Genomic DNA, 56,409 nt, shown 5'->3' with positions numbered 1-56,409 from the left:
CCCCTCCCCCCCCCCCCCGCGCTGCTGCGCCTCTGCGCCTCTTGGCTTCTGCGCTCCTCGGCTTCCTGACTTATGCCAGGGCGAGGAACAGCTTCTCCAGCTCGGCCTCGCTCATCGGCGGGGTGTCCTCGTCGGAGACGGCCATGCACTGGCGCATGCCGCTGGCCACGATCTTGAACCCGGCCCGGTCCAGGGCGCGCGAGACCGCCGCGAGCTGGGTGACCACGTCCTTGCAGTCACGGCCCGCCTCGATCATCGCGATCACCCCGGCCAACTGGCCCTGGGCACGGCGCAGCCGGTTCAGGACCGCGCCGACCGACTCCTCGTCCACCTGCATGTCCGGGCCGCCTTTCGCATCGACTGTCGACTGACAACTGTACCCGGCGGGGTATCCATTCCCGGGCGGGGCGATGCGGGCGAGGGGCGCTGGGGCCTTCGGCGGTTCAGCGGCGGTGTTCAGCGGCTTTGGTCAGCGGCTGTGCTCAGCGGCGGGCGAGGCGGCGCTCGCCACCGGCGCCGGTCTCGTACGGGAGCCCGTAGTGCGCGAACACGGCCGGTTCCTCCTCGGCGGGCAGGACGTCGTCGGTGCCGATCGACGGCGCCTGCTTGACCTGGTTCTTCGGGAACGCCACCCGGACGTAGTCCGGCCCGACCACCGCCCCGTCGAGCGGGACGAACACCAGGCGGCGCTTGGTCACCAGGCCGACCGTGACGGTGGCGAAGAACGGCTGGTCGGTGGCCGTCTCCACGTAGACGGACTCCAGCGAGCCGATGCGGTGGCTCTTCTCGTCGACCACGACGTGGCCGCGCCATTCGCGGATGTCTGCCATAGCGATCACCACGGCGTCGGACCTCCCGTTCCCCGGCCTTTCCGCTTCCGTCGTCCGGCGACGGTTCGCCGCCGGGACCTCCCATCCTGCGCCGGGACGACCGGGGGCGCGCGATGGGCGACGAAAACGGACATACAGGGGTGACCCGACCAACCGCCACCAGGGCCGTGACCTGGGCTTTAGGCTGTCCGCCGAGGGAGTTGCAAGCAGATCATCCGATCGTCAACAGACGGAGGCAACGGCCGTGGGACACGACGACCTGTGGGAGTCCGGCGAGGCCGGAACCCCGGCCGACCTACGGCCCGACATCCCGCACCCGGCCCGGATGTACGACTACTACCTCGGCGGGAAGGACAACTTCCCCGCCGACCGGGCCGCCGCCGAGAAGGCGCTCGCCGCCAATCCGGAGTTCCGCTCCACCGCGCGGGCCAACCGGGGCTTCCTCACCCGCGCGGTGCGCTGCGTCGCCGACCTCGGCATCGACCAGTTCCTCGACATCGGCACCGGCATCCCCACCGCCGGCAACACCCACGAGATCGCCCAGGCCGCCAATCCCGGGGCGCAGGTCGCCTACGTCGACAACGACCCGATCGTGCTCAGCCACGCCCGCGCCCTGATGTCCGGCACGGGCCCGGGGCGGACCGCCGTCCTCCAGGCCGACCTGCGCGAGCCGTCCGCCGTACTCGCCGCCGTCGAGGCCGCAGGGCTCCTCGACCTCTCCCGACCGGTCGGCCTCGTCCTGGCCGCCGTCCTGCACTTCCTGCGCGACGAGGACAAGCCGTACCAGGCGGTCGACACGCTGATGGACGCGCTCCCCTCCGGCAGCCACCTCGTCCTCTCGCACGGCACTGCCGACTTCATCCCCGCCGAGGTCCGCGACCGCGTCACCGGCATCTACGACAAGGCCACCGCCCCCCTCGTCGGCCGCACCCGCGACGAGGTCCGCACCTTCTTCGACGGCCTCGACCTCCTCGACCCCGGCATCACCACCGTCCCGCTCTGGCGCCCCGACACCGCCCCCGCCCCCGGCGCCGACCGCGTCAGCATCTACGGCGCGGTGGGTCGCAAGCCCTGACGGCGCCCCGGGGAAAATATACCGACCGGTCTACAGATTCTCTCCCGCCCGGAGGATGCCGGGCTCGCTTCCGCGCAGGAAGTCGGCAGGTCCGACTTCCTGTGCGGAAAACGGCTCCGCGGCCGCCCCCCGAAAATATGTAGGCCGGTCTACAGATTTCTCCCCCGGGCGACGGCAGGGGCACCGGTGGGCACGGATGGGCCCAGGTGGGCACGGGTGGGGGTGGGGGGAGCGGCGCCGGGGGGCTGACTGGAGTCGCTTTAGGGGGGTTAATACCACCGACCGGGGCCACCACGTGCGGTTACTGTCGTCGGGACGGCTCCGGACGGGGGCAGTCATCAGGGGCTATCGCGCAACAAGCAGCGCAGGACACATGGGGGACGAACATGGGCAGGTACCACCGTTTCGCGGGGGCTCTCGTGGTCGCCGGGGTCTCCGCCGGGGTGCTCAGCGCCTGCAACCCGATCGGGACCAACTTCACCGACGACGCCACCGTCACGGACAAGATCACCGGCATCCGGCTGGACAGCGACGCCGGGGAGGTGACCGTGCGCGGCAAGGCCGGCGCCACCCAGGCCGCCGTCCACCGCAACATCACGTACCGGAGCGGCAAGCCGGGCGCGAGCACCCGGGTGGACGGCGGCGTGCTGGTGCTCGGCGGCTGCGGACGCAACTGCTCGGTGGACTACACCGTCGAGCTGCCGCCGGGGCTGCCGATCACCGGGGGGACGTCGGCGGGCGGGATCAAGCTCACCCAGGTCGGCGACGTCTCGGTGCACACCAGCTCCGGCGACATCACGCTCGACGACGTGGCCGGGCCGGTCGACGTGCGCACCGACAACGGCGAGATCAAGGGCACTTCGCTCAAGGGTGACCGGGTCAGCGCCAAGACCGACAACGGCGGGATCAAGCTCACCCCCGGCAAGGCCCAGAACATCACGGCGAAGACCTCCAACGGCGAGATCAACGTGACCGTGCCGACCGCCTCGTACCACGTCACCGCCTCGACCGACCTGGGCGAGAAGCACATCGGCGTCCAGAACGACCCGAACGGCCAGTACAAGCTGGACCTCGGGACGAACATCGGCGAGATCACCGTCAAGACGGGCTGACCGACCCGGTCGACGGGGCCGCCAACGGGGCGCCGTGACGGCCGAGTTCGGCCCCCCAGCGCGATCGCCCGGCCCCGCCGGTGGGCCTGGCGGGGCCGGGGGCGGTCAGAGACCGACCTGGACCTCGGCGCGGTGCCGGATGTACTCGTCGGGGTGCGCCCTCGCGATGGCCACCGCGGCCTCCACCAGGGCGTGCAGCCGCGACGGGTAGGCACGCGGCACGAGGGGCAGCCCGGGGAGGATGCAGCGCCGCACGTCCAGGTCCTCGTTGGCGACGAACTCCCGTAGCGCGGCCTCGTACCAGGCGTCCCGCACGGTCGAGCCCTCGTCGGCGGCGGCCGTGCCGCGGCCGTCCCCGACCGACAGGGACGTCCAGTACCAGGCCCGGGCGGCGCCGGCGCGCTCGGTGTCGGTGCCGGTGTGCAGGTAGCCGAGCAGGGTCAGCCGGACCCGGCGCTGGCCGAAAGCGAGCAGGGCCGGCTCGACGAAGCGCCGGTTGAAGCTCGGGTTGGGGTCGTAGATCGCCGCTTCCAGCAGTGCCTCGAAGTACTCCTCGGGCAGGTCGGTACGCCCGGAAAGCGCCTTGTGGACCTCCCACCGGGCCGCGCTCGGGAAGTCCGCCCCGTGCGCGGCCTCAGCCCCGAGCAGGCGGAGCAAACGCGTCAACCGCAGGTCGAACTCCTGCGATCCGTCCGCCGTGCGCCCGGGCAACGGCTGGAGAATCCGCACCTCGCCTGCCGTGTCCTTCGTTTCCACGAACACCCTCCTCATCCTGAGTCATCGGCAGACTACTCGCTGATACACCAGTTCGGAGGTCGTTTTCGGGCAGGCTGGAATTCAGATCACCGACATATGGCCGGAGTTTGACGGTCGCTCAGCCCTGCTACCGGCGCAAACCAGGCGAGTTGGACGGACGGGACGACGCGCGGGCCGACGGATGAGCCGACGGGCGGGCCTTCGCCGGTCAGGCCGGACGGCCCGGCGGGACCAGGCCGGACTGGTAAGCGATCGCGACGAGTTGGGCCCGGTCCCGGGCGTCCAGCTTGGCCATCGCCCGGTGGACGTGGGTGCGGACGGTGAACGGGCTGACGAACATCCGCTCGGCGATCTCCTCGTTGGTGAGCCCGGTGGCGGCCATCGACATCACCTCGCGCTCGCGCGCGGTGAGCACGGACAGCCGCTCGGAGGTGCCGCCGGCCGCCGGATCGGGCTGGGCGAGGAGCTGGTCGATGACGGCCCGGGTGGCGGCGGGCGAGAGCAGGGCGTCCCCGGCGGCGACGGTGCGGACGGCCGCGAGCAGTTCCGCCGGGTCCGCCCCCTTGCCGAGGAAGCCGCCGGCGCCGGCCCGCAGTGCCTGGGCCACGTACTCGTCGATCTCGAAGGTGGTGAGGATCAGCACCCGGGTGCCGGCCAGCTCCTCGTCGCCGCAGATGGCGGCCGTCGCACCGAGGCCGTCGGCGCCGGGCATACGGATGTCCATCAGGACGATGTCGGGGCGGGTGGCGCGGGCGAGTTCGACGGCCTGGTGGCCGTCGGCGGCCTCGCCGACCACCTCCATGTCGTCCTCGGCGTCGATCAGCACCCGGAACGCACCGCGCAGCAGCGCCTGGTCGTCCGCGAGCAGTACCCGGATGGTCATGCGTGGTCCTTGTCTACTCGTACGGCACGGTCTTCCCGGCCGGCACGGTCTACTCGAACGGCGCGGTCTTCCCGGCCCGCACGGTCCGCCCGTACGGCGCTGTCACCGCGACCGGCACAGCCACCGCGACCGGCGCTGTCGTCCCGGGCGCCGGTACGCAGCGGAAGTTCGGCGGTGACCAGGAAGCCGCCGTCGGGCCGGCTGTCGGCGGTGAGGCGGCCGCCGACCGCGCCGGCCCGTTCGCGCATGCCGATCAGTCCGAAGCCGCCCTCGCCGGGGGCCGGGTGGGGCAGCAGGGCCTGCCGGGGGCGTGCGCTGGTCGGCGGGCGGCCGTTGGCGACGCTGACAGCGACCCGGCTGCCGCTGTAGGCGAGGGTGATCTCGGCGCCGGCGCCCTGGGCGTGCTTGGCGACGTTGGTCAGGGACTCCTGGACGATCCGGTAGGCGGTGAGGTCCACGCCGGGCGAGAGCGCGCGGGCCTCGCCCTCGACGGTGAGCCGCACCGGCAGGCCGGTGCGTTCGAAGGCGTTGATCAGCTCGGGGAGCCGGTCGAGGCCGGGGGCCGGTTCGAGCGGGGCGGGCTCCTCGGCGCGGCGCAGCAGGCCGACGGTGGCGCGCAGTTCCTGGAGCGCGGAGCCGGTGGCGTCGGTGATGTGGCTGAGCACCTCGCGGGCCTGGGTGGGGTGGCGGTCCATGAGGTAGACGGCGATGCCGGCTTGGGCGTTGGCGAGGGCGATGTGGTGGGCGACGACGTCGTGCAGGTCGCGGGCGATCCGGATCCGCTCGTCGGCGACCCGGCGGCGGGCCTCCTCCTCGCGGGTGCGTTCGGCGCGTTCGGCGCGTTCCTCGATGGCGGCGAGGTGAGCGCGGCGGTTGCGGATGGAGTCGCCGAGGGCGCCGGGCAGCAGGGCCCAGGCGAGGACGCCGAGCCGTTGGCCGATCGGGCCGCCGCCGTCGCCGATCAGCGAGGTGCCGGTGAGCAGGACGGCGGAGGCGATCGAGGCGCGCAGGGCGGTGGCGCGGTCGGTGCGGACGGCGAGGAAGTAGAGGGCGAGCAGCAGCGGGGTGGCCAGCCCGGGGGTGAGGCGGGGGGTGGTGAGGATGAGGGCCATCGTGCAGATCAGCGTGATGACGACCACGGTCCGCGGGTGCCGTCGGTGGGCGAACACGGTGACGGCGGAGGCCAGCGCGATGGTGGCGCTGAGCGGCCTGAAGGAGATGACGTGGCCGGTCTGGTCGACGGTGACGCCGAGGCCGGTCATCGCGATCAGCACGGCGCCGCCGACGGCGTCGAGCAGCCGGGGGTGGTCGCGGCGCAGCCGCTGCCAGGTGTCGCTCATCGTGGTGCTCTCCGGGTCGGGGGTGCCCTGGCGGCACCCTCGCCGGGTTCTGCCAGTTCGTGCCGAACCGCGCCCTGCCGGGCGGGGTGGGCCGGGTCGGGGGCCGCCGTGTGCGTGGCGGACCCCGACAGCAACGGTAACGGTAGGGATCGAACCATTGTCCGGGCCGGGGCCCGCCCCGTGGATCGGGACGGGCCCCGGCTGGTCCGCAGGGGGGTCGACGGGGGCTTGAAGACACGCCCTAGACGCCGACGGACTCCCGGACCGGGGCCGGTTCGGGGGCGGCGGTCTGCAGCTTGCTGCCCTCGACGTCGATGTCCGGTATCAGCCGGTCCAGCCAGCGCGGCAGCCACCAGGCGCGGCGGCCGAGCAGGGCCAGGACGGCCGGGACGATGGCCATCCGGACCACGAAGGCGTCGAAGGCGACGGCCGCGGCGAGGCCCAGGCCCATCATCTTGATCATCGGTTCGCCCATGCCGATGAAGCCCGCGAAGACGGCGATCATGATGAACGCGGCGGCGGTGACCACCCGGGCGTTATGCCGGAAGCCGGTGACGATGGCCTCGTCGGGCTGCTCGCCGTGGACGTAGCCCTCGCGGATCCGGGTGACCAGGAACACCTCGTAGTCCATGGCGAGGCCGAAGACCACGCCGACCATGAAGATCGGCATCATGCTCATCACCGGGCCGGTCTGTTCGACGCCGATCAGGTTGGCCAGCCAGCCCCACTGGAAGACCGCGACGACCGCGCCGAGCGCGGCGGCCACCGAGAGCAGGAAGCCGAGCGCCGCCTTCAGCGGGACGAGCACCGAGCGGAACACCACCAGCAGCAGGACGACGGCGAGGCCGACGACCACCGCGAGGTAGGGCACCAGCGCGTCGGTGAGCTTCTGCGAGACGTCGATGTTCATCGCCGTCGTGCCGCTGACCAGGACCGTCGCCCCGGTGCTCGTCTTGAGGCCGGCGGCGTGGCCGCGGATCGCCTGGACCAGGTCCTTGGTCTCCGCAGCGCTCGGACCGGTGGACGGGACGGCGTTCAGCAGGGCGGTGTCCCCCGCCTTGTTGAACATCGGCGGGGTGACGGAGACCACGCCGGGCAGCCCGGAGACCGTCTTGGCGACCTCGCTCGCGGCGGCCTTCGGATCGGGCGTGCCCTTGACGTCCACCATGACGGTCAGCGGCCCGTTGAAGCCGGGGCCGAAGCCCTCGGACAGCAGGTCGTAGGCGCGGCGCTGGGTCGTGGAGGTCGGCTTGGACTCGTCCCCGGGCAGGCCGAGCCGCAGGTCGAGCGCGGGGGCGGCGAGCACCCCGAGGCCGATCACGCCGCCGAGCAGCACCGCGAGCGGGCGGCGCAGCACGAACTTGGCCCAGCGGGAGCCGCCGTTCTCCTTCTTCGGCTGGACGGCGCCCTTGCGGGCCTTGCGGGGCAGCACCCGGCGGCCGATGAAGCCGAGCAGCGCGGGGACCAGGGTGAGCGCGACCAGGACGGCGATGACCACCGTGCCGGCCGCGGCCATGCCCATCTTGGCGAGCATCGGGATGCCGACCACCGAGAGCCCGGCCAGGGCGATCACCACGGTGAGCCCGGCGAACACCACGGCGGAGCCTGCTGTGCCGACGGCCCGGCCGGCCGCCTCCTGCGGGGTGTGGCCCTCGGCGAGCTCGGCCCGGAAGCGGGAGACGATGAACACGGCGTAGTCGATGCCGACCGCGAGGCCCAGCATCATCGCGAGCGTGCTGGTGGTGGAGGACAGGCCGAGCGTGCTGCCCAGCCCGGTGATCAGGGCCATGCCTAGGCCGACCCCGATCACGGCGGTGAGCAGCGGCAGGCCCGCGGCCACGAGTGAGCCGAAGGTGATCACCAGGACGACCGCGGACAGCGCCATGCCGATCATCTCGCTGCTGCCGCCGGCCTCGGGCTTGGCCATCAGCGCGTTGCCGCCGACCTCGACCTTGAGCCCGGCGTCCCGCCCGTGCTGGGCGGCCTGTTCGAGGGCGTCGGTGGCGCCCTTGGACAGCTCGCCCGCCTTGACGGAGTAGCTGACGGTCGCGTACGCGGTGGTGCCGTCCTTGGAGACGGTGTTGGCCTTGAACGGGCTGACCGCGCCGGTGACCTCGTCGGCGTGGGCGAGCTCGGCGACCGTCCGCTCCACCGCCTGCTGGTTGGGCTCGGCGGTGATCTTCTGCCCGGACGGGGCGACGAACACCAGGCGGGCCGAGGCGCCGTCGGCGTGGCCGCCGGGGAAGCGCTCGTTCATCAGGTCGAAGGCCTTCTGCGCCTCCGTACCGGGCATCGCGAAGCCGTCGTCGGGTGCGGCGGGCGCCTTGGCCGCCAGGACTCCGCAGACCGCCAGCACGGCGACCCAGAGCAGGGTCACCAACCGGCGTCGGACGAAGGCCCAGCGGCCCAGGCGGTACAGGAACGTGGCCACGGAAGAGTGGACTCCTTCGGATCTCGGTCAGCGTGCGCACCACGGCCGCCCCGGCGCCTTTCGGCGCGGACCGCCCGCAGCATGACCCATCCTTGATCGCCGACCCCTCCTCCGTCGTCGTCCCTGCGCAGGCCGTTTGCGTACTGCGGACGCAGTACGGACTCTCCCCGGACGGCGGAAGCGCATCAGCTGTGGCGGGAGAAGTCGGGCGCACTCCCGGCGACGGCGGGACGGTGACGGGGGCAGTGACAGGGCGGCGACGGGGCCGGGCGCCGTCACCCGGGCGGGCGGCGACGACGGGCCGCGGCCCGGCGGGCGAAGTAGCGTGATGTGCCAGGCCCGACCCTTTTCCTGTGGTTCGGACCCATCTGACCCGATCGGTGCTGACCCCAGCCCGCCGCCGGAGGTGCCCATGGGCGTTCCAGCCGCCCGCATCGTGTTCGACGAATCCGACCGCGCGGCCGTCGCCGAGGCGGTGATGGAGATGCTCACCACCGGCGCCCTCACCCTGGGCCCGTGGACCGAGCGCTTCGAGCAGGCCTTCGCCGCCGAGCACGGCGCCTCGCACGCCGTCGCGGTGAGCAGCGGCACCGCGGCGCTGGAGGTGATCCTGCGCACGGTCGACGTCCGGGGCCGCGACGTCGTCGTGCCGGCCGTCACCTTCTACGCGACCGCCGGCGCCGTCCTGCACGCCGGCGGGCGTCCGGTGATCGCCGACGTCGACCCGGCCACCCTGGCGCTCTCCCCCGAGACGCTGGAGCCGGCCCTCACCCCCGATACCGCAGCCGTCGTACTCGTCCACATCGGCGGACTGATCACCCCGCGGGTCGAGGAGCTGCGCGCGCTCTGCGACCGGCACGGCGTCCCGCTGGTCGAGGACGCCGCACACGCCCACGGCAGCAGCCTCGACGGGCGCAGCGCCGGGACGTTCGGCCTGGCCGGGGCCTTCTCGTTCTACCCGACCAAGGTCACCACCAGCGGCGAGGGCGGCCTGGTCCTCACCGAGTCGCCCGAGCTGCGCGACGAGGCCCGCACCTACCGCGACCAGGGCAAGGGCTCCTTCACCACCAACCACCACGTCCGGCTCGGCCACGCCTGGCGGATGAGCGAGCTCAGCGCGGCCGTCGGCGCCGTGCACCTGCGCCGGCTCAAGGAGTTCATCGAGACCCGCCGGGCCGTCGCCCGCCGCTACGACGAGGCGCTGGCCGGGCTCGACGGCCTGGAGCCGGTGCTCGAACCGCCCGGCTGCCGCGGCAACTACTACAAGTACGTGGCGCTGCTGCCGCCCGGGGTGGAGCGCGCCGCGTTCAAGCGGGCGGTCGCCGAGGAGTACGGCGTGCGGCTGTCCGGCGAGGTGTACGACCTGCCGCTGCACCTGCAGCCCGTCCTCGCCCCCTACCGGCGCGGGCCGCTGCCGGTCGCCGAGGACGTCTGCGCGCGGCAGGTGTGCCTGCCGGTGCACTCCGACATGACCGGGGACGAGACGGAGCAGGTCATCGAGGCCGTCTCGGCGGTGCACCGGAGACTCGCCGGATAGCCGGGGCGGGGTCGACCCGACCAGGCGGGCGCGCCGAGGCGCTCGACACGGAGTTCGAGAAGGCGCTCGACACGGAGCCCGACAAGGAGAGAGATCGTGCGGATAGCCGTCACCGGGGGATGTGGATTCATCGGGTCACACGTCGTGGACCACCTGCTCGCGGCCGGCCACGACGTCCTCGCGGTGGACACCACCGACAAGTACCTCAACCCCGACGCCGAACACGCCCGGCTCGACATCCTCGACCTCGCGGCCCTCACCTCCGCGCTGGCCGGCAGTGAAGTGGTGTACCACCTCGCCGCGATGGCCGACGTCGAACAGGTCTCCGCCGACCCGGTGCGGGCCGTGCGGACCAACATCGACGGCACCGAGGCCGTCCTGGAGGCCGCCCGGCGCAGCGGGCTGAGCCGCACCGTGCTGGCGAGCACCGTCTGGGTCTACGGCGCCGCTCTCACCGACGATCAACTCGACGGCGGGGAGCAGGAGTTGGACGAACACGTGCCGATCGAGCTGGAACACAGCGGCCACCTCTACGTGGCCACCAAGCTCGCCGCCGAGATGCTGGTGCACAGCTACCGCGAGCTGTACGGGCAGCACTTCACCATCCTGCGCTACGGCATCCCGTACGGGCCCCGGATGCGCGACGAACTGGTCGTCGCCCGGTTCGTCCAGGCCGCGCTCACCGGGCGACCGATCACCATCGCCGGCGACGGGCGGCAGAGCCGCAACTTCGTCTACGTCGAGGACCTCGCCGACGCCCACGTCCGGGCCCTGTCCCCCGCCGCCGAGGACCAGACCTTCGCCCTGGAGGGCTCCACCGCCGTCTCGGTGCGCGACATCGCCGACACCGTCGACGACCTGCTGGGGCCGGTCTCGATCGAGCACATCGACGGCCGCAAGGCCGACTACACCGGGCGGCGGATCTCCTGCGCCCAGGCCAAGCGCCTGCTCGGCTGGTCTCCGCACACCAACTTCGCGGACGGCGTACGGAGTTACGCCGACTGGTACCGGGCCGCCGCAGCCGCCTCCGCCGCCTCCTGAGCGGGCCGCCCGATGCCGCACGCCCTGCTCGTCTCCGGCTCCCTCGGCCAGGGCCACGACGTGATGGCCCAGGCCTGCGCCGACACCCTGCGGGCCCGCGGCTGGACCACCCACACGGTCGACGCGATGGCCCTGCTCGGGGAGCGCTCCGGCGCCGCCGGGGAGGCCGTGTTCCGGCGGCTGCTCGACCTGCCCGGCGTGTACGACGCCTTCCACTTCTCGGCGTTGCGGCCCGGCGCCCGGCTCGCGCTGCTCGCCGACGCGGCCGCCCGCAGCCGGCTCGTCCCGGCCCTGCGCCAACTGGTCGCAGTGCAAAGGCCGCAGCTGGTGGTCTCCGTGTTCGCCACCGCCACCTCGGCCGTCAACCGGCTGCCGCAACGGGACTTCCGGCACTTCGTGTTCTGCACCGACGTGACACCGCACCGGCTCTGGGTGCAGGAGGGCACCGACCTGTTCCTGGTCACCTCCGAGGTCGCCGCCTGCGCCGTCCGCCGCTACCGGCCGGACGCCGCCGTCACCGTCCTGCCCGCTCCGCTGCGGGAACCGTTCTACCGGCCGCCCGGCCGGGCCGAGGCGCGTGCCGAACTGGGCGTCCCGGCGGGCGGGCGGTGCGTGCTGCTGATGTCCGGCGCCTGGGGGCTCGGACCGCTCGCCCGCACCGCCGCCTCGCTCGCCGCCGCCGGTCCGCACGTGCTCGCCGTCGCCGGGCGCAACCGGGAACTGGAACGGCGGCTGCGGGCCGCCGCCCGCCGGGAGCCGCGCCTGCACCCCTTCGGCTACACCGACCGGATCCCCGCCCTGATGGCCGCCGCCGACCTCGTCGTCACCAGCTCCGGCGACACCTGTAGCGAGGCCCGCGCCCTCGGACGGCGACTGCTGCTGCTCGACGTCGTCCAGGGCCACGGCCGCGACAACCTCCAACACGAGCTGGAACTCGGCCACGCCGACGTCGCCTCCGCGCACCCCGCCGAGGTGGTCCGCAACGCCCTCGCCGCCCTCGCCCGCCCAGCGCCCACCCCCTCCCCCGGCGCCACCCCGGAGCGCTGGCGCACCGGGTTCACCGCGGCCCTGGCACAGGTGGGGCTGGCGTAGCCGAGCGCCGGGGCGAGCCATACGGGAGTCCCGGCCGGGGTGGAGCCGTGCACCCGGGCGGGGGCCGGGGCCGGAGTTCGCTACCTGGCGCATACCTGTTCCATACGAGTCCTTTACACTCTCCGAAGCCTCCGGACGGCCCCGGACAGCGGCCTCGCCCGCCGGCAGCGGCGGCCGTCCAGCCCAGGCCGGAGCACCCACCCCGGGGTGCCGCTCTCCCCGGGGACACACTCCTGCTCGAAGGAACCCCCTCGTGACCCCCGACCCGCACCGGCCGCCCGGGCCCCAGGCCGTACCGCCCCGCACCACGGCCAACCGGCTCGTCCGAGCCGCCACCCTGCTGTTCGTACCGCCGCTCGCCGCGATCTGGCTGTGGCGCTCCCGCCGCCTGCACGTCGCCGCCAAGGTGGCGCTGACCTTCTGCTGCCTGATCGGCTCGCTCTTCTGGTTGGGCGTCATCACGGGGCCGAAGCCGGAGAAGGCGCAGCCGGTCGCGGCCCCGGCGACGACCGCCGCTCCGGCTCCGGCCGCTACGGCTACGGCTACGACGGCGGCCACCCCGGCCGACGCCGGGTCCCCGACGCCGACCCTGAGCGCGACTCCGACTCCGAGCGCGACTCCCACTCCCACTCCGACTCCGAGCGCCGTGTCGGGTGTCATGCCCGACGTCGCCCAGCACACCGCCGGGGAGGCGCGTGCCCTACTGGTGGCGGCCGGTGTCGCAGCCGACCGGATCCAGGAGCACAGCCGCTACCTGGACCTAGCGCTGCCCGCCGACCACGACGCCTGGGTGGTGTGCGCGAACGTGCTCCAGCCCGGGAGCAAGCTGTACCCGGCGGCCTCTCCCGCGCTCCAGCTGGTGAAGCCGGGGGCTTCGTGCCCGGCGGACCGGTACGCGGCGCTCTACGCGGACGAACGCAACGACCCGTCCAGCCCGAACCACCAGGGCAACGCCGGCGGCAGTTCCACTGGCGGGTCGTCGGGCGGAACGTCGGGCGGAACGTCAGGCGGAACGTCAGGCGGGGGCTCGGACGCGAACTCGGACGGGGCGTCGGGTGGCGGTTCCCAGGGCGGTGCCGGCGGCAGCGCCTACTACAAGAACTGCGACGCGGTGAAGGCCGCCGGCAAGGCCCCCCTGCACCGGGGCGATCCCGGGTACCGGTCCGGCCTGGACCGCGACAACGACGGCGTCGCCTGCGAACGCTAGAAGACGCCGAGCAACGCCACACGGCGAAGCCCCGCCTCGGTCGAGGCGGGGCTTCGCCGTCCGCCCGGCGCTCGGCGGCGGGCGCGATGCCGTCAGCCGCGGGCGGCCCCCGGGACGGCGTGGTCGCGGAGCGGGCCGAGGGTGAGGGAGTGGGCGCGGCAGTGGGCGGCGATCAGCGGAAGGGCGGCGAGGGTGGCCCGCCAGGAGTCGGGGGCGGAGGTGCAGTCGGAGTCGTGCAGGAGGAGGGTCGCGCCGCCGGTGAGGCCGGGGCGGGCGGCCGCGTAGACGGAGGCCCCGGTCGCCTCCGCCGTCCAGTCCCGGCCCCAGGCCGTCCACAGCACCGGGCGCAGGCCCAGCCGCCGGGCGGCCAGGGCCGGGCCCGCCGTCAGCACCCCGTACGGCGGGCGGTACCAGTGCGGGCGCACCCCGCACAGCGCGGTCACCGCCTCGGTCGCGCGGCGCAGTTCGCGCAGGTCACGGGCCGGGGCCGGGTACCACTGCGGCCGGTGGTGCCAGCCGTGGACGGCCACCTCGTGGCCGCGCAGCACCAGCTCCCGGCCGAGGGCGGGGGCGCGCTCCAGCATCGAGCCCAGCAGGAAGAAGGTGGCCCGGACACCGCCCAGCGCGTCCAGCGCGTCCAGGATCTCCGGGGTGCTGCGCGGGTCGGGGCCGTCGTCGAAGGTCAGGGCGACGTGGTGCGGGTCGGCGCCGAGGCCGGCGGTTCGACGGGCCAGCGTGCGGCGCAGCGCCGGGAGGCGCACCGCCGCCGGGGCCAGGTGCGCGAACTCCGCCGCGGCCGCCGCCGCGGCCGCCGTCGCGAGCACCCGGGTCGCGGTGTTCACCGGGCTCACCCGAAGCGGGAGGCCATGCGCCGGAACACGCCCGGCGCCACGCCGTGGATCCGGGCCGGGAAGCCGAGCCAGTGCGGCACGAAGAGCCGGTCACGCCCGGTGGTGATGGTCGCGACCACGGTGTCGGCGACCCGCTCCGCCGGCACGGGCCGTGGCCGCTCCCGCTGGTAGGGCGTGCCGCGCCGGTCGAAGAACGGGGTGTCCACCGGGCCCGGCAGCACCAGGCGCACCCCCACCCCGGTGCCGCGCAGCTCGTACCAGAGGCTCTCCGCGAACATCGCCAGCCCGCCCTTGGTCGCCGCGTACCCCGACTCGTCGCGCACGCCGACCTGGCCGGCCATCGAGCCGAGCAGCACGATCCGGCCCCGGCGGCGCTCCAGCATGCCCGGCAGGAGCAGGCGGACCAGCCGCAGCGGGGCGGCGAAGTTGACCTCGATCATCCGGTCCAGGACGTCCGAGGGGGTGTCCGCGAACGGTCCGCGCCACCCCAGGCCCGCACTGGCGACCAGCGCGTCCACCCGGCCGGCCTCCGCGAGGGCCGCCTCCGCGAGCCGGCTCGGGCCGTCCGGTTTGCTCAGGTCCTCGGGCAGGACGCGGCCACCGGTCCGGGCGGCGACCTCGTCCAGGCGGGCGCCGTCCGTACCGGACAGCAGGGTCCGCCAGCCGGCGTCGGCCAGGCGGACGGCCGTGGCCAGGCCGATGCCGGAGGAGGCGCCGGTGACGAGCACGACCGGAGGGTCGGCGGGCCCCGGCCGTCGGGGGCCGGGCTGGGCTTCGTCCGCCATCGCGCACCTGCCGCTCCGTGGGCGTTCAACCGTCCGATTTGTCCGGCAAGTCACCTTCGCACGGCGGCGCCGCCCGGGCTACCGGGGCGGGACGGCCGGCTCGGACTCCGCCTCCGGACCCGGACCGGGTTCAGGGTCCCGGTCCGCCGCGCCCGGCCGCGCACCGGCCACCTCCGCGGACTGCCCCTCCAACTCCCCGAACCTGGACAGCAGGAAGGTGCCGCCCACCGCCACCGCGAAGCCCGCCAGCGCGCACCACTCGAACCCCGGACGCGCCGCGTCGCCCAGCGCCGCCACGCCCACCAGCGCCGGACCGAACGTCTCGGCGACCGTCCCGGCGGCGGTCGCGGCCGTGACCGTGCCGCGCTGCAGAGCCAGCGCGTACGCCAGGTAGCCGCCGAGGCCGCCCACCGCGAGCGCGTACGCCGCCGGGTCGGTGAGGACGGCGACCAGGCTCGACGCGTCCATCACCCGCACCGCCAGGCTCGTCACCCCGAACCCCACCCCCGCCAGCAGCCCCAGCCCGGCCGCCGCCACGGTGCCGGCCCGGCGCACCAGGACGAGGGTCAGCAGCAGCATCACGGCCGTCGTCGCGAGCAGCGCCCAGTGGAACAGCGGCGGGGCGTGCTCCCGGCCCTCCCGGCCCGACCCCGACGCCAGCAGCGTCAGGCCGACCACCACGGCGACGATTCCCACCGCGTCCCCCCGGCGCAGCCGTGCCCCGAGCAGCCGGACGGCGGCGAGCGCCGTCACGGCCAGGCTCGCATTGGTGACGGCCTGCACGAGGAACAGCGGCAGGCTGCGCAGCGCCACGATGCTCAGCGCGAAACCGACGATGTCCAGCACGGTGCCGAGCAGGAACTCCCACGAGCGCGCCAGCGCGGCCAGCAGCCCCGCCCGCACCCGGTCCGCCTGCGGCGCCGACCGCGCCCCACGCGCCTGGAACACCGCCCCGAACCCGAAGCACACGGTCGCGACCAAGGCGGTGGTGAGTCCCAGCAGCATGCCTCTCCCAGCCTCACGGGCAGCATCGATCCACCACCAGTCTGTCCCCGGGGCGGCGAGGCCGCACGGGTGGGGCGGGTGGGGGCGGCGCGGCCGGCGGGGTCAGGGTTTGAGGGCCACGGCCGCGTAGGCGGCGGCTTCGGGGGCGGTGGCCGGCGGGTCGGTGGGGGTGGGACGCCAGTGGGGGGTGGGGACGATGCCGGGGGCGATGAGGTTCCAGCCGTCGAAGAAGCGGGTGAACTCGGGGAGCGTGCGGGCCTGGGCGGCGGTGCCGGCGGATTCGTAGATCCGGACCAGGCCGGCGATCTCGGCCGGGGCGAAGTCGGGGGTGACGTGGGTCATCACCAGGGCGCTGCCGGGGGCGAGGGCCGCTTTGAGGTGCTCGACGAGCTCGTGGGCGCCGTGGGTGTCGGGGACGAAGTGCAGGAGGGCGTTGAGGGAGAGCGCGACGGGCCTGGTGAGGTCGATGGTGTCGCGCAGGCCGGGCGAGGCGAGGAGCCGGGCGGGGTCGGTGACGTCGGCCTCGACGTAGGCGGTGCGGCCTTCGGGGGTGCCGGTGAGCAGGGCCTGGGCGTGTGAGAGCACGATCGGGTCGTTGTCGGCGTAGACGACGCGGGCGCACGGCTCCACGCTCTGGGCGACCTCGTGGAGGTTGGGCGGGGTGGGGATGCCGGTGCCGATGTCGAGGAACTGGTCGAGGCCGGCCCGGGCGAGGGCACGGGTGGAGCGGTGGACGAAGGACCGGTTGGCGCGGGCGGCGACGCGCAGCCAGGGTCCGAGGGCGAGGGCGTGCCCGGCGGCCTCGCGGTCGGCGGCGAAGTTGGTGAAGCCGCCGAGGTAGTAGTCGTACATCCGGGCCGAGTGCGGCATGTTGAGCCGCAGGTCGACTCCGTCGTAGAGGCTCATCGCGTTCCCCTTGGCGTCGCGGACACCTGTCGATTGGTGCCCACCGTATCCGGAGGTCAGGCGCGGTCCGCCGCATTCCAACCGGTCAGCTGATCCCATGGGATGACAATCCGTATTCGGGATGCGGCCTGGAGTGACGAGCCGGATGGACTGAGGATGGGCGCAGACAGCCCGACCCTCGAGTGGACCGCCGAGCTGCCGGCGGCCACGGAAAGCAGGCTCGATGACGATCGACAGGGGCGCCCCCGTGCGCGGGTACCGGGGAGGGCCCACGCTGGAGCGCGCCGACGGCCCGGAGTCGGACCGGGAGGCCGGTGGCGACCTCGGCCTGCGGCTGGACCTCACCTACGCGTCGTTCTGCGAGACCCATGAACCCGCCTGGCACGCCCTCGCGTTGACCAGGATAGGCGGCCAGGCGGACGCCACGCTGGTGGTCGAGGCCGTGAAGGCGGACCTGGCCCGCTGCTGGCCGCAGGTGCTGCGGTTCGAGGAGCCGGCCGCGTACGCCTGGCGGTTGGCGAACCGGCACGTCTCGGACTGGATGTCCGCCGAGGAACCGGTGGCGGTGGAGGCCGTCACCTTCGCCGCGGTGATCGGCGCGTTCAAGCAGGTCGCGAACGGGCTGCTGCACAGCGAGGCGGACGAGGTGCGGCTGTACGCGGCGATCCTCGAACTCCCGGACCGGCAGCGGGATGTGATCATCCTGCGGTACCTGCTGGGCCTGCACGTCAAGGTGATCGCGGCCTACCTGGGGCGGCCGGTGGCGACGGTGCACTCCAACCTCCGGCACGCGCGGGAGCGGCTGGCGCGCCGGCTCGGGGTGGGCGAACTGCCGGACAGCTCGGGCGAACCGGCCGACCGCGCGGGTGAACTGCCGGACCGCGCGGGTCAGCTGTGACGCCCGGACCGGAAGCCGACCCGCCCGACGGGGCGGGCGCGAGCGGTGGGGCGGGTACGAGCGGTGGGGGGCGTGCGGTGGTTCACGTGCCCCGGCCGGAACGCGCGCACGCCGAGCGCATCGCAGCACTGCGCCAGGCCCGGCTCACGGCCGCGCCGACACACCTGCCGTCGGAGTTCGAGCAGGCCGCCTTCGAACTGGGCCTGGTGGTGGCCCTGGTGCTGGGCGCGCCGGACGCCTCCCGGGGGCTCGACCTCCTGGTGAACGCCCGCCGGATCCAGCCCGAGGGGGCGGAGGTGTTCGCCGCGCTGCTGTACGCGACCGGACGGGAGGAGGGCGCCGAGTTCTGGTGGCGCTTCGCCGCCGGATCGGGCTGCGGCACGGCGGCGTACTGCCTGCACCTGCACCATCTGAAGCTCGGCGAGAACGACGACGCCGACTACTGGCGGGCCTGGTCGGACCAGCTGGCGGCGGCCGGACGCCCCTCCGGGCCGATGCCGTTGCGGATGACCAGGCCGCTGCTGCCGGACGACGTGCGGCGCGACATCCTGTCCCGGGTCCACCACGGGCTGGCGCCGCAACTGCCGCCGCGGCTGGTCGCGGTGATCGACCGGCTGCCGGTGCAGGGCAACGAGGACGAGGAGGAGGTGCCGAGCCCGTGGGGGCTCACCTCGGGGGCGACCTCGGTGTGTTCGTGGGACGTCCGGTGGGACGGCGAGGACCCGTTGGAGTGAGCCGACCGCGTCTGCCCGTCCTCCCCCCGTTCAGGTGAGCGCCGCCTGCCGGGCGGCGATGTCCGGGTCGCGGCCGCCGCCGGAGGTGACGGCCTCCGCCCCGGAGCCGGTGTGCCGGACGACGTAGTGGTGCGGCGCCATCGCCGTGTCGCGGCCGGGCAGGGCGGCGACCACCGCGTGGTGGGCGACGGCCGGGGTGAGTGCGTGGTCCGCGCTGGTCAGCCTGGCGGTCAGCCTTCCCTCGTCCAGCGCCAGCTCGATGTCCGCCCGCGCGCCGAGGGCGGCCTCCAGCAGGGCGCGGACGGCGGCCAGGTCGACCCAGGAACCGTCGACCAGGTGCCACTCCCCGCTCCGACCGGGGGCCGGCACGCCGCCGACGCCGGGCAGGGCGTCGAGCGGCACGGGCCCGCGGGCGGCGGCGGCGAGGACGGCGAGCAGCGCCCGCGCGAACCGGTCGGTCTCGTCCGGGTCCAGCACCTGCGGGCAGCTGATCAGGGCGAAGTCGAGGCTGCCGCTGATCCGCAGGATGGTGAACATCAGCCGGACCGGCAGCGGCGGGGCGGGCACCCGGGTCAGTTCGGGGTCGGCGGCCGCGGCGGGTTGGGCGTCGGCGACGGCCGCGGGGATGGTCAGGCTCAGGTCGTTGACCACGACATGCCGGGGGAAGCGGCTGCCGCGCAGGTGGGCGCAGTCCTCGATGAGCCGCCAGACCTGTTCGGCGTCCAGGGTGCTGTGCCAGTAGGCGCTCAGCGAGGCCGCCTTGGCCCGGCCGATCAGCTGGTCGAGGTCGGCCGCCCCGGTGTCGAGCCGGATCAGGGCGTCCTGCGCCAGGGTGCCGACGTGGTCGACCAGGGCGGCGCGCTGGCGGTTCGCGGAGAGCGCCGAGAGCGCCAGCTCGGTACGGCCGGACCGGTGCGTGACGAGCGCGGCGAAGGCGGCGAGCAGGACCACGGACGGGCTCGCGCCGGTGCGGCGGCAGACGGCGGCGAGGTCCTCGGCGGCGGTGCGGGAGCGGACCAGGACGGCCGAGTGGTCGCGCGGGGGGCCGGTGATCCGCGCGTCGGCGAACACCACCTGCGGGCCGGTGGCGAGGCTGCGGGCCCAGTACCGCAGGGCGGCGGCCGACTTGCGGCGGCCCTGCGCGCTCCGTTCCGCGTCCGCGATCCGCAGCGGGGTCGGGGCGGTGACCGGCGGGAGGTCCTTGCCGGCGGCGAGGTCCAGCCAGTCCTGGATCAGCAGCACGGTGGCGGCGCCGTCGGCGCCCGCGTGGCAGATCACCGCGACCAGCCGCAGCAGTCGCTCCCCGTCGGCGACGAGGGTGACGCGCAGCCGCGGGGCGGCGGCCAGGTCGAACGGAACGGCGACGTCGGCCCGGCCCAACTCCGCTGCGAACGCGTCCAGTTGGGCGCCGTCGCGATCGCCCGCCTCGATCACGGTGACGGTGAACCGGCCTTCCGGGTGCACCACTTGGCGCTCCGGGAAGCCGTCCGCGCCGGGGCCGGCGGGGAAGGAGGTGCGCAGCGACTCGTGCCGTTCGACGAGCCGGCGCAGGGCGGTCAGCCCGGCCGACACCGAGGTGCCGTCCGGGACGGGCCAGAGCGAATCCTTGTTGATCTGCTCGGGGGCGTCGCGCCCGATGCACCGGATCATGTTGTCCTGGCCGAGCGTGAGCGGCCCCGAACCGCCGACCGAACAGCCGGCCGCACCGCCGGCCGAGTCGTCGACCGGGGCCGCGTACCGGACCTCGATCCGCCTACTGCTCTGTGTCTCGCCGTACGGGGTCACGTCGTACGCGCCTTTCGGCTCGCCGGGAAGGGTTCAGCGGGGGTGCGATCGGGACGCTACCAGCGACCTCACCTGCTGGTCCAGACCAATCGTCTACCAAACCGATGGTTCATCAATTCCTGTGCGAGGCAGGCGAGTTGGCATGAACCGAACCATGGCTACGGAAGGGTCAACGTGCTCAGCACGCCGAGCCGGCGGTCCAGGTCGGCGACCAGGACGGGGCGCCCCTGCGCCCGCCAGGCGGGCAGCTGCTCGGCGAGCTCCGCCCAGGCCCCGGTGAACGGCTGGGCGGCCGCACCGTCGGCACCGGCCAGCCCGGGGCCGAGCACGAGCGCCGGGTCGGGCCCCAGCTCGGCAGCCCGATCCCGCACCACCGTGTCCGACAGCCCGGCACCAGGTATCTGATGGATCGTCATATCAGGCCCGAGGGCCTCCTCGCAGACCAGCACCACCACACCGTGCCGCTCCGGAAGCGACACCGGCGCGGCCGGCTCGTGGTGCAGCGCGGTCTGCTCGGCGAGCACCACGACCGCCCGACGGCAGGATCCGGTGCGGTGGTAGTCGACCGCGAGGCGCAGCGCGGTGAAGGCCGCGGCGACGCCCTGGTCGCAGACCGCGAAGGCGAGCGGCGTGCCCGGACAGGACCGGCTGAGCGCCAGCGAGGACGGCGCGCCCGGTCGGACGTCCGGGGTGTCGAAGGCCAGGATCAGCAGGTCGACGGGCTCGTCCTCGGCGAGCGCCTCGCGCAGCAGGTCGGCGGCCAGCTCCTCGTAGGAGTGGCCGACGCCCTCGCGCAGCAGGTCCTCGCGCAGCGGCAGGCCGTAGGGGCGGACGAGGTCGGAGACGAACACCCGCAGGTCCGGGTGGAGCGAGGCCTCCGAGCGCCCGTCGAAGCGCCGCGCGAGCACCCGGGTGATCCGCAGGCCGTGGTCGGCCACCTGGTCAGTCCTCGGGGATGACGTGTCCGGCGACGTAGTCGGCCAGCTTGGTGACCGAGCGCAGGTCGTCCTCGGTGATCTGCTCGACGTCCACCTGGATGTCGAGCGACTCCTCCAGCTCCAGGATGAGCTCGATGGTGCCGGCCGAGGTGAGGCCGAGATCGTCGAAGAGGCAGGCGTTCTCGGGGATCTCGGGCAGTTCGCGCTTGAGGACGCGGGGCAGCAGTTCGCCGATGCCGGTGCGGATCCGCTCGCGCAGCTCGGGGTCAGTGGTCTGGACCACAGGTTCTGACATGGGTGTCCCGTCCCGTCGTACGTGGGAGAGTGGTCTGGCATGGGAAGGATGGACGAAGCCGACGCTTCGTCAGCAGCGGACCGCCATCGCGGAGAACGTGGCTCCGACACCGGCGGCGGCGATCAGGTAGTGGTCGCCGCGGCGCAGCAGCCCCCGTGTGGTGGCGGTGTGAAGATTGATGAGGCTGTCCGCAGCGAAACTGTGCCCCACCGACAGCACGTTGTCCAGCACCACCTTGTCGAGCGGATAGCCGATCCGGCGCGCTATCATCCGCCACGACGCCTGGTTGACGTTGTGCGGAAGCACCGCGGCCAGGTCGGAGAGGTCCAGACCTGCCTCGTCCAGGGCGGCCTCGATCGCCTCCACCATCACGTTCGGGTACTCGCGCTGGTAGCGGGCCAGGAGGTCCGCGTCCTCGGCCAGTCGGCCGTCGAACTCCGGACGCTGGCGCACCGCGAAGGAGAGCACCCGGTGGCGCTCGCCGTCGGCGCTCACCAGACAGGCGGCCGCGCCCTCGGCGAAGATACCGGTCTCGGGCACCACCTGGGCGTCCTTGGTGAAGGTCTTCTCGCCCGCCAGGATGAGCGCCAGCGCCCGCGGGTCGGGCTCGGCGGCGAGCAGCCGGCCGGCCAGGTCGATGGCCAGCAGGCCCACCGCGCACGCGTGGTGGGTCACCGTGAAGGCGTTGGCGTGCGCGAGGCCGCGCGGGGCGAGCAGGTCGTGCAGTGGGTTGAGCGGGTAGGGCACCGCCACCGGCATGCTGCGCGCGTGGATCACGAAGCGGACGTCCCGTTCGCGTCCGCGCAGCTCAGGCAGGTTGTCGAGGGCGGAGTCAAGCAGGTCGGGCAGCGTCCCGGACGGGTCCAGACGCAGCTGGTCCAGTCCGTGGAAGCGGCGGAAGAGTCGAAGTTGACGTGGGGTCAGGCCGATCCGCTCACCAACCGCCTCGATGGGCACGGCGTGCGGGGGGAGGTGAACGGCCACTGCCTCCAGTGCTGTCACGCGGGCTAGTATTCCGACGCCCGCCGGGTCGCACAAGTGATCTCGGGCCCCTTCACCGTCGCGTTCGTCTCCGAGGCCGCCGAATCCGCCTCCGGGGCGGGCGCGTTCACCCCCGTGCCGTCGAGCAGGTGGGAGACCCCCTTCGATGTCCGATGCCATTTCTCACACGTCGTCCGACCGTGAACCGCACCACCCCGCCGCGCCGTTGCACCCCGAGCTGGTCGCGCTGCTGGTCGCGGCCGCCGGGGCGCCCCCCGGCTGGGCCGACCGGCTGACCCCGGACGCCCGGCTGGACGGCGACCTGCTGCTCGACGAGGGCGAGCTGGCCGCGCTCGCCGGGCGCCTGCGCGAACGCTTCGGCCCGGCCGCCGACCTGGCCCGGCTGCGCGCCGGGCTGGACCTGGCCGCCTTGGAAGCGCTGACCGTCGCCGACCTGCAGAAACTGATCCCCGAGGAGGGTGCACGATGACCCGGTTCCTGCTGGTGATGCCCCCGTTGACCGGGCACGTCAATCCCGCGGCGGGCATCGCCGCCGAGTTGACCGCGCGCGGACACGACGTCGCATGGACCGGCACCGAGTCGGTGCTGCGCCCGCTGCTCGGCCCCCAGGCCCAGGTGCTCGGCACCGGCACCCGGGCGTTCCGGGCGCAGGGCGGGCACGGGCTCGCCGCGCTGCGTTCGCTCTGGGAGGGCTTCATCGTCCCGTACGCGCGGTTCACCGCGAAGCCGCTGGACGCGATCGTGCGGGAGTTCCGGCCGGACGTCCTGCTCGTCGACCAGCACACCCCGGCGGGCGCGCTGGCCGCCCACCGGCACGGCCTGCCATGGGCGAGCTTCGCGCCGGGGGCGATGGAACTGGGCCGGCCGTACCGGGCATTGCCGCAGGTGGAGGCCTGGATGACCGGCCTGTTGCGCGGGTTGTGGGAGCGCGCCCGGCTGCCCGCGCAGGAGTACGTGGACCCGCGCTTCTCGCCCGCCCTGGTGCTGGCGACCACCGGCCCCGCGCTGACCGGTGACGACGCGCCGCCCCCGCACCACGCGCTGGTCGGGCCGGTCCAGTCCGCCCGGCCGGCCGATCCGGACTTCCCGTGGGAGCGGCTGCTGCCCGGGCGCCGACGGGTGCTGGTCACCATGGGCACGCTGGCCGGCGAGCTGGGCGCGGACTTCCACGCGCGGGCCGCCCGGGCGCTGGAGCTGTGCGGCGACGACGTGCAGCCGGTGTTCGCCGCCCCGCGCGAGCTGCTGCCCGAACTGCCGCCGCAGGCCGTCGCGGTGGACCGGGCGCCGGTGCTGGAGCTGATGGCGCGCGGCGCGCTGGACGCGGTGCTGTGCCACGGCGGGATGAACACCGTCGGCGAGGCCCTGACGCACGGCCTGCCGCTGGTCACCGCACCGATCCGGCACGACCAGCCGTTCGTCGCGGCGCAGGTGGCGGCGGCCGGGGCGGGGCTGCGGGTGCCGTTCGCCCGGGTGACGCCGGAGCGGCTGGCGCAGGCCTTGCGGGCCGTCCTGGACACGGCCGACTACCGGCACAACGCGGTTCGGGTCGGCGAGGCGCTGCGCTCGGGCGGCGGGGCGGCCGCGGCCGCGGACCGGCTGGAGGCCCTGTCGGCCCGAGCCGGGCGGGACTTCCGGCAGCCGCTACCGGGGGCCCTGTAGCAGACCGGAAGATCAACGTCCATTGGTCTAGGCCATTGTCACCGGGCCGGGGTTCGTCCTAGGGTGGCGCCCAGCACCGCCTTCGCAGGTGCCGAGCACCGCCTTCCCAGGTGCCGTGGCAGCCCATCCCCGCACGGGAGTTCCGGTTGATCGAGACCACGGGACTGCGCAAGTCCTATCGCAAGAAGACCTCCCGCAAGAGCGGCGAGAACCCCACCGTCGACGCTGTGCGCGGCATCGACCTGTCCGTCGACGCGGGCGAGATCTACGGTTTCCTCGGGCCCAACGGTGCCGGGAAGACCACCACCCTGCGCATGCTGGCCACCCTGATCCGCCCGGACGGCGGTCAGGCCAGCATCGCCGGGGCCGACCTCTTCACCGACCCGGCCGGTGTACGCCGCCGGATCGGCTACGTCGCCCAGGGCGGCGGCACCACCGACACCGTCAGCGCCCGCGAGGAGCTGGTGCTCCAGGCCCGGATGTACGGCGCCGCCAAGGCGCAGGCCGTCCAGGCCGCCGAGGGCGCGCTCAAGGCCTTCGACCTGGCCGAATTCGGCGACCGCCCGTGCGCCACCTACTCCGGCGGCCAGCGCCGCCGGGTGGACATCGCGCTCGGCGTCATCCACGAGCCCCGGGTGCTGTTCCTGGACGAGCCCACGGTCGGGCTGGACCCGGCCAGCCGGGCGTACGTGTGGGAGGAGATCCGCCGGCTGCGCACCGAGGGCATGACCGTCGTCGTCACCACGCACTACCTCGACGAGGCCGACGCCCTGTGCGACCGGGTCGCGATCGTCGACCACGGCCAGGTGGTGGCCGAGGGCACGCCCGAGGTGCTCAAGCGCGAGATCTCCGGCGACGTCGTGCTGCTCGGACTGGAGCCCGGAGAGGGCGTCGCCGAGCGGGCCGCCGAGGTGCTGCGCCCGCAGCCCTACCTGCACCGGCTGGAGTTCAGCGGGGAGGACGGACTGCGGCTCTACCTGGAGGACGGCGCGGCGGCCATCCCGCAGCTGCTGCGCGCGCTGGACGGGGCGGGCGTGACGCCCGGCACCGTCCAGCTCCAACGCCCCAGCCTGGACGACGTGTTCCTGGCCCGCACCGGCCGTTCGCTCCAGCAGTCCTGATCCGCCCATTCCTGGGGAGACCATGAAGCTCGCCCGCGACACCTGGCTGGTCTTCCAGCGCCAGGTGCTGCTGATGATCCGCACCCCGATCTGGATCGCCGTCGGGATCATCCAGCCCGTGCTCTACCTGCTGCTGTTCGCCCCGCTGCTGAAGAAGGTGCTCGTCCCCGGCGGTGCCGGCAGCTACGCCGACACCTACCAGATGTACGTGCCGGGCCTGTTGGCGGTGCTGTGCATCTTCGGCGGGCTGTTCACCGGCTTCAGCCTGCTCGGCGAGCTGAAGGCCGGCATCATCGAGCGCGCCCGGGTGACGCCGGTGAGCCGGCTGGCGCTGCTGCTCGGGCGGGCGCTGCGGGAGATGGTGGCGCTGCTGGTGCAGGCCGTCCTGATCACCCTGATCGCGCTGCCGTTCGGGCTGCGGGTGAGCCCGCTGAACCTGCTGCTCGCCTACCTGCTGCTCGGGCTGCTGGCGCTGATGACCTCGGCGATCTCCTACGGCATCGCGCTGATGGTGCCGACGGACGCGGCGATGGCACCGGTGGTGAACACCATCGCGCAGCCGATCGCACTGCTCTCGGGGGTGCTGCTGCCGCTCACCCTGGCGCCGCACTGGCTGCAGCAGACCGCCAAGTGGAACCCCTTCTACTGGGCGGTGGAGGGCATGCGCGCGCTGTTCTCCGGCCACCTCGGGGACAGTGCGGTGTGGCAGGGCCTGCTGGTCGTCGTGGTGATGACCGTGCTGTCGGTGTACTGGTCGGCCCGATTGTTCTCCACCCGGGTGCGCTGAGACACAGCGCACGAGGATGGGACACATGCACGAGGAGGGGCCCGGCTCGCGAGCCGGGCCCCTCCTGCTGTGGCGAGCGTCGCTCAGGAAGCGATCGCTCAGGAGGCGATGAACGCCGCCAACTTGGCCACACCGTCGATGATCTGAGCCTGCGTCAGTGAACTGATCGAGAGCCGTAGGCGGTGCTCCCCGCCGCCCGCCGGGTAGAACGGCGCCATCGGCGTCCACAGCACCCCGTAGCCGCGGGCGCAGCGTTCCATCGCCGCGTCGTCGGCGGCGAACGGGACGGTCAGCACGGCGAAGAAGCCGCCCTCGGGCCGGTTCCAGGACACGCCCAGACGGCGCCGCTCGGAGGCCGGGAAGTGCCGGTCCAGCTCCCGCAGCAGGGTGTCCATGCCGGCCGCGTAGTGGGCCGTGGCGGCGGCGTTGGCGGCGCGCAGCCGGCAGTCGTGGCGCAGCAGCATGCCGCCGATGACGGCCTGGCTGAGCGCGGGCGTGTTGACCGTCGTCATGCTCTTCAGCTTGGCCAGTTCGTCCGCCAGCAGGGTGCGCCGCCCGCCGGGGCCGGCCACCTCCTGGTCGGCCACGACGTAGCCGAGGCGGGCGCCGGGGAAGCAGGTCTTGGCGAAGGAGCCCAGGTAGACCACCTGGCGGCGGCGGTCGAGCGCCTTGAGCGTCGGCCGCTCCCCCGGGTCGCGGGCGAAGAAGCCGTACGGGTTGTCCTCGATGACGAGCAGGCCCTCCTCGGCGGCCGTCTCCAGCAGCCGGGTGCGGGCCGCGACGGGCATGCTGGTGCCCGAGGGGTTGGCGAAGTCCGGGACGACGTAGAGGGCGCGCGGGCGGCGGCCCTCGGCCCGCGCCGCCCGGGCGGCGGCGCGCACGGCCTCCGGGTCGGGGCCGCCGGCCGGGCCCTCGGGGACGGGCAGGGTGGTCAGGTCGAGCAGCCGGGCGGCGCCGGTGACGCCGACGTAGCAGGGCGAGCTGACCAGCAGGACGTCGTCCGGGCCGGCGCACAGGGCGCGCAGGGTGAGCAGCATGCCCTCCTGGGCGCCGACCGTCAGCACCAGGGCCTCGGGGGCCACCGCCAGGCCCTCGTCGTTGGCGAGGGTGCGGGCGACCAGGTCGGCGATGATCCCCTTGGTGGGGCCGTACTGGAACAGCGCGGTGCGCACGGCGTCCCGGTCGAGGCCGCGGGCCGCCAGGTGGGCGAGGTAGGTGTCCAGGTAGGCGGGGACGTCCTCGGGTTCGAAGAAGCCCTCGTAGGGGCGGCCGGGGGCGAAGGAGACGGCGTCGGGGTAGCGGGTGGTGACCTCGTTGAGGAAGGTCATCGCGTCCAGCAGCGGGTCGGCCAGGCTGGCGTGCAGGTCGGCCAGGGGCAGGGGCTCGGGCGCGCTCACCGCAGGGCCTCGCGCAGCCGCTCGGCGGCGTAGCGCTGGGCGTCGGCGGCCGCGTCCAGGGTGCCGGTCATGGCGAAGAAACCGTGCGGCATGCCGTCGTAGCGGCGGCTCTCCACCGGTACCCCGGCCGCGCGCAGCGCCTCGGCGTACTGCTCGCCCTCGTCGCGCAGCGGGTCGTACTCGGCGGTGATGACGGTCGCGGGCGGCAGTCCGGCCAGGCCGGGGGCGCGCAGCGGGGAGGCGTGCGGGTGGGCGCCGTCGGCGGGGTCGGCCAGGTAGTGGCCCCAGTACCAGTCCACCGAGCGGCGGTTGAAGAGCATCGGGTCGTCGTGCTCGCGCAGCGAGGGGGTGTCGGCGGCGTGGTCGGTGTTGGGGTAGACGAGCAGCTGGTGGCGCAGGGCCGGGCCGTTCTCGTCGCGGGCGATCAGGGTGAGGGCGGCGGTGAGGTTGCCGCCGGCGCTGTCGCCGCCGACGGCGAGCCGGCCCGGGTCGACGCCGAGTTCGCCGGCGTGTGCGGCGAGCCAGTACAGCGCGGCGCGGCAGTCCTGGACGGCCGCGGGGAAGGGGTGTTCGGGGGCGAGCCGGTAGCCGACGGAGACGGTGACGCAGCCGGCCGCGTTGGTCAGCCGGCGGCAGATCGCGTCGCTGGTGTCGGGCGAGCCGAGGGCCCACCCACCGCCGAACAGATAGAGCAGGGCAGGAAGTTGACGGCCGGGCGGCTCGGGACGGTAGAGCCGTAGGGCGAGTTCGCCGCCCGGTCCGGGGATGCGGTGCTCCTCGACGGCGGCGACCGGCTCGGGGCTCCCGGCCGCGGCGCGGATGTCGGCGAGGTCGGCGGCGCGGGCCTCGGCCAGCGTGAGGGTGTAGAGCGGCGGCGCACCGCTGCTCGCGCGCCGGGCGCGCAGCGCCTCGGCCTGGGGGTGCAGGGGCATGGGGTGGTCCCGTTCGGTACAGATCCGGTGCGGAGGCGTCGGCGGGGGCCCAGGGTCCAGGGGGCTATGAGCCCAAGGACCCGAGGGCCTGGCGAGCCTATGGGTCTACGGGCCTAACGGTCGGCTTCGACGTAGACGGTCTCGTCGGTGCGGAACGCGGTGTCGAGGTCGGCGACGTCGGGGCGGGCACCCTGGCGGTAGGCGCAGTGGCGGATCCGCTCCGGTTCGAAGCCGGCGAGGGCGAGGACGTGGCGCAGCTCGTCCAGGTCGTAGATCCACTGGTGCCCGTAGTAACGGAAGATCTGGTTGACCAGGAAGGCCGGGCGGGCGGGCATCGGCGGGCCGAAGCCGAGGGTGGTGAGGCGGCGGCGGTGCTTGGCGAGGAAGCCGTCCCCGTTGGCGTAGCCGGCCAGGTAGCGGGCGAGGTCCGGGGTGGTGAGGCGCAGCACGCCGCCGGGGCGCAGGACGCGGCGGGCCTCGCGCAGCCAGCCGACCGCGACCGGCATGGTGACGTGCTCGATCAGGTGCTCGGCGTAGACCCAGTCGACGCTGGCGTCGGCGAACGGCAGCGGCCGGCCGATGTCGAGCTGGGTGAACCAGCGGTCGCCGTCGATCCGGTAGAGGGTGCCGGGTTCGGTGGCGGCGCCGGGGCTGCGCAGGGCGGTGAGGTCGCTGCCGAGCCCTTCCGGGTGGGCGGTCCGGAAGGCGGCGAACTCGATCCCGGTGAGTCCGAGTTCGCGGAATCCGGCGTGGTCGCGGGGCAGCCCGCCGGGGTGCGCTTCGAGCGTGTCGCAGGTGGCGACCTGCTCGCTGAAGGCGTCCAGGCGGGTGGCGAGGCCGTCGGGGTCGTCCCAGTCCCAGCCGGGGAAGGGGTCGTTGCGTTCGGTCTCGGGGGTCGGTTCGGTCATCTGCTGTTCTCCATCCAGTAAGGACAACGTGGTGCAGGCGGTGCGCGGTTCAGCGGGCCGGGCAGGGCCAGGGGGCGAGGGCCGTGCGGTCCAGGTCGGCGAGCCGGGGGCGGCCCAACAGGGCCATGGTGTGCTCCAGTTCCTCGCGCAGCAGGTCGAGGACGCGGTGCACGCCGGCCTCCCCCTCGGTGGCGAGGCCCCAGAGCACCGGACGGCCGACCAGGACGGCGCGGGCGCCGAGGGCGAGCGCGACGGCGATGTCGGCGCCGGTGCGCACCCCGCCGTCGAGCAGCACCGGCAGGTCGGCGGGTACGGCGTCGACGACCTCGGGCAGTGCGGCCAGGGAGGGCAGTGCGCCGTCGAGTTGCCGCCCGCCGTGGTTGGAGACCACGACGGCGTCGGCGCCGTGCTCGGCGGCGAGCCGGGCGTCCTCGGCGGTCAGGATGCCCTTGAGGACCAGCGGCAGCCGGGTGCGGGCGCGCAGCCAGTCGAGGTCGGCCCAGGTCAGGGTGGGGTCGAACTGTTCGCGGGCGTGCTCGGCGATGCCCGAACCGCCGTCCGTCACGCGGTGGCTGGCGGACATCAGGTCCTGGTCCAGGTTGACGGCGCGGACGGCGGGCGGGATCGCGAAGCCGTTGCGCAGGTCGCGCAGGCGGCGGCCGATCCTGGGGGCGTCCACGGTCAGGACGAGCGCGGAGTAGCCGGCCGCCTCGGCGCGTTCGACCAGGGCGGCGAGCGCGGCGCGTTCGCGCAGCCAGTACAGCTGGAGCCAGAGCGGGCCGGTGGCGGCGGCCGCGATCTCCTCCAGGGTGCGGCTGGCGAACATGCCGGCGACCAGCAGGGCCCCGGCGCGGCCGGCGGCGCGCGCGGTGGCGGTCTCGCCCTCCGGGTCGACCAGCCGGTGGTAGGCCATCGGGGCGATGCCGACCGGCAGGCCGAGCGGCGCGCCGAGCAGCGTGCGCCCGGGCGAGCAGTCGGAGACGTCGACCATCGTGCGCGGGCGCAGTGCATAGCGCGCGAACATTTCCCGGTTCGCCGCCACGGTGCGTTCCGTGCCGCTGCCACCCTCGATGAAGTCCCATATTTCCGGGGAAAGTTGCGCGCGCGCGGCGTGCTCCATCCCGGCCAGCGTGAGTTCTCCCACGGGCGTCCTCGATTCCGGGCGGCCACGCGTGGACCAGCCCCGGTTCGGCAGCGTAGGAGCAACAACCGCATTGGTATAGACCTTGATTTGACCAAACGTCTGTGCAATCGTCTGGCAACGGAATTGACCGTTTTGGTTGTGAACGGCGTTCATGTCAAATCCCCTCACTTGTGTGGAGCGGTGTTGACCGGCATTTCCCCCTCTTCACTTCCGCCTTCCTCGCCGCCGCACGCCGACGCCCCGGACGCCTGGGTCGACCGGCTGTTGCTGGCCGGTCCCGGAGGCGAGGAGTGCCTGCATCTCGGCGGACCACTCGACCGGGACGCCCTGCGCGCCCTGGTCGACGAACAGGCCGCGCACCTCGCCGCGGCCGGACTCGGCCCCGGCGGCACCGCCGCGCTACGACTGCCGCCCTCGGTGGCGTTCGTCACGGTGCTGCTGGCGTGCTGGCGGCTCGGTGCCCAAGTGGCCCTGCTCGACCACCGCTTGACCGACCACGAGGTCGACGCGGCGGTGGCGCGGCTGGCCCCGCAGGTCCTGGTAGGCTCCGCCCACCGGCCCGCGGCCGCTCTGCGCGGCTTCTCCGAGGTCGAGCCGGTGGCCGTCCGACTGCCGGACGGGCTCCCGGCCCGCACCGGGCACGCGCTGATCCAGCTCAGCTCCGGATCCACCGGCCCGGCCAAGGTCATCGCCCGCACGGCCGCCGACCTGCTCCGCGAACTCGACTGCTACCACAGGCTGGTGGAGTTCCCCGGCGAGGGCGAGCGGGTCGTCCTGCTGTCCTCCGTGGTGCACGTGCTCGGCCTGGTCGGCGGACTGCTCAACAGTCTGCACGCGCGGGTCGCGCTCGCCGTGCCCGAGCGGATGACGGCGGCGGGCATCCTCGCCGCGGTCGCCGCCGGCGACCGGCCGACCACCGTCATCGGGGTGCCCTTCCACGCCGAACTGCTGGCCGGCGCCGTCAATCCCCCGGCGCTGCCGGGGCTGCGGCGGATGATCGTGGCCGGCGAACTGGTCCGCCCGGGCCTGCCCGCGCTGTTCGCCGACCGCTACGGCGTCCCGCTCGGCACCATGTACGGGATGACCGAGACCGGGGTCATCGCCACCGACCTGTCCGGCGCGCTCCACCCGGCCAAGCAGCCCGTCCACGGGATGCGGCTGCGGCTGGTCGCGGGCGAGCTGCGGATCGGCACGGAGGCCTCGCCCTACCCGGGGCTGGACGACCCGACCCGCTGGTCGGACGGCTGGCTGCACACCCGCGACGCGGCCGAACTCGACCCGGCCACCGGCCTGGTCACCGTCCTCGGCCGGCTGGACTCACAGGTCTCGATCGGCGGCCTCAAGGTCGACCTCACCGAGATCGAGCAGACGCTCACCGCGCTGCCCGAGGTCCGCGAGGCCGTCGTGGTCTTCGAGGACGGCGCGATCGAGGCCTACCTCGCCACCGAACCCGACGCCGACCTCGCCCTCGTCCAGGACGGGCTGGCCCGCCGGCTCGCCGCCTACAAGCGGCCGCGACGGCTCGCCCTGCTGCCCCGACTCCCCCGTACCGCCACCGGAAAACTCCTGCGCGACCCGGCCGCCCTGCGCAGCACCGCCACGGCCGCCGCGCTCTGATCCACCGCACGCACCCCGACAAGGAGCCACACCATGCAGGACCGCGTCCGCGAGTTCGTCCTCGCCTCGCTCACCGAGATGCAGTACGACGTCTCCGAGGTCACCGGGGACACCGACCTCGGCCCGGCCGGGCTGGACCTCGAATCGCTCGCGCTGGCCGAGCTGTCGGTGCAGGTCGAGGACGAGTTCGGGATCAAGTTCGACCTCGACGAGATGGAGACCACCGCGCTGATGACGCTCGACGAGTTCACCGCCGACGTCGTCAAGCGGATCGACGCCAGCGCAGCCACTGCCACCGCCACCGCCGGCAGCCCGGCGTGAGCGGCTCCGCCCTCCCCGACCGGGCCGAGGTCCGCGCGATGCTGGCGGCGTTCGGGCAGCGCGCCGCCGACACCGTGCCCGATGACCTCGGATCGCTCGAACTCACGTGGCTCATAGCCGAGTTCGAACAGCGCTACGACATCCAGGTGGACCTCGACGACGACCGCTTCGGCGCCGTCCGGACGGTCGACGACGCCACCGAACTGCTGCGCGCGGCCGTCCTGGCCGAACGTGTGGGCGCCCGGCCATGACCACCGGCGCGCCCTCCGCGCACCGGCCGCGCGGCCGGCCGGTGGTCACCGGGCTCGGCGTGCTCAGCGCCGCCGGGCGCGGACTCGGCCCGCTGACCGAGGCCGCCGCCCACGGCAAGACCGCCTTCGGCCCGGTCACCCGCTTCGACGTGAGCGCCCGCCGCACCACCCGGGCCGCCCTGCTGCCCGACGACGTGCCGCTCGCGCACACCTTCCCGCTGGCCCGCGCGGTGCTCGACGCCGTCGGCCAGGCCTGCCGCCAGGCCGGACTGACCGCCGCCGACGGCGCGGACACGCCCGTCCTGCTCGCCCTGCACAGCGACGAACGGACCAGGGGCACCGCCGACGCGGTGGCCGCCGGCGTCCGCGCCGCCTGGGGCACCGCGGGCGTCACCCGGGTGTACACCGGCGCCTGCGTGGCAGCCGCGACCGCCGTCGCGGACGCCGCGGCGCTGGTCGCCACCGGGCGGCACGAGCGGGTCCTGGTCGCGGCCGGGCACCTGGTCGAGCCGGGCGTCTTCGCCGTCTTCGACGCCGGCCGCGCGCTGGCCCGGGACGGCGAGCTGCGCCCGTTCAGCACCGGCCGCACGGGCACCCTGCTCGGCGACGCGGCCGCCGCCGTGCTGGTCGAGGCCGCCCCGGCCGCCGAACGGCGCGGCGCCGCCGCCCTCGCCCGGCTGGCCGGCTGGGGCCGGGCCGGGGACGCCCACCACGTGTGCCGCCCCGAACCGGACGGCGCCGGAGTCGCCCGGGCCGTCGAGGCCGCGCTCACCCGCGCCGACGTCGCCCCGGCCGAGGTCGGCTACGTCAACGCCAACGGCACCGGCTCCACCCTCGCCGACCAGGCCGAGGCGAGCGCGCTGCGCCGGGTCTTCGGCGCGCACACCGCCGAACTCCCGGTCAGCTCCAGCAAATCCGTCCACGGGCACGCCCTGGAAGCCTCCGCCCTGCTCGAACTCGCCGTCACCATCGGCGCGTTGGGCACCGGACTGCTCCCGGTCAACGCCGGCTGGCTCGGCCCGGACCCGGACGTCGGCCTGGACCTCGTCCTGGACGGCCCCCGCGCCGCCCGCCCCCGCTACGCGCTCAGCCTCAACTCCGCCTTCGGCGGCGCCAACACCGCCCTGCTGGTGGCCCCCGCATGACCGGCCACCGGCCCCCGCCCGCCGTCCGCCGCCCGACGGCGCCGACCCCGTACCCCGGCACCCACACCATGACCAGCGACGCCACAGACTTCGACGCCACAGAGCCCGACGCCACGAACGTCGGCGCCGCACCCGCCCCGGCCGCCGCCCGGCTGCGGGTCCTCGCCGAGGCCCGCCGACCCGACCCCGGCTCGGCCGACCCCGACCTGGCCGGCCCGCCGCCACCGCTGCCCGGCTTCGCCGCCTCCGGCTTCAACCCGCTGGTCGCCGACACCGCCGACCGCTGCCTGCGCGCCCACCACGGCGCCCCGCCCGCCCCCGGGCGGACCGCACTGCTGCTGGCCAGCGCCGGCGGCGACCGCGCTACCGCGCGGGCCATCGACCGGAGCGCCGAACCCGGACGGCGCCCCGCACCCCTGCTGTTCTTCCAGTCCAACCCCAACGCCGTCCTCGGGCACATCGCCGCCCGCTGGGGCCTGACCGGCCCCGTCGTGGCGATCAGCCCGGCCCACGCCGTCCCCGGGCAGGTGCCCGCGGACGCGCTCGACCTCGCGGCGCTGCTCCTCGCGGACGGCGACGCCGACCGGGTGCTGGTCATCGCCGCCGAACCGGGCGACGACGAACCGGGCGAGGCCGCCGGACACGCGGTGGCCGTCCTGGTCACCGGCTGACGTCCCGGTCACCGTCTCAGTCACCTCCTCAGTCACCGGCTGAACCGTCCGGCCAGCGCCGGCCGTACCCACGGACGAGGCCCGACGACTGAAGCAGCCGCACCCGGCAGACCAGCACCCGGCCCCGTCACCCACCCAGGCCCCGTCGCACCCGCCGACAGCCCACCGAGCACTCGCCGACACCCGTCGCCGCCCGCGCGGCCGTCCGACCCACGCCAACCGATCAGCCGCCCGGGCCGTCTCCGGCCCCGAGGGAGGGATCCACCCCGTGACCATCCGCAGTGTCCGCAGCCTGATCGCGGACGACCCCGACGTGGGCGCCGGCAACGTCCTGACCGCCCGGCTCGCACTCGGCCTCGGCCTCGACGAACCGCTGCTGACCTTCGACACCCCGGTGGACGACCACCCCGCCTGGCAGCCGCTCACCCTGCGCGAGCTCGACCGCGCCGTCCGGGCCCGCGCCGCCGCCCTGCACGCCCTCGGCATCACCCGGCGCGACCCGGTGGTGGTCTTCGCCAGCGACGCCGCCGACCACGTGCTCGCCTTCCTCGCCCTGACCCGGCTCGGCGCCATCCCCGCGCTGCTCAACCCCAACGTGGACGGCGAGCGGGCCGCCCGCTACATCGCCCGCCTCGGCGCCGTCGGCGTCCTCGCCGACCCGGCCCACCTGGCCGCGCTGGCCGGCCACGACCCCGGCGCGCCGCTGCTGCCCGAGATCTCCACCCTCGGCACAGGCGACCCGGATGCCGCCCCCGAGCCGTACCGGCACTGGTCCGGCGACCCGGTGGCGATCACCCACTCCTCCGGCACCACCGGAATGCCCAAGGCCGTCGTCCACTCGCACGCGAGCCTGTACGCGGCGATCCGCCACCGGCTGCGGCTGCCCCGCCCGCAGGGCCAGGACCGGATGCTCAGCGCACTGCCCGCGCCGCACGCCGCCACCCTGATCGCGCTCAACCTGGCGCTCAGCTCGCACACCGAACTCGCCGTGCTGTCACGGCAGTCCGGCGCCGGGGTGCTGGACGCGATCGAGCAGTGGCGGCCCACCGGGGTGATCGGCTTCGCCGCCACCTGGGCCGAACTCGCCCACCACGACCTCGCCGCCCGGGACCTCGCCACCGTCGCCCTGTGGTGGAACACCGGCGACTGCGCGCACGAGGTGCACATCCGCCGCCTGATCGCCGTCGGCAGCCGGGAGTCCGTCACCCGCGCGGGCCGCACCCGGACGCCGGGCTCGCTGTTCGTCGACGGCCTGGGCTCCACCGAGATGGGCCACTCGCACTTCTTCATCACCCACGGCCCCGGCACCGAGCGCTACGGGCGCTGCGTCGGGCGCCCGCACGCCTTCGTCGACTGCGAGGTGGTCGGCCCGGACGGCGAGCCGCTCGGCCCCGGCGAGGTCGGCGAACTCGCCACCTCCTCACCGACCCTGGCACTCGGCTACTGGAACGACTCGGCCACCACCTTCCGCACCCGGATCCGCGGCCGCTTCCTCACCGGCGACCTGATGTACCGGGACGAGGAGGGCTACTACTACCACGTCGACCGGGCCGTCGACTCGGTCGAACTCGGCGACGGCAAGCGGCTGTTCACCGCCATGTCGGAGGAGCGGGTGCTGGCCGCCCGCCCGGACGTGGCGGACTGCACGGTGGTCGCCGTGCGGGACGGCGAGCGCGTGGTCACCGACGTGCTGCTGATCCTCACCGCCGACGCCGACCCGACCGCCGACCGGACCAAGGACGTCATCGCCGCCCTGGACGAGGCCGCCGCCGCGACCGTGCGCCAGGTGCTGGTCGTCTCCGGGGACGACATCCCGCTCGGCCCCACCGGCAAGGTCCGCAAGGTGCTGCTGCGCCAGCGCTACCTCGACGCCGCGGCCGGTGCCCGATGACCCGCCGCGAGGGCGCCGTCGTCACCGGCCTCGGCCTGGTCTCGCCGCTCGGCCGCAAGCCCGCCGAGGTGTTCGACGCGCTCAACGCCGGGCGCTCCGGACTGACCGCCGTCCCCGAGGGCCACGCCGCGCACGGCTGGCTGCCCGCCGCCGGGATCGCCCCCGCCGTGGACGGCCGCGAGGTGCTGCCGCCCACCGAGACCCGCTGCGTGGACCGATTCGTGCTGCTCGCCCTGGCCGCCGCCGACGACGCGCTCGCCGACGCCGGCCTGGTCGTCGGCCGGGACGCCGACCCGCACCGCACCGCCGTGGTGCTGGCCACCGGCGGCGGTGGACTGGAGACCTTCGAGCAGCAGTCGCACCGCCGGCTGGAACGCGGCCGCCCCGGCGTCAGCCCGTACCTGCTGCCGGGCATGCTCTCCAACATGGCCACCGCCCGGATCGCCATCAAACACGGGATCCGCGGCTACAGTTCGGCCGTGGTGACGGCCTGCGCGGCCGGCGCCCAGGCCGTCGCCGAGGGGCTGCGGCTGATCCGCTCCGGCGACGCGGACGTGGTGGTGTGCGGCGGCACCGAGTCCTCGCTGCACCCGACCATCGCCGCCGCCTTCACCAACGCCCGTGCGCTCGCCCAGGGTTGGGACGATCCGGAGCAGGCCAGCAGGCCCTTCGACACCCGCCGCAACGGCTTCGTGCTCGGCGAGGGCAGCGCCGTCCTCGTCCTGGAACGTGCCGACCACGCCGACGCCCGCGGCGCCGCCGGGTACGCGGACGTCATCGGCTGGGGCGCCTCCACCGACGCCCACCACCCGACCATGCCCCGCCCCGACGGCTCCGGCGCCGCCGACGCGATGCGCTCCGCGCTCGCCAACGCGGGCCTGGCACCGGGCGACATCGACTACGTGAACGCCCACGGCACCGGCACCAAGCTCGGCGACGTGGCCGAGACCGCCGCCCTGCATGCCGTCTTCGGCGCGCACCCGCCCGCGGTCAGCTCCACCAAGGGCGCCACCGGCCATCTCCTCGGCGCCGCAGGCGCGTTGGAGGCGGTGGTGACCGCCCTGGCGGTGGCGAGGGGGACGCTGCCGCCGACACTCAACCTGACCGACCCCGACCCGGCCTGCGACCTGGACCACATCCGGGGCGGGGCCCGGTCCGCACCGGTGCGCGCCGCGCTGAGCAACGCCTTCGCCTTCGGCGGCCACAACCTCAGCCTGATCCTCGGCCCGGCGTCCACCCGGGCCGCCAAGTAGCGCGCCGATCCACGCCCTTCCATCCCTCCGGGGGAGATCCCGTTGTCCATCCAGTCCATCACCCACGTCGAGTTCCACTGCGCGGACGCCGACAAGACCGCGGCCGGGCTCTGCGCCGACTTCGACTTCACCGCCGACGCCCCGGCGACCGCACCGGACGGCGCCCGCACCATCCGGCTGCGCCAGGGCTCGATCCGGATGCACCTGGCCTCCGCCGCCGACCCCGACCACCCGGTGGCCGGCTTCGTCGCCCGGCACGGGGACGGCGTCGCCGCCCTCGCCCTCGCCTGCACCGACCCGCAGGCCGCGCTGGAGCGCGCCGAGCGGCACGGCGCCCGCGTGCTGGACCGGGCCGGCGGGCTGATCGCCGGCTTCGGCGACACCGCCCTGCGGTTCGTGCCGCTGCCCACGGCCGAACCCGCCGACGAGCCGGGCCTGCTGGACGCCCTGGACCACGTCGCGATCTGCGTCCCGGCCGGCGAACTCGCCGACGCCGTACGGTTCTGCGAGGCCGCGCTCGGCTTCCACCGGATCTTCGGCGAGTACATCGAGGTCGGCCAGCAGGCCATGGACTCCAGCGTGGTGCAGAGCGCCTCCGGCGAGGTCACCTTCACCCTGATCGAGCCGGACACCACCCGGCGGCCCGGCCAGATCGACGAGTTCCTGGCCTCCCACGACGGCGCCGGAGTGCAGCACCTGGCCTTCCGCACCGGCGACATCGCCACCGCCGTCCGGACCGCCCGGGCCAACGGCGTGGAGTTCCTGAGCACCCCGGGCGCCTACTTCGACGCCCTGGCCGAGCGGTTCGGCGAGACGGCCATCCCGGTGGAGACCCTGCGCGACCTGCACGTGCTCGTCGACCAGGACCACGGCGGCCAGCTGTTCCAGATCTTCGTCCGCTCCACCCACCCGCGGCGGACGTACTTCCTGGAGCTGATCGAGCGCCAGGGCGCCGGCACCTTCGGCACCGCGAACATCAAGGCCCTGTACGAGGCCGTCGAGCGGCAGAGCTCCGACGCCGCCGTCTGACCGCCGCCCACACCTCAAGAAGGGGCACACCCCATGACCACCGCCGTCGAGTTCCGCCTCAGCGAGGCCGAACACGCCCTGCTGCCCACGCCCGAGGAGGTGGCCCACTACCGCGAGCACGGCTGGTACCTGTCCCGGAAGCTGTTCAGCGACGAGGAACTGGACACCCTCCAGGCCGCCACCGAGCTCTACTACGGCGGCCACCGCGACCGCGAACTGCCCGCCCGCCCGCCGCGCCTGGCCGCCTGGGAGCCCTCGCAGGGCCCGATCCAGCGGCACAACGACTACGTGCACTACGAGAGCGACGCCATCGGCGCGATCCTGCGCAAGCCGCTGATCGGCGCGGTCGCCGCCCTGCTGGCCGGCGCCGAGGAGATCCGGGTGTTCCAGGCGACCCTGATCTACAAGCCGCCGGTGCCCGGGGAGCCGAGCAACCAGGTGCCCTGGCACTTCGACAAGCACTACTGGCAGACCTCCACCTCGGAGGAGATGCTCACCGCGTTCATCCCGTTCCACGACTGCCGCGAGGAGAACGGCACCATCACCATGGTGGACGGCAGCCACCGTTGGCGGGAGCTGGACTCCGGCGAGGACTCCACCCGCCACTTCGCCGACCGCAACCGCACCGAACTCGACGACATCCTGGCCGCCAACGCCGCCCACAACGGGCAGCAGGTGCGCACCGTCCCGATGCACATCCCGCGCGGCCACATGTCCTTCCACCACTGCCGCACCTACCACGGCAGCGGCCCCAACCTGGCCTCCTTCCCGCGCCGGGCCGTCTCGCTGCACCTTCAGGACGGCGCGAACGAGTACCGCCACCACACCCGGGCGGACGGCGGCCCGGTGGTGTACAACCACGACGCGCTGGTGCGCCGTACCGCCGACGGCCGGCCCGACTACGCCGACCCGCAGTTCTGCCCGACCATCTGGCGAGGGGCCCGGTGACGGCTCCCCCGGCGACCGTGCCCCCCGGCACCGCGGCTCCCGGTGCCGCGGCTCCCGGCACCGCGCCGCTGGACACGCCGGCCGAGCGCTACCGGATGCTGCGGCTGATCCGCGGCTTCGAGGAGCTGGCGCTCGGCCTGGTGAAGGCCGGCGCGATCCCCGGCGGCATCCACCCGTACATCGGCCAGGAGGCCGTCGCGGTCGGCGTCTGCTCGGCGCTCGGCCCCGCCGACCGGCTCACCAGCACCCACCGCGGCCACGGCCACGTACTCGCCCGGGGCGCCGCACCGCACCGGCTGCTCGCCGAACTCGCCGGCCGCGTCGACGGGTTGAACGGCGGCCGGGGCGGCTCGATGCACGCCGCCGACCTCTCGCTGGGCATCCTCGGCGCCAACGGCATCGTCGGCGCCGGCGCCCCGATCGCGGTCGGCGCCGCCTGGGCCGCCCGGCAGGCCGGGGACGGCCGGGTGGCAGTGGCCTTCTTCGGCGACGGCGCGCTCAACCAGGGCGTGCTGCTGGAGTCGTTCAACCTCGCCGCGATGTGGCAGCTTCCGGTGGTGTTCGTCTGCGAGAACAACGGCTACGCCACCACCCTGCCCGCCGCCACCGCGGTCGCGGGCAGCGCGACCGGGCGGGCGGCCGCCTTCGGCATCCCCGCCGAGGAGGTGGACGGCATGGACACCGAGGCCGTCCGCGCCGCCGCCCTGCGCGCGGTGGAACGGGCCCGCTCCGGCGGCGGCCCCGGCTTCCTGGAATGCCGCACCTACCGCTACGAAGGCCACCACACCATGGAACGCCGGATGAAACTGCACTACCGCACCCCCGAGGAGGTCGAGGCCTGGCGCGCCCGCGACCCGCTCCCCCGGGCCGCCGCCCAGCTGGAGCAGCCGGCCGTCGCCGAACTCGACGACGCGGTGGCCCGCCAGCTCGCCGCCGCCGAGGAGTTCGCCCTCGCCTCCGAACACCCCGACCCGGCCGGCGCGTCGGACCACCTGTACGCCGACGGCCTGCGGCCCCGAGCCGGGGCGGTGGCATGACCAGGCTCTCGTACACCAAGGCCCTCAACCGGGCGATCGCCGACGAACTCGCCGCCGACCCGGCGGTCTGCGTCTTCGGCGAGGACATCGGCGCCGGGATGGCCGGCCCGACGCTCGGTCTGCTGGACCGCTTCGGGCCCGAGCGGATCGTCGACACCCCGCTGTCCGAGCAGGCCTTCACCGCCATGGCGATCGGCGCGGCGCTCGCCGGGCGGCGCCCGGTGCTGGAGTTCCAGATCCCCTCGCTGCTGTTCCTGGTCTTCGAGCAACTCGTCAACCAGGCACACAAGTTCTCGCTGATGACCGGGGGGCAGGCGAGCGTCCCGCTGACCTGCCTGGTGCCCGGATCGGGCTCCCGGGACGGCTGGGCCGGGCAGCACTCCGACCACCCGTACAGCCTGTTCGCGCACACCGGGGTGAAGACCGTGGTGCCCGCCACCCCGACCGACGCCTACGGGCTGCTGCGCTCGGCGATCCGCGACCCGGACCCGGTCGTGGTGTTCGCGCCCGCCGCCGCCCTCCCGGTGCGCGAGACCGTCACCTGGGACCTCGCGCCGATCCCGCTCGGCCGGGCCCGGATCCACCGCCCCGGCACCGACGTCACCGTGGTCGCCGTCGGACACCTGGTGCACGACGCGCTCGCCGTGGCAGACGAGGTCGCCGAGGACATCTCGGTCGAAGTCCTCGACCCCCGCACGCTGTACCCCCTAGATTGGGCCGCGCTCGCCGCCTCGCTGGAACGCACCGGCCGGCTGGTCGTCTTCGACGACTCCAACCGCAGCTGCGGCTTCGCCGCGGAGGTGCTGGCCACCGCCTCCGAGGAGATGCGCCTGATCGCCCCGCCCCGCCGGGTCACCCGCCCCGACGGCACCGTCCTGCCGTTCGCCCCCGCCCTCGACCGCGCCCTGCAGCCCGGCCGCGAGCAACTGCGCCACGCCCTGCACGCCGTCCTCAAGCACCCCTGAGACCCCTCAGACCCCCGAACAGAAGGAGCCGCCTTGTCCACCAACCGCTACCACTGGGACCGTTCGCACCCCGGCCTGACCAGCCTCCAGCAGGCCATCGACCCGCTGCGCCGCGAGGTGGTCGGCCACGGCGTGTACGGCGGGCTGACCAGCATCGGGCGCGTCCGCACCTTCCTGGACAGCCACGTCTTCGCGGTCTGGGACTTCATGTCGCTGCTGAAGAGCCTGCAGCGCGACCTCACCAGCGTCGAGGTCCCGTGGGTCCCGAGCGGGCCGACCGCCAGCCGCCGGCTGATCAACGAGATCGTGCTGGTCGAGGAGAGCGACGAACTCGGGGAGGGCTACACCAGCCACTTCGAGCTGTACGTCGAGGGCATGCGGCAGGCCGGCGCCGACCCGGGCCCGGTGGAGGAGTTCCTGGGGCTGCTGGGCACCGGCACCGCCGTCCCGGAGGCGCTGAAGGCCGCCGCGGTGCCGCAGGCCGCCGTCGACTTCACCGGCACCACCTGGTCGATCATCGAGAACGCGCCGGTGCACTGCCGGGCCGCCGCCTTCGCCTTCGGCCGCGAGGACCTGATCCCGGACATGTTCGCCCAGGTGGTCGGCATCGACGACCCGGACGGCGTGCTCACCGTCTTCAAGGACTACCTGGCCCGGCACATCGAGGTGGACGGCGAACAGCACACCCCGATGGCGATGCAGATGCTGATCGACCTGTGCGGCGACGACCAGGCCAAGTGGGACGAGTGCGCCGAGACCGTCCGCACCGCGCTGCGCGCCCGGGTGCAGCTGTGGACGGCGATCGAGGCCGCCTTCGTGTAGCGCGGCCGGGGCGCGGCTCACCCCGCGCGTCGTGCCTCGCACTACGCGGTGCGGCTCAGACCACCTTCGGGACGGCGGCGGCCGACGCGGGCAGTTCGTCCGCCGCCGTCCGGAAACGGTGCAGCGCGGCCCGGCCCTCCGCCCCCCGCACCCGGGCGGCGAGCCGGGCCGGCAGCACCACGGTGGTCAGGTAGCCGGCTCCGCCGAACCCCTCGACCGTCCAACTCACCCAGGGAAGAGGGTAGTTGGCGGCCGGGCTGAAGAACACCGGCCGGTGCCCCTGGAAGCTCACCCGATAGGCCCCGAACCGGCTCCAGTTCGAGAAGCTGAACCGGCGCTCCTGCGGGTCGAAGCCCAGCGGCACGCAGTCCCGCAGCCGGGAGCGGCCGAGCGAGGCCAGGAAGCCCAGGTTGGAACGCAGGTTGAGGTGGGCGGCCGGGAACTCCTCGACCGCCGCCCGCAGCGCGCCCGCGAGCACCGCCGGGCCGTCCTCGGGCCGGTGCGACACGTGGACGTCGCCCAGCAGGTTGCCCACCAGGGCGGGTGAGAGTCCGAGCCAGCGCCGGGCGTTGACCGGTACGGTCAGCCAGCGCTCCGCCCCGTCGCCGTCCAACTCCCGTATGGTGCTGACGACATGGGCGCAGAGCACGTCACCGGAGGAGAGCCGCCGGCCGGCCGTCGCACTGAACTCCGCGCGCATCCGCTCGACTTCGGCGTCCCCGAAGTAGATCTGGACGGTCCGATTGGCCCGCGGACCGACCGCCACCTCGCGGGCCAGCAGCTGCGCCTGCGCCGTCGAGGGCACCCGGAAGCCGGGCCGTCCGCAGTCCTCGGCCGGGAGCACCCGGTCCAGCAACTCGTCCTGGTCCTCGACCAGTTCGGCCTCCGGCAGCTCCTCGTCCTCGACCGCCGCCGACCAGATCCGCAGCAGCAGCATGAAGCTGTGCAGATCGCCGATCGCGTGGTGCCAGGAGCATCCCAGCACCGTCCCGCCGTCGCCGGTGCGGGTGACCCGGACGGTGAGCAGCGGGACGCCGCCGCCGCGCGCGGCCGGGGCGTCCACCGGATCGACCAGTTCGGAGCCGGCGGCCGTCACCCGGCCCATCGCCTCGGCGAGCGTGCCGGCCACGGTGTAGACGTCCAGCGGGACGCCGGAGTCGTCGCAGACCGCTTCGAGGGCGCCTCCCCCGCCGGTGCGCAGCCGCCCGGCGAACACCGGCACCCGGTCCAGTGCGCGGGCCAGTCCGGCGGCCAGCCGGTCCTCGTCCAGCGCCTGGTCGAAGTAGAGCACGACCGAGACGGCGAGGTCCGCCAGCATGGTGTCCATCAGGCCGCAGTGCAGCACCGTTCCGGGGGCGCGGCCGGCCCTGACAGTCCGGGATCTTCGCAACACCGGCCAACTGTTCATGCGTTCCGTCCCCGGTTGTTCTGCGGGTGGCGTGCGGGCACGCCGAACGATAGTGCCGCGCCGTCACAGTGGTCCAGTCCAATCCCGGGATCCGGAAAGGCCGCTGGACTGCTGCGGCGATAGAATGCCCAGCATGGGAGAGCGCCCGGGCGCACCCACCGCGCCGCCCCTCGTCCTGGTCACCGACACCGGGTCGCTGCTGATCGACCCGGCCCTGGCCTACCACCTCGGCCGCGACCCGACCAGCGAGATCGTCCTGGACGACCCCCGGGTCTCCTGGCACCACGCCGTGCTGCGGGCCACCGACGGGCACTGGCTGCTGGAGGACGTCGGCAGCACCAACGGCACCTACGACCAGGGCCACCGGGTCGACCGCGAGGACATCGGCCCCGGCACCCGGCTGCGCTTCGGCGACCCGGCCGACGGCCCGTCCGCGACCTTCGCCGGCCTGCCCCGCCCCGACCCCGGCGAGCGGCCCTCCCTGCTCGCCCCGCAGGCCTCCGGCACCTTCCGCAGCCCCAGCTCGGTGCTCCAGCTGCCCGGCCGCACGGTCCGGATCGGCCGCTCGCACGACAACGACCTGGTCCTGGACGACCTGGTGGTCTCCCGCCACCACGCCGAACTGCGCGAACTGCCCGGCGGCGGCCACGAGATCGTCGACCTGGACAGCCACAACGGCACCTACCACAACGGCCGCCCGGTGCAGCGGGCGCCGGTCGGCCCGGCCGACATCGTCGGCATCGGCCACTCCGCGCTCTGCCTCTCCGACGACCACCTGGTCGAGTACACCGACACCGGCGAGATCTCCCTGGACGTACGGCACCTGGTGGTCCGGGTCGGCTCCGACCACCGGGTGCTGCTGGACGACGTGAGCTTCCCGCTCGCCGAGAAGGCCCTGCTGGCGGTGGCCGGCCCGAGCGGCGCCGGCAAGTCCACCCTGCTCAACGCCCTGACCGGGCTGCGCCCCGCCGACGAGGGCACCGTGCTGTACGACGGGCGCGACCTCTACCGCGACTACGCCGAACTGCGCCGCCGGATCGGCCTGGTGCCGCAGGACGACATCCTGCACACCCAGCTCACCGTCCGCCGCGCGCTCGGCTACGCCGCCGAACTGCGCTTCCCCGGCGACACCGCGAAGCACGAGCGGGAGGCCCGGGTCGTCGAGGTGGTCCACGAGCTGGGCCTGGCCGGCCGGGCCGACCAGGTGATCGGCAGCCTCTCCGGCGGCCAGCGCAAGCGGGTCAGCGTCGCGCTGGAGCTGCTCACCAAGCCCTCGCTGCTGTTCCTCGACGAGCCGACCTCCGGTCTGGACCCGGGCATGGAGCGCTCGGTGATGCACATGCTGCGCGGGCTGGCCGACGACGGCCGGACGGTGGTCGTGGTGACGCACAGCGTGCTGAGCCTGAACGTGTGCGACCGCCTGCTGGTGCTCGCCCCCGGCGGCCGGACGGCCTACTACGGCCCGCCGGGCGAGGCGCTGGCGTTCTTCGGCTTCGCGGAGTGGCCGGAGGCCTTCGAGGCCTTCGAGAGCGAGGACCACGAGGCCTGGCAGCGCCGTTTCCGCAGCTCCCCGCAGTACGAGCGGTACGTCGCCGCCGAGGCGGTGTCCCTGACGCCGGCCGCCGTGCCGGGAGCGCCGGCCGCGGCATCGGGAGCGCCGGAGACGGCGGGGCCGGCGCAGGCACCGGCGGCCGGGCGGGACCCGATCGGCTGGGAGAAGCCGCAGGGCTGGTTCTCCCAGCTGGGCACCCTGGTGCGCCGGTACACCGCGGTGCTCGCCGCCGACCGGCTGTTCCTGACCATCATGGTGGTGCTGCCCTTCGTGATCGGCCTGATGTGCCGGGTGATGGCCGGCTCCCGGCTCACCCCCGACAACGCCGTGAACTGCCTGCTCACGCTGTGCATCGGCGGCCTGCTGACCGGCGCCGCCAACTCGGTGCGCGAGGTGGTCAAGGAGCGGGCGATCTACCGCCGCGAGCGCGTGGTCGGACTGTCCAGATCGGCGTACCTGGTCTCCAAGGTGGTGGTGCTCGGCACGGTCACGGTCGCCCAGGCCGCCGTGCTGACCGTGGTCGGCCTGGCCGGGGTGGACCTCTCCTGGGCGGTGCCGACCGGGGTGGTGATGCCGCAGCTGCCCGAACTGATCATCGCGGTCGCGCTGCTGGCGTTCTCGGCGATGATGCTCGGCCTGGTGGTCTCGGCGATCGTGGACAAGGAGGAGGCCACCATGCCGCTGCTGGTGCTCCTCTCGGTGGTGCAGATCGTCTTCAGCGGCCTGATGCTCAAGCTGCACGGCGTGCCCGGGCTGGAGCAGTTCGCCTGGCTGATCCCGTCCCGTTGGGGCATGGCCGCGATGGCCCGCACCGTCGAGCTGCACGGCATCTTCCCGACCGCGATCACCGCCGACCCGATGTTCCGCCACGAGCGCGCCGGCTGGCTGTTCGACATCGCGGTGCTGCCCGGCCTCGCGGTCGCGTACGGGCTGCTGGTGCTGGCCCTGCTGCGGCGGCACGAGCCCGCGATCATGCGGCGCTGAGCCTCGAAGGGCGACCCCGGGCCCCGACCGACCACCGCCGGTACAGTGGGAAGCGACCTGTGGTGCGAGTCCCATCGCTATGACCGCGCGCAGCCGCGGGCTCGCGCGGCGGAGGAAATGTAGCCGCCCATGGACGAGTTCGCGTTCCGCCCCACCCACGTCGCCCCACCGGCCGGGATGGCCACCTGGGCGGCCCCGGACCCGGCCCGGCCCGCCACCCGGCTGGACGCGCTGCTGCCGGTGCGGGTGGTCGCCCGGCAGGGCGACTGGGCGCAGATCCTCTGCTCCAACGGCTGGACGGCCTGGGTCGACGGCCGGCTGCTGGTCGCCCTCCCGGAGCCGCCGCCCACCGCCGGGGGCCCGCCCGCCCGGACGGCGGACCCGCGCCCGGCGCTCGTGGAGGCCGAGGCCGCGGTGGCCCGCTACCGGGCCCTGCTGGAGGACCTCGCGGCGGGCGCCCTGGACCTGGAGGCCTTCCGGGAGCGGACCCGTGGCCTGCGGATCGGCCTGGTCGTGGACGCCGAGGCGCTCTGGGTGTTCGACCCGGTGCGCGACCGCTGGTGCTACTGCGACGGGCTCCAGCTCCAGACGTACGCGGCCACCGACCGGCCGGTGCCCGGGTCGTCGCCCACTCCGTCGCCCACACCGTCCCCCACGCCGTCGCCCGCCCCCGCCGTCCCGCCGGGGCCCGCGCCCGCTCCGTACGCCCCCACCCGGCCGGGCGCGCCGTGACCCCGGCCGAACGGGTGCCCGAAGACCACCCTGACCATGCCGATAAGTCCGACCACCCCGGCCGTGCCGACGATCCCGACCAGCTCGACCACCCCGACCGGCCGTCCGCACCCGGCCTGCCGGCCGGCATGGTCGGGCGCCGGATCGCCGGCTACCGGCTGGAGCGCGAGATCGGCCGCGGCGGCATGGCCGTGGTGTACCGGGCCAAGGACCTGAGGCTCGGCCGGACCGTCGCGGTCAAACTGCTCGCCCCCGAACTGGCCCGCAACGAGGTGTTCCGGCAGCGCTTCATGCACGAGTCCGAGGCCGCCGCCGCGATCGACCACCCGCACATCATCCCGGTGTTCGAGGCCGGCGAGCACGACGGCATCCTGTTCATCGCGATGCGCTACGTCGAGGGCGGCGACCTGCGCGGGCTGATGAACCGGGGCGGCCCCTTCTCGGCCGAGCGGACCGCCCAGCTGGCCCTGCAGATCGCCTCCGCGCTCGACGCCGCGCACGACCACGACCTGGTCCACCGGGACGTCAAGCCCGGCAACGTGCTGGTCGCCGCCGGGACGGACAGCGAGCACCCCGAGCACCTGTACCTGGCGGACTTCGGCCTCACCAAGAAGTCCCTCTCGCTGAGCGGCCTGACCAGCGTCGGCCAGATCGTCGGAACGCTGGACTACGCCGCGCCCGAGCAGATCTCCGGCAAGCCGCTGGACGGGCGCTGCGACCAGTACGGCCTCGGCTGCGTGGTCTTCGAGATGCTCGCGGGCGCCCCGCCGTTCCGCCGGGAGAGCGACGTGGCGCTGCTCTGGGCGCACCTCAACGACCCGCCGCCCGCGTTGCGCGACCACCGCCCCGACCTGCCCGCCGCCGTCGGGGCGGCGGTGGCCCGGGCGCTCGCCAAGGCCCCCCAGGACCGCTACGCCAGCTGCCTGCAGTTCGTCGCCGAGCTGCGCGCGGCCACCGCCGTCGTGCCCGGCCTCGGCGCCGCGCCGAGGGCGTGGAGCGGGAGCGGGAACGGGCCGCCGACCCAGGTCGTCCAGGCGGTCGTCCCCGGGCTCGCCGCGGCGGCCGTCGTGCCCGAGCCGCCCGCGTGGGCCGCCCCGGTCGTCCACCCGCCGCCGTGGTGAGCGCCGTACCGTCCACCGCCCCCCAGGAAACCGACCCGCCAGGAAACCGACCCGCCAGGAAACCGACCCCTCAGGAAGCCGACCGCCATGAACGCCGTGAGCCAGGTCTTCGCCGTGATCGCCGCCGCGGTCCACCTCCTCGCGTGGCCGCTGGAGAGCTTCCTGTACGGCCACCCGCGGGTGCGCTTCCTGCTCACCGGCAGCACGGCGGACGCGCCGGAGGTCCGGCTGTGGCGCTTCAACGTCGGCTTCTACAACCTGTTCCTGGCGCTCGGCCTGGTCGCCGGACTGGTCCTGCTGCACACCGGGCACGCCGCCTCCGGCCGCGCCGTGATCAGCTACGTCGCCGCGTTCATGGCCGCCGGCGGGATCACCCTCTTCGCCTCGGAGCCGAGGGTCTGGCGCGGCGCCCTCGCCCAGGCGCTGCCGGCGGCGGCGATCCTCATCGCCGAGGCGTTCTGAGCGCGCGCCGCCCGGCAGCCGTCACCCCGCCCCGGGCGCCTTGCCACCCGAGACCTCGCCACCCGAGGCCTCGCCACCGGGGACGTCGCCGCTGGTGACCTCGCCCCGGCGGCCGGTGCGGGCGGCCAGCAGGGCGCCCAGCGCGCCGGCCAGCAGGCCCCAGCCCGCCGCCAGCGGGACGGCCGTCCACAGCACCGGGCGCAGGGTGAGGCTGCCGCTGCCGAGGCCGGCCAGTGGGTTGGCGCCGCCGAGGAGCGAGCCGATCAGGTCGCCGAGGCCGCCCTGGCCGAGGCCGACGCCGAGCACCGAAAGCCCGTAGTCGGCGTCCGCCCTGGTCCAGAGCCCGACCAGCAGCACCGTCACCGCGCTGGCCAGGGCGAACCGGACGGCGTGCTGCCAGAGCCGGACGGTACGCGGCGAGCGGTACGCGGCGAGGAAGCCGGCCGCGAGCAGCAGCACGGCGGCCAGCGGCAGCAGCCACCAACTGCGCGCGTCCTGGTCGGCGAGGGTGCCCAGGCTGATGGTGGCCTGCTGCCCGTCCGGCGCCCGCAGCACCTCGGCGAGCGGCCTGGGCACCGGCAGGCCGAGCGCGCCGCTGAGCCGCCCGTGCCACTGCGCGCCGAGCCCGACGCCGAAGGCCAGCCAGACCAGGTCGGGCAGGGCGAGCAGCAGCACGGCCAGGGTCTGCCGGGCGTTGCCGTGCACGATCGCGGTCAGCACCCCGGCCGCCAGCCCGATCACCAGGTACGCCAGCAGGACCAGCCAGAGCGCGAACGCGGCTGGGCGGACGGCCAGTTGGTAGGGCAGCAGGGCGCGCGGCAGCGGCGCCCGCCGGGACACCGCGAAGGTGCCCGCGAGGACGACGAGCAGCCAGGCCAGCCCGATGCCGACCGTGCTCGGGGCGTCCGCGTGGAAGCCGACCTCCGGGGTGAGCCCGAGCGCGCCGCCGATGGTCTGTGCCAGGTCGCCGCCGAGCGGGACGACGAAGGTGTGCCGGGCGCCGAGGGTGAGCAGCGCGAGGGCGACCAGCCAGAGCACCACCGTGCGGGCGATCCGGCCGAGCAGTTCGCCGCCGCCGGCCACCGCGCGAAAACGCAGCTGACGCAGGAACACCTCGGCCATCACCACCGCACCGGCCAGCGAGACGGACAGCGGCATGGCACTGATCCCGGCATCCACTGCGGCGAACTGCCCTGCTCCGCCGTCGAGTTGGACGGCGCCGCCGACGGCCAGTACCACCGCCCCGGCCAGCACGGCCGGGAAGCCGCCCCCCGGGAGGTCGTCGGCGCCGGCCAGCCAGAGGCCGAGCGCGGCCACCGCCGCCATGGCGGCGAACCCGGCCAGCACCACGGCGAGCGCGTCCAGCCAGCCGCGCAGGGCGCCGGGCGGGCCCGCGACCCGGGTGGTGGGCTGCTGCATGGCGCCTCCTCGGTGCGTCGGGCTTCGCGTTCCAGGGTGGCCGACACCCGGCGGGCACGCTCGGCGACGGCTCCCGCACCTGCTGTTGCGGCGGGTGGGGAGCCGGGGGGAAATGGAGGCCAGTGGCAGGAGCTTCCCGGGTCGGCGCATCCGCCGGCCGCCTGCGAAACGGAGCCTCGATGAGTTCCCAACCGCCCCCGTCCGGCCCGCCGAGCGAGCCGCCCCACGGCCCCCCGTCCGGCCCGCTGGCCGGTCCCCCGTCGGGCGGCGGCCAGTTCGGGCCGCCGCCCGGGTCATCCGGCGCTTCCGGGCCTTCCGGGCCGTCTGGTCCATCTGGTCCGTCAGGGCCGTCCTCCGGCGGCGGTCGGGGGCCGCACACGCCGTGGTGGCGCTCCGGGCGGGGGCTCGCATTGGCCGCTGGCACGCTGGCGGTGGCCGTGGTGGCCACCGTACTGATCGTGAACAGCCAGGGCGGCGGTCACCACGACACCCTGCCGGCCGCCAACGAGGTGGCCCTCCAGGCCCCGGCCGACCCGGGCCCGGACCCGTTCACCCCATCGGTGGAAACCCAGGGGGTGAGCGCCCCCGCCCCCGCCCAGGAGCCGCAGTCCGGGCAGGCACCGCAGTCCGGGCCGGGCGGCCGGTCCACGGCCGCCTCCCCGGCGGTGATCCACAGCGTCGAGGGCAGCTCCGCCGGGCTGTACGGCGGGACGATGACCAGGCCCAGCTGCGACACCGAGCGCCTGATCGGGATGGTCTCCAGCGGGGACTCCGGCCGCGCCTGGGCCTCCGCCGCGGGCGTCCAGCAGTCCGACATCCCGTCCTACCTGCGCTCGCTGACCTCGGCCTACCTGCGGGTGGACACCCGGGTCACCAACCACAACTACAAGAGCGGCGCCGTCGCCGAGTACCAGTCCGCGCTCCAGGCCGGCACCGCTGTCCTGGTGGACTCCCAGGGCGTGCCCCGGGTGCGCTGCTCCTGCGGCAACCCGCTGAAGCCGCCGGTGCTGGTGAGCGACGCCAAGTACACCGGGAAGGCATGGGCCGGCTTCCACCCGACCACGCTGGTCGTCGTGGTGCCCGCGCCGCAGCCGGTGACCGAGATCATCCTGGTGAACATCGAGACGGGCGGCTGGTTCTCCCGGCTGACCGGGCGGATCGACGTGGTCGACCGGAACGTCGGACCGCCCAAGGGGCCGCTGGCGCCGGGCGTCCCACCGCCGGGGAAGATGACGCCCACCACGCCGGCGGGCACGGCCTCGACGTCGCACTCGACCTCCGCCTCGTCCTCCGCCTCGTCCTCCGGGGCCACCTCCGGGGCGACCTCCGGGTCCGGCTCGGCGACGACCTCGGGTTCGACCTCGTCCGGGGCGACGTCCTCGGGGGCCACGTCCTCCGGAGCGACCTCGTCCGGGGCGACGTCCTCGGGCACCCCGACCGGGACGACCAAGACGACCGGCACCTCGTCCGCGTCCACCGGCTCCTCGACGGGGTCCTCGACCGGCTCGTCCACGGGGTCGTCCGCAGGCTCCTCGACGGGGTCGTCCACGGGTTCGTCCACCACCAAGACGCCGACCCAGACCCCGACCCAGACGCCGAGCACCAAGGCCCCGGCAACCACGACCGGTTCCACCACGACGAACACCACCAACGGCACGGCCCCCGGCACCACCGCGACGGCCACCGAACCCCCGAAGACCGCGACGGCCGGGAGCGCCACCCCCAGCTGATCCGCCCGACTCCCCCACACCACCCGCCACCACCCGCCGCCACCGGCCGCCCGTCCGCCGGTGGCGGCGGCGCGTCTCAGGGCAGCAGCACCTCGGCGTCCTCGGGCCCCAGCACCCGGCCGCCGGCCGCGCGGACCTCCATCGCCTCGATCGGCGCGCCCGTCCCGCGTTCCACCAGCCGGGCGCGCGGCTCGCCCTCCGCGAAGAACCACTGGTCGCCCCACTGCCGCAGCGCGGTGATCACGGGGAAGAGGGCGCGCCCCTTCTCGGTCAGCACGTACTCCTGGTACGGGCTGCCGTCGGCGGCCGGCGCGAGCTCGAACACCCCGTTGGCGACCAGGTTGGTGAGGCGGGCCGAGAGGATGTTCCTGGCGAGGCCCAGGTTCTTCTGGAACTGCCCGAAGCGGCGCAGCCCGTCGAAGGCGTCGCGGACGATCAGCAGCGTCCAGCCGTCGCCGACGACGTCGAGCGGGCGGGCGACCGGGCAGGTCGACTCCTCGTGCGTGGTGCGCTTCGGCACTTCTCCCACCTTCCACCGGTCGGCGCCCAGCCTAGCGGCGAGTCGCGTGGTTGCTTATTGAAACCACAGTATGCCAGGGTGGCTCGGTAGCACTTTGAAACCAGTCCGGCCGCGCCCGCCACCAGGAAGTCCCGCCCATGACCTCGCCCACCCGCGCCACCGCCGCCACCGCCGCCGAAGCGCCCCCACGCGGCCTGCCACCCGCCGCCGCCTGGCTCCTCTCCGTCGCCTGCGGCCTCGCCGTCGCCAACGTCTACTACTCACAGCCCCTGCTCGACCTCATCGCCGCGGACTACGGCATCGACCCGGCCACCATCGGGCTCGTCGGCACCCTCACCCAGACGGGCTACGCGCTCGGCCTGCTGCTGCTCGTCCCGCTCGGCGACCACGTCAACCGCCGCACCCTCACCACCGCCCAGCTCGGGCTCTCCGTGCTCGCCCTCGCCGCCGTCGCGCTCGCCCCCTCCGCGCCGCTGATGCTCGCCGCGATGGCCGCCGTCGGAGTCCTCGCGGTGGTCGCCCAGGTCGTCGTCGCGTACGCGGCCTCGCTCGCCGCGCCAGCCGACCGGGGCCGGGTGGTCGGTACCGTCACCAGCGGCATCGTGGTCGGCATCCTGCTCGCCCGCACCGTCGCCGGCACCATCGGCGACCTGGCCGGCTGGCGCGCCGTCTACGTGGTGTCCGCCGTCGCCACCGGCGCGATGGCAATCGCCGTCGCGGCCGTCCTCCCGGCCGAACGTCACCGCCCGTCGGCACCGACCTCGCAGACCTCGCAGACCAGGCAGACCGCGCGGATCAGCTACCCCCGGCTGATCGGCTCGGTGTTCACCCTCTTCGCCGAGGAGCCCGTGCTCCGCGCCCGGGCGGTCCTCGCGCTGCTCACCTTCACCTCCATCACCGTCCTGCTCACCCCGATGGTGCTCCCGCTCGCCGCCCCGCCGTTCAGCCTCAGCCACACCCAGATCGGGCTGTTCGGCCTGGCCGGCGCCGCCGGAGCCCTGGGTGCCGGCCGCGCGGGCCGCCAGGCCGACCGCGGCCGGGCCGAACGCACCGCCGGCATCGGCCTGTTGGCCATGCTCGCCGCCTGGATCCCGGCGGCCCTGCTGCCGCACTCGGTGTGGTGGCTGGTGCTCGCCATGGTGGTGATCGACTACGGCCTTCAGTCCGTGCACGTGGTCAACCAGCACCTGCTGTACCAGGTCCGCCCCGAGGCGCAGAGCCGGCTCACCGCCGGGTACATGCTCCTCTACTCCGCCGGCTGTGCGGCGGGCGCGATCGGCTCCACCGTCGTCTACGAGCACTGGGGCTGGACGGCCGTCTGCCTCCTCGGAGCGGCCACCAGTCTGGCCGCACTGCTCTACTGGCTTGCCAGGAAGCAGAATTGACGAAGCCTCGGAACGGCTCCTCCCCCTGATCCGGCGGCGTCGGCGCCAGGCCGTCGGCGAAGTCCACCGCCGTGTCGTTCTCGAAGGGGGCGGCGCCCCGGCCACCGACGGCCCGTCACGGGGCGGGTATCGTCCGGGCCATGAAGGCAGTGTTACGCCGGGTGTGGTCCCTTCCGTTGGCGGGCGCGGTGGTCTCGCTGCTGGTGCTCTGCTGGAGCCTGTTCGCCGCGTCCGCGCAGTGGCGGGCCGCGAGCCGGATAGACGCCGCGCCGCTGCGGGTCGACGGGACGGTCAGCGCCGCGGCCCTGCGCAAGGGCGGCTGGCTCTACACCGTCACCTACCGGGTGGGGGATCGCGACTACCGCACGTCGGCGCTCGGCCTCAAACGGGTCGAGAAGCCGCACGTCGGGATGACCGTCCCCCTGGAGGCGGCGGCGGACGACCCGGCCACCGTGCGCGTGGCCGGCGACCACTACCCCAACGACGACATGCCCGCGACCTACGTGCTGGCCGCGGTGGGCGCCACGGCGGTCCTGCTGTGGCTGGTCGGCCTGCTCGTCCAGCGCGCCCGGGGCCGGACTCCCCTCCCGTGACGGCCGGTTCGGCCGCCGGGCCGGTTCGCCCACCGCCTCGTGGGTGCGGCCGCGCGGCGCCCGCCGCCCCCGTCAGTCCACGCAGGGGATGCCGCCGGCCTTGACGGCGGGGCCCTGCATGGGGAGGCCGGCGGCGGGGTCGGTGGCCGCGTCGCCCGGCCCGGTGGTGGCGGCGGCGGAGGGGCTGGGGGTGCGGGTGACGGCGAGGGTGACGACGATGTGGCCGGGGGCGACGACGGCGGCCGCGGTGGCGGTGACGCCGTAGCGGGTGGCGAGCTGCTGGGCGTCGGCCTTGGCGCCGCTGCCGTAGGCGACGGTGGTGGCCCTGGTCCTGGCGGCGGCGTCGCCGATCCTCCCCGGCTGGTAGCCGAGTTCGGTGAGGGCCTTGGACTCGGTGGCGGCCGTGCCGGCGCCCGCGACGGCGTTGACGTCCACGACGGCCCTGGTCGCGGTCGGGGAGGCGGCGGACGGCGAGGGGGTGGCGGTCTCGGCGGCCGTCTCGGTGGGTGCGGGGACGGCCTGGACGGGGGCCGGCTCGCGGTTGAACAGCTGCCGGACGATCTTCTTGATCAGCTCCGGGTTGACGGTGTTGACCTCCTGGCCGCCGACGGTCTTGAACCCGGTGATCGGCAGGGTGTTGAACTCGACGTTCCCGCCGGTGAGGTTGGGCGCCTGCTGGGCGAAGTCGAGGATGTTCCACTCGTTGTCGATGACGACGTCCTTCTTCACCACTCCGAACAGCTTCTGCATCTGCCCGAAGTCGTTGAGGATGCCCTGCTGCTTGAGCCGGTACTCGACGGAGGAGATGAACGCCTGCTGCCGGTGGGTGCGGTCGAGGTCGCCGTTGGCGAGGTGGTGGCGCTGGCGGACGAAGGAGAGGGCCTGGGCGGCGTTGAGGGAGCTGATGCCGGCGGGGAGCTTGAGGCCGGTGCCGCCGCCCTCGTGGGCGGCGGTGCGGGCGGTGATCGGATCGTCGACGGGGTGGTTGAGGCAGACCTGGATCGGCTCGACGGCCTTGGCGATGTCGTAGAAGCCGATCAGGTTGACCTCGGCGAAGTGGTCGATCGGGACGTCGAGGAAGCCCTGCACGGTCTGGATGGTGGCGGAGCGTCCGGCTTCGCGGCTCTGCCGTTCCAGGTCGGCCTTGGAGAGCCCCTTGCCGGCGAGTTTCTGCTCGGCGGCCACCTTGGCGATGCCGTAGGCCTCCTTGATCTTGTGCATCTTGCCGTCGGCGCCGAGGGTCTGCACGTAGTCGTCGCGCGGGACGGACAGCGCGGTGACCTTGCCGCCGTTGGCCGGGATGTGCAGGACGATCAGGGCGTTGGTGTTGTAGCCGCCGATCTCGCTCGACCCGGCGTGCAGTTCGTCCTCGACGAACTGCTTGGGCAGGTCGTTGCCGTCCATGTCCTTGCGGCTGTCGAGGCCGATCAGCAGCAGGTTGACGGACTTGTCGAGGTGGGGCGGGGCGTTCTTCTTGGCCTCGCTCAGCGCGGTGGACTTGGTCATGCCGTCGTCGAGGCTGCGGTACTCGTACCAGGTGAAGCCGCTGGCGCCGAGGACGGCGATGGAGACGGTGCAGGCGAGCGTGCGCCCGGCGACGGTCAGCGGGGCGGGGCCGCGGCGCGGGGCGCGGCCGCGCGGGCGGAGGCGGGCGGCGCGTTCAGCCACGACGGCTCCTTCCGGCCGGGGTGCCCGCCCTGCGGAGCCGTCGGCGGTCGAGCGCGATGCGGACCGCGACGACCAGCAGCGCGACCCCCACCGCCGCCGCCATCACCGGGAACGCCCCCACCACCCACCGCAGCGCGCCGGTGCCGAGCTGCTTGCCCTGGTACGCGTCCCGGTTCGCCAGGTACTCGATGCCGGCGGCGCCGAGCAGCACCACGAGCGGGGCCGCGGTGACGACCCACCAGCGGCCAGCCCGGCTGCACAGCGCCGCCGCGGCACCCGTCCCGCCGACCGCACCGACCGCGAAGAGCACGCCGACCCCGGGGCCCCCGAGCTCGTCCGCGACACCGCCGAGGACGGGCAGGCCGACGGCGGTGAGCAGCACCGGCAGCCGGCCGCCCCGGCGGGCCGGCGGCCGGCGGCGGGAGGCCGCGGGC

Annotated in this window: 54 protein-coding genes; 31 read left to right on the top strand and 23 right to left on the bottom strand. The window is 74.4% G+C overall.

The features are described from left to right. Nucleotides 1-70: 70 nt before the first annotated feature. Both ACFVX9_RS06580 and ACFVX9_RS06575 read right to left on the bottom strand, forming a co-directional pair. The gene (locus ACFVX9_RS06580) at nt 71-337 is read right to left on the bottom strand and encodes a metal-sensitive transcriptional regulator (protein WP_063350689.1); all 267 of its coding nucleotides are present in this window, start codon (nt 335-337) and stop codon (nt 71-73) included. 145 nt (nt 338-482) lie between these two features. After that, nucleotides 483-830, bottom strand: a complete 348-nt coding sequence (locus tag ACFVX9_RS06575) for a PRC-barrel domain-containing protein (RefSeq protein ID WP_063350688.1) — start codon at nt 828-830, stop codon at nt 483-485. Nucleotides 831-1,074: 244 nt separating this feature from the next. On the opposite strand from ACFVX9_RS06575, the gene ACFVX9_RS06570 reads away from it, so the two are divergent. Both ACFVX9_RS06570 and ACFVX9_RS06565 read left to right on the top strand, forming a co-directional pair. Continuing rightward, nucleotides 1,075-1,905 (top strand): SAM-dependent methyltransferase, encoded by an 831-nt coding sequence (locus ACFVX9_RS06570; RefSeq protein WP_380343898.1) that lies wholly within the window; start codon nt 1,075-1,077, stop codon nt 1,903-1,905. A 386-nt stretch (nt 1,906-2,291) separates the two neighbouring features. Next, a complete protein-coding gene (locus ACFVX9_RS06565; protein WP_063350686.1) occupies nt 2,292-3,017 on the top strand; it encodes a DUF4097 family beta strand repeat-containing protein in 726 nt (241 codons plus the stop codon). Nucleotides 3,018-3,122: 105 nt separating this feature from the next. On the opposite strand, the gene ACFVX9_RS06560 is transcribed toward ACFVX9_RS06565, so the two are convergent. From ACFVX9_RS06560 to ACFVX9_RS06545, 4 genes are all read right to left on the bottom strand, one after another. Next, nucleotides 3,123-3,773, bottom strand: coding sequence for a hypothetical protein (locus ACFVX9_RS06560; protein WP_244293555.1), 651 nt, complete (start codon nt 3,771-3,773; stop codon nt 3,123-3,125). Nucleotides 3,774-3,981: 208 nt separating this feature from the next. After that, nucleotides 3,982-4,656 carry a response regulator transcription factor gene (locus ACFVX9_RS06555; RefSeq protein ID WP_363374720.1) on the bottom strand — a complete coding sequence of 225 codons (675 nt, stop codon included), beginning with the start codon at nt 4,654-4,656 and terminating at the stop codon, nt 3,982-3,984. Beyond that, complete coding sequence (locus ACFVX9_RS06550) at nt 4,653-5,996, bottom strand: sensor histidine kinase (RefSeq protein ID WP_063350684.1); 1,344 nt, start codon at nt 5,994-5,996, stop codon at nt 4,653-4,655. Before ACFVX9_RS06550 ends, ACFVX9_RS06555 begins: the two co-directional genes overlap by 4 nt. Before the next feature lie 241 nt (nt 5,997-6,237). Further along, nucleotides 6,238-8,427 carry an MMPL family transporter gene (locus ACFVX9_RS06545; protein WP_387980749.1) on the bottom strand — a complete coding sequence of 730 codons (2,190 nt, stop codon included), beginning with the start codon at nt 8,425-8,427 and terminating at the stop codon, nt 6,238-6,240. A gap of 412 nt (nt 8,428-8,839) precedes the next feature. On the opposite strand from ACFVX9_RS06545, the gene ACFVX9_RS06540 reads away from it, so the two are divergent. The 4 genes from ACFVX9_RS06540 to ACFVX9_RS06525 all read left to right on the top strand — a co-directional run bounded on the left by ACFVX9_RS06540 (nt 8,840) and on the right by ACFVX9_RS06525 (nt 13,304). Then, nucleotides 8,840-9,964 carry a DegT/DnrJ/EryC1/StrS family aminotransferase gene (locus ACFVX9_RS06540; RefSeq protein ID WP_380481921.1) on the top strand — a complete coding sequence of 375 codons (1,125 nt, stop codon included), beginning with the start codon at nt 8,840-8,842 and terminating at the stop codon, nt 9,962-9,964. A 96-nt stretch (nt 9,965-10,060) separates the two neighbouring features. Continuing rightward, entirely contained in the window at nt 10,061-11,005 is a 945-nt protein-coding gene (locus tag ACFVX9_RS06535; protein WP_063350681.1) for an NAD(P)-dependent oxidoreductase, read from the top strand. Between the two features lie 12 nt (nt 11,006-11,017). Then, nucleotides 11,018-12,097: a hypothetical protein gene (locus ACFVX9_RS06530; RefSeq protein WP_380481919.1), complete on the top strand. Its 1,080-nt coding sequence runs from the start codon at nt 11,018-11,020 to the stop codon at nt 12,095-12,097. Nucleotides 12,098-12,350: 253 nt separating this feature from the next. Further along, on the top strand, nt 12,351-13,304 hold the full coding sequence (locus ACFVX9_RS06525) for an excalibur calcium-binding domain-containing protein (RefSeq protein WP_380481917.1): 954 nt from the start codon (nt 12,351-12,353) through the stop codon (nt 13,302-13,304). Between the two features lie 92 nt (nt 13,305-13,396). Here the strand turns inward: ACFVX9_RS06525 and ACFVX9_RS06520 are convergent, their stop codons facing one another. The 4 genes from ACFVX9_RS06520 to ACFVX9_RS06505 form a co-directional block, all read right to left on the bottom strand. Further along, nucleotides 13,397-14,155, bottom strand: coding sequence for a polysaccharide deacetylase family protein (locus ACFVX9_RS06520; protein WP_380377431.1), 759 nt, complete (start codon nt 14,153-14,155; stop codon nt 13,397-13,399). After that, nucleotides 14,152-14,940: an SDR family NAD(P)-dependent oxidoreductase gene (locus tag ACFVX9_RS06515; RefSeq protein WP_063350678.1), complete on the bottom strand. Its 789-nt coding sequence runs from the start codon at nt 14,938-14,940 to the stop codon at nt 14,152-14,154. Before ACFVX9_RS06515 ends, ACFVX9_RS06520 begins: the two co-directional genes overlap by 4 nt. Before the next feature lie 78 nt (nt 14,941-15,018). Next, complete coding sequence (locus ACFVX9_RS06510) at nt 15,019-15,945, bottom strand: hypothetical protein (RefSeq protein ID WP_380481913.1); 927 nt, start codon at nt 15,943-15,945, stop codon at nt 15,019-15,021. Between the two features lie 102 nt (nt 15,946-16,047). Next, on the bottom strand, nt 16,048-16,851 hold the full coding sequence (locus ACFVX9_RS06505) for an SAM-dependent methyltransferase (protein WP_380481911.1): 804 nt from the start codon (nt 16,849-16,851) through the stop codon (nt 16,048-16,050). A gap of 223 nt (nt 16,852-17,074) precedes the next feature. On the opposite strand from ACFVX9_RS06505, the gene ACFVX9_RS06500 reads away from it, so the two are divergent. Both ACFVX9_RS06500 and ACFVX9_RS06495 read left to right on the top strand, forming a co-directional pair. Continuing rightward, nucleotides 17,075-17,749 carry an RNA polymerase sigma factor gene (locus ACFVX9_RS06500; RefSeq protein ID WP_387980744.1) on the top strand — a complete coding sequence of 225 codons (675 nt, stop codon included), beginning with the start codon at nt 17,075-17,077 and terminating at the stop codon, nt 17,747-17,749. 86 nt (nt 17,750-17,835) lie between these two features. Continuing rightward, nucleotides 17,836-18,483 (top strand): hypothetical protein, encoded by a 648-nt coding sequence (locus ACFVX9_RS06495; RefSeq protein WP_387980742.1) that lies wholly within the window; start codon nt 17,836-17,838, stop codon nt 18,481-18,483. 30 nt (nt 18,484-18,513) lie between these two features. Here ACFVX9_RS06495 and ACFVX9_RS06490 read toward each other — a convergent pair whose 3' ends face one another. From ACFVX9_RS06490 to ACFVX9_RS06475, 4 genes are all read right to left on the bottom strand, one after another. Next, the gene (locus tag ACFVX9_RS06490) at nt 18,514-20,268 is read right to left on the bottom strand and encodes a condensation domain-containing protein (RefSeq protein WP_387980740.1); all 1,755 of its coding nucleotides are present in this window, start codon (nt 20,266-20,268) and stop codon (nt 18,514-18,516) included. A gap of 158 nt (nt 20,269-20,426) precedes the next feature. Further along, nucleotides 20,427-21,206: a hypothetical protein gene (locus ACFVX9_RS06485; protein ID WP_387980738.1), complete on the bottom strand. Its 780-nt coding sequence runs from the start codon at nt 21,204-21,206 to the stop codon at nt 20,427-20,429. Nucleotides 21,207-21,210: 4 nt separating this feature from the next. Next, nucleotides 21,211-21,501 carry a phosphopantetheine-binding protein gene (locus ACFVX9_RS06480; protein ID WP_079136143.1) on the bottom strand — a complete coding sequence of 97 codons (291 nt, stop codon included), beginning with the start codon at nt 21,499-21,501 and terminating at the stop codon, nt 21,211-21,213. A gap of 69 nt (nt 21,502-21,570) precedes the next feature. Beyond that, entirely contained in the window at nt 21,571-22,503 is a 933-nt protein-coding gene (locus tag ACFVX9_RS06475) for a 3-oxoacyl-[acyl-carrier-protein] synthase III C-terminal domain-containing protein (protein WP_363582555.1), read from the bottom strand. A 145-nt stretch (nt 22,504-22,648) separates the two neighbouring features. Here ACFVX9_RS06475 and ACFVX9_RS06470 point away from each other — a divergent pair, with 145 nt between their 5' ends. From ACFVX9_RS06470 to ACFVX9_RS06455, 4 genes are all read left to right on the top strand, one after another. After that, nucleotides 22,649-22,972: a hypothetical protein gene (locus ACFVX9_RS06470; protein ID WP_387980736.1), complete on the top strand. Its 324-nt coding sequence runs from the start codon at nt 22,649-22,651 to the stop codon at nt 22,970-22,972. After that, entirely contained in the window at nt 22,969-24,162 is a 1,194-nt protein-coding gene (locus ACFVX9_RS06465; RefSeq protein ID WP_387980734.1) for a glycosyltransferase, read from the top strand. Before ACFVX9_RS06470 ends, ACFVX9_RS06465 begins: the two co-directional genes overlap by 4 nt. 146 nt (nt 24,163-24,308) lie before the next feature. Further along, nucleotides 24,309-25,283, top strand: a complete 975-nt coding sequence (locus tag ACFVX9_RS06460) for an ATP-binding cassette domain-containing protein (RefSeq protein ID WP_063350668.1) — start codon at nt 24,309-24,311, stop codon at nt 25,281-25,283. A gap of 22 nt (nt 25,284-25,305) precedes the next feature. Next, the gene (locus ACFVX9_RS06455; protein ID WP_380481903.1) at nt 25,306-26,070 is read left to right on the top strand and encodes an ABC transporter permease; all 765 of its coding nucleotides are present in this window, start codon (nt 25,306-25,308) and stop codon (nt 26,068-26,070) included. 98 nt (nt 26,071-26,168) lie between these two features. On the opposite strand, the gene ACFVX9_RS06450 is transcribed toward ACFVX9_RS06455, so the two are convergent. From ACFVX9_RS06450 to ACFVX9_RS06435, 4 genes are all read right to left on the bottom strand, one after another. Further along, the gene (locus ACFVX9_RS06450) at nt 26,169-27,467 is read right to left on the bottom strand and encodes a PLP-dependent aminotransferase family protein (protein WP_380481901.1); all 1,299 of its coding nucleotides are present in this window, start codon (nt 27,465-27,467) and stop codon (nt 26,169-26,171) included. Further along, nucleotides 27,464-28,399: an alpha/beta hydrolase gene (locus tag ACFVX9_RS06445; protein ID WP_380481899.1), complete on the bottom strand. Its 936-nt coding sequence runs from the start codon at nt 28,397-28,399 to the stop codon at nt 27,464-27,466. Before ACFVX9_RS06445 ends, ACFVX9_RS06450 begins: the two co-directional genes overlap by 4 nt. A gap of 113 nt (nt 28,400-28,512) precedes the next feature. Then, entirely contained in the window at nt 28,513-29,307 is a 795-nt protein-coding gene (locus tag ACFVX9_RS06440; RefSeq protein WP_380481897.1) for a class I SAM-dependent methyltransferase, read from the bottom strand. Between the two features lie 49 nt (nt 29,308-29,356). Continuing rightward, nucleotides 29,357-30,451, bottom strand: a complete 1,095-nt coding sequence (locus ACFVX9_RS06435; protein ID WP_380377449.1) for an alpha-hydroxy acid oxidase — start codon at nt 30,449-30,451, stop codon at nt 29,357-29,359. Nucleotides 30,452-30,631: 180 nt separating this feature from the next. On the opposite strand from ACFVX9_RS06435, the gene ACFVX9_RS06430 reads away from it, so the two are divergent. The 12 genes from ACFVX9_RS06430 (at nt 30,632) to ACFVX9_RS06375 (ending at nt 42,401) form a co-directional block, all read left to right on the top strand. Then, on the top strand, nt 30,632-32,068 hold the full coding sequence (locus ACFVX9_RS06430) for a class I adenylate-forming enzyme family protein (RefSeq protein WP_380481895.1): 1,437 nt from the start codon (nt 30,632-30,634) through the stop codon (nt 32,066-32,068). 33 nt (nt 32,069-32,101) lie between these two features. Further along, entirely contained in the window at nt 32,102-32,389 is a 288-nt protein-coding gene (locus ACFVX9_RS06425) for a phosphopantetheine-binding protein (RefSeq protein WP_380377453.1), read from the top strand. After that, on the top strand, nt 32,386-32,640 hold the full coding sequence (locus tag ACFVX9_RS06420; protein WP_380481893.1) for an acyl carrier protein: 255 nt from the start codon (nt 32,386-32,388) through the stop codon (nt 32,638-32,640). The genes ACFVX9_RS06425 and ACFVX9_RS06420 overlap by 4 nt, the downstream gene beginning before the upstream one ends. Continuing rightward, nucleotides 32,637-33,785, top strand: coding sequence for a beta-ketoacyl synthase N-terminal-like domain-containing protein (locus tag ACFVX9_RS06415; protein WP_380481891.1), 1,149 nt, complete (start codon nt 32,637-32,639; stop codon nt 33,783-33,785). The genes ACFVX9_RS06420 and ACFVX9_RS06415 overlap by 4 nt, the downstream gene beginning before the upstream one ends. After that, complete coding sequence (locus ACFVX9_RS06410) at nt 33,782-34,456, top strand: hypothetical protein (RefSeq protein ID WP_380481889.1); 675 nt, start codon at nt 33,782-33,784, stop codon at nt 34,454-34,456. The genes ACFVX9_RS06415 and ACFVX9_RS06410 overlap by 4 nt, the downstream gene beginning before the upstream one ends. A gap of 268 nt (nt 34,457-34,724) precedes the next feature. Then, entirely contained in the window at nt 34,725-36,347 is a 1,623-nt protein-coding gene (locus tag ACFVX9_RS06405; protein WP_380481887.1) for a class I adenylate-forming enzyme family protein, read from the top strand. Then, the gene (locus ACFVX9_RS06400; RefSeq protein ID WP_380424651.1) at nt 36,344-37,600 is read left to right on the top strand and encodes a beta-ketoacyl-[acyl-carrier-protein] synthase family protein; all 1,257 of its coding nucleotides are present in this window, start codon (nt 36,344-36,346) and stop codon (nt 37,598-37,600) included. Before ACFVX9_RS06405 ends, ACFVX9_RS06400 begins: the two co-directional genes overlap by 4 nt. Nucleotides 37,601-37,642: 42 nt before the next feature. Continuing rightward, the gene (hppD, locus tag ACFVX9_RS06395) at nt 37,643-38,629 is read left to right on the top strand and encodes a 4-hydroxyphenylpyruvate dioxygenase (RefSeq protein WP_380377462.1); all 987 of its coding nucleotides are present in this window, start codon (nt 37,643-37,645) and stop codon (nt 38,627-38,629) included. A gap of 33 nt (nt 38,630-38,662) precedes the next feature. Continuing rightward, nucleotides 38,663-39,577 carry a phytanoyl-CoA dioxygenase family protein gene (locus tag ACFVX9_RS06390; protein ID WP_387980727.1) on the top strand — a complete coding sequence of 305 codons (915 nt, stop codon included), beginning with the start codon at nt 38,663-38,665 and terminating at the stop codon, nt 39,575-39,577. A gap of 95 nt (nt 39,578-39,672) precedes the next feature. Beyond that, nucleotides 39,673-40,614 (top strand): thiamine pyrophosphate-dependent dehydrogenase E1 component subunit alpha, encoded by a 942-nt coding sequence (locus ACFVX9_RS06385; RefSeq protein WP_387980826.1) that lies wholly within the window; start codon nt 39,673-39,675, stop codon nt 40,612-40,614. After that, a complete protein-coding gene (locus ACFVX9_RS06380) occupies nt 40,611-41,579 on the top strand; it encodes an alpha-ketoacid dehydrogenase subunit beta (RefSeq protein WP_380481880.1) in 969 nt (322 codons plus the stop codon). Before ACFVX9_RS06385 ends, ACFVX9_RS06380 begins: the two co-directional genes overlap by 4 nt. Before the next feature lie 33 nt (nt 41,580-41,612). Then, complete coding sequence (locus ACFVX9_RS06375) at nt 41,613-42,401, top strand: DUF3050 domain-containing protein (protein ID WP_380481878.1); 789 nt, start codon at nt 41,613-41,615, stop codon at nt 42,399-42,401. Between the two features lie 55 nt (nt 42,402-42,456). On the opposite strand, the gene ACFVX9_RS06370 is transcribed toward ACFVX9_RS06375, so the two are convergent. Beyond that, nucleotides 42,457-43,728, bottom strand: a complete 1,272-nt coding sequence (locus ACFVX9_RS06370; RefSeq protein WP_387980724.1) for an acyltransferase — start codon at nt 43,726-43,728, stop codon at nt 42,457-42,459. Nucleotides 43,729-43,942: 214 nt separating this feature from the next. Here ACFVX9_RS06370 and ACFVX9_RS06365 point away from each other — a divergent pair, with 214 nt between their 5' ends. The 4 genes from ACFVX9_RS06365 (at nt 43,943) to ACFVX9_RS06350 (ending at nt 48,660) form a co-directional block, all read left to right on the top strand. Continuing rightward, nucleotides 43,943-46,345 (top strand): FHA domain-containing protein, encoded by a 2,403-nt coding sequence (locus ACFVX9_RS06365; protein WP_387980722.1) that lies wholly within the window; start codon nt 43,943-43,945, stop codon nt 46,343-46,345. Nucleotides 46,346-46,474: 129 nt separating this feature from the next. After that, a complete protein-coding gene (locus ACFVX9_RS06360) occupies nt 46,475-47,077 on the top strand; it encodes a hypothetical protein (protein ID WP_380343251.1) in 603 nt (200 codons plus the stop codon). A 128-nt stretch (nt 47,078-47,205) separates the two neighbouring features. After that, nucleotides 47,206-48,198, top strand: coding sequence for a serine/threonine-protein kinase (locus ACFVX9_RS06355; RefSeq protein WP_380481985.1), 993 nt, complete (start codon nt 47,206-47,208; stop codon nt 48,196-48,198). 87 nt (nt 48,199-48,285) lie between these two features. Further along, entirely contained in the window at nt 48,286-48,660 is a 375-nt protein-coding gene (locus ACFVX9_RS06350) for a DUF1304 family protein (RefSeq protein ID WP_387980720.1), read from the top strand. Nucleotides 48,661-48,681: 21 nt separating this feature from the next. On the opposite strand, the gene ACFVX9_RS06345 is transcribed toward ACFVX9_RS06350, so the two are convergent. Further along, nucleotides 48,682-50,079 carry a streptophobe family protein gene (locus ACFVX9_RS06345; RefSeq protein WP_387980718.1) on the bottom strand — a complete coding sequence of 466 codons (1,398 nt, stop codon included), beginning with the start codon at nt 50,077-50,079 and terminating at the stop codon, nt 48,682-48,684. Between the two features lie 410 nt (nt 50,080-50,489). On the opposite strand from ACFVX9_RS06345, the gene ACFVX9_RS06340 reads away from it, so the two are divergent. After that, a complete protein-coding gene (locus tag ACFVX9_RS06340; RefSeq protein ID WP_387980716.1) occupies nt 50,490-51,809 on the top strand; it encodes a DUF6777 domain-containing protein in 1,320 nt (439 codons plus the stop codon). A gap of 76 nt (nt 51,810-51,885) precedes the next feature. Here the strand turns inward: ACFVX9_RS06340 and ACFVX9_RS06335 are convergent, their stop codons facing one another. Then, on the bottom strand, nt 51,886-52,329 hold the full coding sequence (locus ACFVX9_RS06335; protein ID WP_063350649.1) for a helix-turn-helix domain-containing protein: 444 nt from the start codon (nt 52,327-52,329) through the stop codon (nt 51,886-51,888). A 137-nt stretch (nt 52,330-52,466) separates the two neighbouring features. Between ACFVX9_RS06335 and ACFVX9_RS06330 the strand changes: the two genes are divergently transcribed. Beyond that, nucleotides 52,467-53,714 (top strand): MFS transporter, encoded by a 1,248-nt coding sequence (locus ACFVX9_RS06330; RefSeq protein WP_387980714.1) that lies wholly within the window; start codon nt 52,467-52,469, stop codon nt 53,712-53,714. A gap of 140 nt (nt 53,715-53,854) precedes the next feature. Then, nucleotides 53,855-54,307: a hypothetical protein gene (locus ACFVX9_RS06325; protein ID WP_380481864.1), complete on the top strand. Its 453-nt coding sequence runs from the start codon at nt 53,855-53,857 to the stop codon at nt 54,305-54,307. Between the two features lie 72 nt (nt 54,308-54,379). Here ACFVX9_RS06325 and ACFVX9_RS06320 read toward each other — a convergent pair whose 3' ends face one another. Further along, nucleotides 54,380-55,975 carry an LCP family protein gene (locus tag ACFVX9_RS06320; protein WP_380481862.1) on the bottom strand — a complete coding sequence of 532 codons (1,596 nt, stop codon included), beginning with the start codon at nt 55,973-55,975 and terminating at the stop codon, nt 54,380-54,382. Further along, nucleotides 55,968-56,409: DUF6542 domain-containing protein (locus ACFVX9_RS06315; RefSeq protein WP_387980711.1), on the bottom strand; the 442-nt coding region annotated here is incomplete at its 5' end. The genes ACFVX9_RS06320 and ACFVX9_RS06315, both read right to left, overlap by 8 nt.

The organism is Kitasatospora sp. NPDC058243 (assembly GCF_042882025.1).
Classification (GTDB): domain Bacteria; phylum Actinomycetota; class Actinomycetes; order Streptomycetales; family Streptomycetaceae; genus Kitasatospora.
The sequence above is the reverse complement of the archived record's forward strand: the minus strand, read 5'-3'. Positions and strand labels throughout refer to the sequence as shown.

Coding starts and splice junctions, on each gene's coding strand:
- ACFVX9_RS06580 (WP_063350689.1), bottom strand. CDS start 337: ATGCAGGTGGACGAGGAGTCGGTCGGCGCGGTCCTGAACCGGCTGCGC.
- ACFVX9_RS06575 (WP_063350688.1), bottom strand. CDS start 830: ATGGCAGACATCCGCGAATGGCGCGGCCACGTCGTGGTCGACGAGAAG.
- ACFVX9_RS06565 (WP_063350686.1), top strand. CDS start 2,292: ATGGGCAGGTACCACCGTTTCGCGGGGGCTCTCGTGGTCGCCGGGGTC.
- ACFVX9_RS06555 (WP_363374720.1), bottom strand. CDS start 4,656: ATGACCATCCGGGTACTGCTCGCGGACGACCAGGCGCTGCTGCGCGGT.
- ACFVX9_RS06550 (WP_063350684.1), bottom strand. CDS start 5,996: ATGAGCGACACCTGGCAGCGGCTGCGCCGCGACCACCCCCGGCTGCTC.
- ACFVX9_RS06540 (WP_380481921.1), top strand. CDS start 8,840: ATGGGCGTTCCAGCCGCCCGCATCGTGTTCGACGAATCCGACCGCGCG.
- ACFVX9_RS06530 (WP_380481919.1), top strand. CDS start 11,018: ATGCCGCACGCCCTGCTCGTCTCCGGCTCCCTCGGCCAGGGCCACGAC.
- ACFVX9_RS06515 (WP_063350678.1), bottom strand. CDS start 14,940: ATGGCGGACGAAGCCCAGCCCGGCCCCCGACGGCCGGGGCCCGCCGAC.
- ACFVX9_RS06510 (WP_380481913.1), bottom strand. CDS start 15,945: ATGCTGCTGGGACTCACCACCGCCTTGGTCGCGACCGTGTGCTTCGGG.
- ACFVX9_RS06505 (WP_380481911.1), bottom strand. CDS start 16,851: ATGAGCCTCTACGACGGAGTCGACCTGCGGCTCAACATGCCGCACTCG.
- ACFVX9_RS06500 (WP_387980744.1), top strand. CDS start 17,075: ATGACGATCGACAGGGGCGCCCCCGTGCGCGGGTACCGGGGAGGGCCC.
- ACFVX9_RS06480 (WP_079136143.1), bottom strand. CDS start 21,501: ATGTCAGAACCTGTGGTCCAGACCACTGACCCCGAGCTGCGCGAGCGG.
- ACFVX9_RS06470 (WP_387980736.1), top strand. CDS start 22,649: ATGTCCGATGCCATTTCTCACACGTCGTCCGACCGTGAACCGCACCAC.
- ACFVX9_RS06465 (WP_387980734.1), top strand. CDS start 22,969: ATGACCCGGTTCCTGCTGGTGATGCCCCCGTTGACCGGGCACGTCAAT.
- ACFVX9_RS06455 (WP_380481903.1), top strand. CDS start 25,306: ATGAAGCTCGCCCGCGACACCTGGCTGGTCTTCCAGCGCCAGGTGCTG.
- ACFVX9_RS06445 (WP_380481899.1), bottom strand. CDS start 28,399: ATGCCCCTGCACCCCCAGGCCGAGGCGCTGCGCGCCCGGCGCGCGAGC.
- ACFVX9_RS06440 (WP_380481897.1), bottom strand. CDS start 29,307: ATGACCGAACCGACCCCCGAGACCGAACGCAACGACCCCTTCCCCGGC.
- ACFVX9_RS06425 (WP_380377453.1), top strand. CDS start 32,102: ATGCAGGACCGCGTCCGCGAGTTCGTCCTCGCCTCGCTCACCGAGATG.
- ACFVX9_RS06415 (WP_380481891.1), top strand. CDS start 32,637: ATGACCACCGGCGCGCCCTCCGCGCACCGGCCGCGCGGCCGGCCGGTG.
- ACFVX9_RS06410 (WP_380481889.1), top strand. CDS start 33,782: ATGACCGGCCACCGGCCCCCGCCCGCCGTCCGCCGCCCGACGGCGCCG.
- ACFVX9_RS06400 (WP_380424651.1), top strand. CDS start 36,344: ATGACCCGCCGCGAGGGCGCCGTCGTCACCGGCCTCGGCCTGGTCTCG.
- ACFVX9_RS06390 (WP_387980727.1), top strand. CDS start 38,663: ATGACCACCGCCGTCGAGTTCCGCCTCAGCGAGGCCGAACACGCCCTG.
- ACFVX9_RS06385 (WP_387980826.1), top strand. CDS start 39,673: ATGCTGCGGCTGATCCGCGGCTTCGAGGAGCTGGCGCTCGGCCTGGTG.
- ACFVX9_RS06380 (WP_380481880.1), top strand. CDS start 40,611: ATGACCAGGCTCTCGTACACCAAGGCCCTCAACCGGGCGATCGCCGAC.
- ACFVX9_RS06370 (WP_387980724.1), bottom strand. CDS start 43,728: ATGGACACCATGCTGGCGGACCTCGCCGTCTCGGTCGTGCTCTACTTC.
- ACFVX9_RS06365 (WP_387980722.1), top strand. CDS start 43,943: ATGGGAGAGCGCCCGGGCGCACCCACCGCGCCGCCCCTCGTCCTGGTC.
- ACFVX9_RS06360 (WP_380343251.1), top strand. CDS start 46,475: ATGGACGAGTTCGCGTTCCGCCCCACCCACGTCGCCCCACCGGCCGGG.
- ACFVX9_RS06355 (WP_380481985.1), top strand. CDS start 47,206: ATGGTCGGGCGCCGGATCGCCGGCTACCGGCTGGAGCGCGAGATCGGC.
- ACFVX9_RS06350 (WP_387980720.1), top strand. CDS start 48,286: ATGAACGCCGTGAGCCAGGTCTTCGCCGTGATCGCCGCCGCGGTCCAC.
- ACFVX9_RS06345 (WP_387980718.1), bottom strand. CDS start 50,079: ATGCAGCAGCCCACCACCCGGGTCGCGGGCCCGCCCGGCGCCCTGCGC.
- ACFVX9_RS06330 (WP_387980714.1), top strand. CDS start 52,467: ATGACCTCGCCCACCCGCGCCACCGCCGCCACCGCCGCCGAAGCGCCC.
- ACFVX9_RS06325 (WP_380481864.1), top strand. CDS start 53,855: ATGAAGGCAGTGTTACGCCGGGTGTGGTCCCTTCCGTTGGCGGGCGCG.